Annotated in this window: 56 protein-coding genes, 2 tRNA genes and 1 pseudogene (1 of these 59 only partly in view); 25 read left to right on the forward strand and 34 right to left on the reverse strand. The window is 67.3% G+C overall.

Annotation, left to right across the window (positions count from 1 at the left end):
* The 3 genes and pseudogenes from BMX29_RS18820 to BMX29_RS11115 all read right to left on the reverse strand — a co-directional run.
* Positions 1-102: pseudogene (locus tag BMX29_RS18820) on the reverse strand (IS5/IS1182 family transposase); the annotation flags it as partial.
* Between the two features lie 316 nt (positions 103-418).
* Positions 419-493, reverse strand: a tRNA-Asn gene (locus BMX29_RS11110).
* Between the two features lie 81 nt (positions 494-574).
* Positions 575-1,486: an MBL fold metallo-hydrolase gene (locus BMX29_RS11115; protein ID WP_092812799.1), complete on the reverse strand. Its 912-nt coding sequence runs from the start codon at positions 1,484-1,486 to the stop codon at positions 575-577.
* A gap of 185 nt (positions 1,487-1,671) precedes the next feature.
* Between BMX29_RS11115 and BMX29_RS11120 the strand changes: the two genes are divergently transcribed.
* Positions 1,672-2,958, forward strand: coding sequence for an ATP-binding protein (locus tag BMX29_RS11120; RefSeq protein ID WP_043841863.1), 1,287 nt, complete (start codon positions 1,672-1,674; stop codon positions 2,956-2,958).
* A 335-nt stretch (positions 2,959-3,293) separates the two neighbouring features.
* Positions 3,294-3,581 carry a hypothetical protein gene (locus BMX29_RS18825; protein ID WP_139196991.1) on the forward strand — a complete coding sequence of 96 codons (288 nt, stop codon included), beginning with the start codon at positions 3,294-3,296 and terminating at the stop codon, positions 3,579-3,581.
* Positions 3,582-3,604: 23 nt separating this feature from the next.
* Here the strand turns inward: BMX29_RS18825 and BMX29_RS11125 are convergent, their stop codons facing one another.
* The 4 genes from BMX29_RS11125 to BMX29_RS11140 all read right to left on the reverse strand — a co-directional run bounded on the left by BMX29_RS11125 (position 3,605) and on the right by BMX29_RS11140 (position 8,966).
* Entirely contained in the window at positions 3,605-5,821 is a 2,217-nt protein-coding gene (locus tag BMX29_RS11125) for a hybrid sensor histidine kinase/response regulator (RefSeq protein ID WP_092812802.1), read from the reverse strand.
* Positions 5,818-6,996 carry an FIST N-terminal domain-containing protein gene (locus BMX29_RS11130; protein WP_092812805.1) on the reverse strand — a complete coding sequence of 393 codons (1,179 nt, stop codon included), beginning with the start codon at positions 6,994-6,996 and terminating at the stop codon, positions 5,818-5,820. Before BMX29_RS11130 ends, BMX29_RS11125 begins: the two co-directional genes overlap by 4 nt.
* A 53-nt stretch (positions 6,997-7,049) precedes the next feature.
* A complete protein-coding gene (locus BMX29_RS11135; RefSeq protein ID WP_043841417.1) occupies positions 7,050-7,721 on the reverse strand; it encodes a response regulator in 672 nt (223 codons plus the stop codon).
* A 240-nt stretch (positions 7,722-7,961) separates the two neighbouring features.
* A complete protein-coding gene (locus BMX29_RS11140; RefSeq protein ID WP_043841859.1) occupies positions 7,962-8,966 on the reverse strand; it encodes a GlxA family transcriptional regulator in 1,005 nt (334 codons plus the stop codon).
* Positions 8,967-9,224: 258 nt separating this feature from the next.
* On the opposite strand from BMX29_RS11140, the gene BMX29_RS11145 reads away from it, so the two are divergent.
* Positions 9,225-10,595: a class II 3-deoxy-7-phosphoheptulonate synthase gene (locus BMX29_RS11145; protein ID WP_092812811.1), complete on the forward strand. Its 1,371-nt coding sequence runs from the start codon at positions 9,225-9,227 to the stop codon at positions 10,593-10,595.
* Positions 10,596-10,874: 279 nt separating this feature from the next.
* Here BMX29_RS11145 and BMX29_RS11150 read toward each other — a convergent pair whose 3' ends face one another.
* The 3 genes from BMX29_RS11150 to BMX29_RS11160 form a co-directional block, all read right to left on the reverse strand.
* Positions 10,875-11,564 carry a hypothetical protein gene (locus BMX29_RS11150; protein ID WP_092812814.1) on the reverse strand — a complete coding sequence of 230 codons (690 nt, stop codon included), beginning with the start codon at positions 11,562-11,564 and terminating at the stop codon, positions 10,875-10,877.
* Positions 11,565-11,587: 23 nt separating this feature from the next.
* Positions 11,588-12,880, reverse strand: a complete 1,293-nt coding sequence (gene serS / locus BMX29_RS11155) for a serine--tRNA ligase (protein WP_092812817.1) — start codon at positions 12,878-12,880, stop codon at positions 11,588-11,590.
* Between the two features lie 66 nt (positions 12,881-12,946).
* Positions 12,947-13,582 (reverse strand): trypsin-like serine peptidase, encoded by a 636-nt coding sequence (locus BMX29_RS11160; RefSeq protein WP_175471178.1) that lies wholly within the window; start codon positions 13,580-13,582, stop codon positions 12,947-12,949.
* 438 nt (positions 13,583-14,020) lie between these two features.
* Between BMX29_RS11160 and yajC the strand changes: the two genes are divergently transcribed.
* The 9 genes from yajC (at position 14,021) to BMX29_RS11205 (ending at position 20,501) form a co-directional block, all read left to right on the forward strand.
* Positions 14,021-14,314, forward strand: coding sequence for a preprotein translocase subunit YajC (gene yajC / locus BMX29_RS11165; RefSeq protein WP_043841409.1), 294 nt, complete (start codon positions 14,021-14,023; stop codon positions 14,312-14,314).
* A gap of 124 nt (positions 14,315-14,438) precedes the next feature.
* Positions 14,439-16,109, forward strand: a complete 1,671-nt coding sequence (gene secD, locus BMX29_RS11170; protein ID WP_092812823.1) for a protein translocase subunit SecD — start codon at positions 14,439-14,441, stop codon at positions 16,107-16,109.
* 13 nt (positions 16,110-16,122) lie between these two features.
* Positions 16,123-17,091 carry a protein translocase subunit SecF gene (gene secF, locus BMX29_RS11175; RefSeq protein WP_092812825.1) on the forward strand — a complete coding sequence of 323 codons (969 nt, stop codon included), beginning with the start codon at positions 16,123-16,125 and terminating at the stop codon, positions 17,089-17,091.
* A 209-nt stretch (positions 17,092-17,300) separates the two neighbouring features.
* The gene (locus tag BMX29_RS11180) at positions 17,301-17,654 is read left to right on the forward strand and encodes an Mth938-like domain-containing protein (RefSeq protein ID WP_092812828.1); all 354 of its coding nucleotides are present in this window, start codon (positions 17,301-17,303) and stop codon (positions 17,652-17,654) included.
* A gap of 78 nt (positions 17,655-17,732) precedes the next feature.
* Positions 17,733-18,341 carry a heme ABC exporter ATP-binding protein CcmA gene (ccmA, locus tag BMX29_RS11185; RefSeq protein ID WP_092812830.1) on the forward strand — a complete coding sequence of 203 codons (609 nt, stop codon included), beginning with the start codon at positions 17,733-17,735 and terminating at the stop codon, positions 18,339-18,341.
* Positions 18,338-18,994, forward strand: coding sequence for a heme exporter protein CcmB (gene ccmB / locus BMX29_RS11190; protein WP_043841401.1), 657 nt, complete (start codon positions 18,338-18,340; stop codon positions 18,992-18,994). Before ccmA ends, ccmB begins: the two co-directional genes overlap by 4 nt.
* 81 nt (positions 18,995-19,075) lie before the next feature.
* Complete coding sequence (locus BMX29_RS11195; protein WP_043841400.1) at positions 19,076-19,804, forward strand: heme ABC transporter permease; 729 nt, start codon at positions 19,076-19,078, stop codon at positions 19,802-19,804.
* Entirely contained in the window at positions 19,801-19,956 is a 156-nt protein-coding gene (ccmD, locus tag BMX29_RS11200; RefSeq protein WP_081749580.1) for a heme exporter protein CcmD, read from the forward strand. Before BMX29_RS11195 ends, ccmD begins: the two co-directional genes overlap by 4 nt.
* A gap of 14 nt (positions 19,957-19,970) precedes the next feature.
* Positions 19,971-20,501: a DsbE family thiol:disulfide interchange protein gene (locus BMX29_RS11205; protein ID WP_092813155.1), complete on the forward strand. Its 531-nt coding sequence runs from the start codon at positions 19,971-19,973 to the stop codon at positions 20,499-20,501.
* Between the two features lie 19 nt (positions 20,502-20,520).
* On the opposite strand, the gene BMX29_RS19215 is transcribed toward BMX29_RS11205, so the two are convergent.
* The 3 genes from BMX29_RS19215 to acnA all read right to left on the reverse strand — a co-directional run bounded on the left by BMX29_RS19215 (position 20,521) and on the right by acnA (position 25,167).
* Positions 20,521-20,676 carry a hypothetical protein gene (locus tag BMX29_RS19215; protein WP_157835859.1) on the reverse strand — a complete coding sequence of 52 codons (156 nt, stop codon included), beginning with the start codon at positions 20,674-20,676 and terminating at the stop codon, positions 20,521-20,523.
* Between the two features lie 218 nt (positions 20,677-20,894).
* Positions 20,895-22,202, reverse strand: a complete 1,308-nt coding sequence (locus BMX29_RS11210) for a short-chain fatty acid transporter (protein WP_092812832.1) — start codon at positions 22,200-22,202, stop codon at positions 20,895-20,897.
* A gap of 175 nt (positions 22,203-22,377) precedes the next feature.
* Positions 22,378-25,167 (reverse strand): aconitate hydratase AcnA, encoded by a 2,790-nt coding sequence (gene acnA, locus BMX29_RS11215; RefSeq protein WP_092812834.1) that lies wholly within the window; start codon positions 25,165-25,167, stop codon positions 22,378-22,380.
* Between the two features lie 229 nt (positions 25,168-25,396).
* Between acnA and BMX29_RS11220 the strand changes: the two genes are divergently transcribed.
* Entirely contained in the window at positions 25,397-26,095 is a 699-nt protein-coding gene (locus BMX29_RS11220; RefSeq protein ID WP_092812836.1) for a DUF1223 domain-containing protein, read from the forward strand.
* Here BMX29_RS11220 and BMX29_RS11225 read toward each other — a convergent pair.
* The 4 genes from BMX29_RS11225 to purB all read right to left on the reverse strand — a co-directional run bounded on the left by BMX29_RS11225 (position 26,059) and on the right by purB (position 30,016).
* On the reverse strand, positions 26,059-27,003 hold the full coding sequence (locus BMX29_RS11225) for a lysophospholipid acyltransferase family protein (RefSeq protein WP_092812839.1): 945 nt from the start codon (positions 27,001-27,003) through the stop codon (positions 26,059-26,061). The genes BMX29_RS11220 and BMX29_RS11225 overlap by 37 nt on opposite strands.
* A 271-nt stretch (positions 27,004-27,274) precedes the next feature.
* On the reverse strand, positions 27,275-28,327 hold the full coding sequence (locus tag BMX29_RS11230; protein ID WP_092812842.1) for a flagellar motor switch protein FliG: 1,053 nt from the start codon (positions 28,325-28,327) through the stop codon (positions 27,275-27,277).
* A gap of 124 nt (positions 28,328-28,451) precedes the next feature.
* Positions 28,452-28,607 (reverse strand): adenylosuccinate lyase, encoded by a 156-nt coding sequence (locus tag BMX29_RS18830; RefSeq protein WP_112324721.1) that lies wholly within the window; start codon positions 28,605-28,607, stop codon positions 28,452-28,454.
* A gap of 101 nt (positions 28,608-28,708) precedes the next feature.
* Positions 28,709-30,016 (reverse strand): adenylosuccinate lyase, encoded by a 1,308-nt coding sequence (purB, locus tag BMX29_RS11235; protein WP_092812845.1) that lies wholly within the window; start codon positions 30,014-30,016, stop codon positions 28,709-28,711.
* A gap of 85 nt (positions 30,017-30,101) precedes the next feature.
* On the opposite strand from purB, the gene BMX29_RS11240 reads away from it, so the two are divergent.
* The 3 genes from BMX29_RS11240 (at position 30,102) to BMX29_RS11250 (ending at position 32,080) form a co-directional block, all read left to right on the forward strand.
* Positions 30,102-30,572 (forward strand): DUF6314 family protein, encoded by a 471-nt coding sequence (locus tag BMX29_RS11240; protein WP_244889215.1) that lies wholly within the window; start codon positions 30,102-30,104, stop codon positions 30,570-30,572.
* A gap of 68 nt (positions 30,573-30,640) precedes the next feature.
* Complete coding sequence (locus BMX29_RS11245; protein ID WP_092812848.1) at positions 30,641-31,240, forward strand: biotin transporter BioY; 600 nt, start codon at positions 30,641-30,643, stop codon at positions 31,238-31,240.
* Between the two features lie 78 nt (positions 31,241-31,318).
* A complete protein-coding gene (locus tag BMX29_RS11250; protein ID WP_092812851.1) occupies positions 31,319-32,080 on the forward strand; it encodes a heme-dependent oxidative N-demethylase family protein in 762 nt (253 codons plus the stop codon).
* 24 nt (positions 32,081-32,104) lie between these two features.
* Here the strand turns inward: BMX29_RS11250 and BMX29_RS11255 are convergent, their stop codons facing one another.
* The 5 genes from BMX29_RS11255 to BMX29_RS11275 form a co-directional block, all read right to left on the reverse strand.
* Entirely contained in the window at positions 32,105-32,878 is a 774-nt protein-coding gene (locus tag BMX29_RS11255; RefSeq protein WP_139196993.1) for a hypothetical protein, read from the reverse strand.
* Between the two features lie 131 nt (positions 32,879-33,009).
* The gene (locus BMX29_RS11260) at positions 33,010-33,801 is read right to left on the reverse strand and encodes a lytic murein transglycosylase (protein ID WP_092812857.1); all 792 of its coding nucleotides are present in this window, start codon (positions 33,799-33,801) and stop codon (positions 33,010-33,012) included.
* A gap of 121 nt (positions 33,802-33,922) precedes the next feature.
* A complete protein-coding gene (locus BMX29_RS11265) occupies positions 33,923-34,810 on the reverse strand; it encodes a hypothetical protein (protein ID WP_092812859.1) in 888 nt (295 codons plus the stop codon).
* Positions 34,811-35,148: 338 nt separating this feature from the next.
* Positions 35,149-36,555, reverse strand: a complete 1,407-nt coding sequence (gene glnA, locus BMX29_RS11270; RefSeq protein WP_092812862.1) for a type I glutamate--ammonia ligase — start codon at positions 36,553-36,555, stop codon at positions 35,149-35,151.
* Positions 36,556-36,638: 83 nt separating this feature from the next.
* Entirely contained in the window at positions 36,639-36,977 is a 339-nt protein-coding gene (locus tag BMX29_RS11275) for a P-II family nitrogen regulator (RefSeq protein ID WP_043841382.1), read from the reverse strand.
* Between the two features lie 164 nt (positions 36,978-37,141).
* Between BMX29_RS11275 and BMX29_RS11280 the strand changes: the two genes are divergently transcribed.
* The gene (locus tag BMX29_RS11280; protein WP_092812865.1) at positions 37,142-38,683 is read left to right on the forward strand and encodes an NAD(P)H-hydrate dehydratase; all 1,542 of its coding nucleotides are present in this window, start codon (positions 37,142-37,144) and stop codon (positions 38,681-38,683) included.
* A 52-nt stretch (positions 38,684-38,735) separates the two neighbouring features.
* Here the strand turns inward: BMX29_RS11280 and BMX29_RS11285 are convergent, their stop codons facing one another.
* Positions 38,736-39,233, reverse strand: coding sequence for a Hint domain-containing protein (locus tag BMX29_RS11285; RefSeq protein ID WP_092812868.1), 498 nt, complete (start codon positions 39,231-39,233; stop codon positions 38,736-38,738).
* A gap of 168 nt (positions 39,234-39,401) precedes the next feature.
* Between BMX29_RS11285 and BMX29_RS11290 the strand changes: the two genes are divergently transcribed.
* Positions 39,402-39,486: transfer RNA gene (locus BMX29_RS11290), tRNA-Leu, on the forward strand.
* A gap of 27 nt (positions 39,487-39,513) precedes the next feature.
* Positions 39,514-40,845, forward strand: a complete 1,332-nt coding sequence (gene tig, locus BMX29_RS11295) for a trigger factor (protein ID WP_092812871.1) — start codon at positions 39,514-39,516, stop codon at positions 40,843-40,845.
* 99 nt (positions 40,846-40,944) lie between these two features.
* On the opposite strand, the gene BMX29_RS11300 is transcribed toward tig, so the two are convergent.
* From BMX29_RS11300 to rpsF, 6 genes are all read right to left on the reverse strand, one after another.
* Positions 40,945-41,829 carry an acyl-homoserine-lactone synthase gene (locus BMX29_RS11300; RefSeq protein ID WP_092812874.1) on the reverse strand — a complete coding sequence of 295 codons (885 nt, stop codon included), beginning with the start codon at positions 41,827-41,829 and terminating at the stop codon, positions 40,945-40,947.
* A 101-nt stretch (positions 41,830-41,930) separates the two neighbouring features.
* Entirely contained in the window at positions 41,931-42,632 is a 702-nt protein-coding gene (locus BMX29_RS11305) for an autoinducer binding domain-containing protein (protein WP_092812877.1), read from the reverse strand.
* A 42-nt stretch (positions 42,633-42,674) separates the two neighbouring features.
* Positions 42,675-43,064, reverse strand: coding sequence for a helix-turn-helix domain-containing protein (locus BMX29_RS11310; protein WP_092812880.1), 390 nt, complete (start codon positions 43,062-43,064; stop codon positions 42,675-42,677).
* 174 nt (positions 43,065-43,238) lie between these two features.
* Positions 43,239-43,904 carry a 50S ribosomal protein L9 gene (rplI, locus tag BMX29_RS11315; protein ID WP_092812883.1) on the reverse strand — a complete coding sequence of 222 codons (666 nt, stop codon included), beginning with the start codon at positions 43,902-43,904 and terminating at the stop codon, positions 43,239-43,241.
* A gap of 10 nt (positions 43,905-43,914) precedes the next feature.
* Positions 43,915-44,142: a 30S ribosomal protein S18 gene (rpsR, locus tag BMX29_RS11320; RefSeq protein WP_010139260.1), complete on the reverse strand. Its 228-nt coding sequence runs from the start codon at positions 44,140-44,142 to the stop codon at positions 43,915-43,917.
* A 26-nt stretch (positions 44,143-44,168) separates the two neighbouring features.
* Entirely contained in the window at positions 44,169-44,522 is a 354-nt protein-coding gene (gene rpsF, locus BMX29_RS11325; RefSeq protein ID WP_043841374.1) for a 30S ribosomal protein S6, read from the reverse strand.
* Positions 44,523-44,821: 299 nt separating this feature from the next.
* Between rpsF and BMX29_RS11330 the strand changes: the two genes are divergently transcribed.
* From BMX29_RS11330 to BMX29_RS11340, 3 genes are all read left to right on the forward strand, one after another.
* Entirely contained in the window at positions 44,822-45,088 is a 267-nt protein-coding gene (locus BMX29_RS11330) for a hypothetical protein (RefSeq protein ID WP_043841371.1), read from the forward strand.
* Positions 45,089-45,234: 146 nt separating this feature from the next.
* The gene (locus tag BMX29_RS11335; RefSeq protein ID WP_092812886.1) at positions 45,235-45,825 is read left to right on the forward strand and encodes a YceI family protein; all 591 of its coding nucleotides are present in this window, start codon (positions 45,235-45,237) and stop codon (positions 45,823-45,825) included.
* A gap of 541 nt (positions 45,826-46,366) precedes the next feature.
* A complete protein-coding gene (locus BMX29_RS11340) occupies positions 46,367-47,044 on the forward strand; it encodes a TVP38/TMEM64 family protein (protein WP_244889216.1) in 678 nt (225 codons plus the stop codon).
* A 364-nt stretch (positions 47,045-47,408) separates the two neighbouring features.
* On the opposite strand, the gene BMX29_RS11345 is transcribed toward BMX29_RS11340, so the two are convergent.
* A complete protein-coding gene (locus BMX29_RS11345; protein WP_092812889.1) occupies positions 47,409-48,608 on the reverse strand; it encodes a cytochrome b/b6 domain-containing protein in 1,200 nt (399 codons plus the stop codon).
* A gap of 231 nt (positions 48,609-48,839) precedes the next feature.
* Here BMX29_RS11345 and fabD point away from each other — a divergent pair, with 231 nt between their 5' ends.
* The 3 genes from fabD (at position 48,840) to BMX29_RS11360 (ending at position 51,035) form a co-directional block, all read left to right on the forward strand.
* Positions 48,840-49,772: an ACP S-malonyltransferase gene (gene fabD, locus BMX29_RS11350; RefSeq protein WP_092812892.1), complete on the forward strand. Its 933-nt coding sequence runs from the start codon at positions 48,840-48,842 to the stop codon at positions 49,770-49,772.
* A gap of 67 nt (positions 49,773-49,839) precedes the next feature.
* Entirely contained in the window at positions 49,840-50,577 is a 738-nt protein-coding gene (gene fabG, locus BMX29_RS11355; protein ID WP_092812895.1) for a 3-oxoacyl-ACP reductase FabG, read from the forward strand.
* Between the two features lie 224 nt (positions 50,578-50,801).
* On the forward strand, positions 50,802-51,035 hold the full coding sequence (locus BMX29_RS11360; protein WP_043841848.1) for an acyl carrier protein: 234 nt from the start codon (positions 50,802-50,804) through the stop codon (positions 51,033-51,035).
* Positions 51,036-51,144: 109 nt separating this feature from the next.
* Here BMX29_RS11360 and BMX29_RS19220 read toward each other — a convergent pair whose 3' ends face one another.
* From BMX29_RS19220 to mazG, 4 genes are all read right to left on the reverse strand, one after another.
* Positions 51,145-51,291, reverse strand: a complete 147-nt coding sequence (locus BMX29_RS19220) for a hypothetical protein (protein ID WP_157835858.1) — start codon at positions 51,289-51,291, stop codon at positions 51,145-51,147.
* Positions 51,292-51,441: 150 nt separating this feature from the next.
* On the reverse strand, positions 51,442-52,413 hold the full coding sequence (locus tag BMX29_RS11365; protein ID WP_175471179.1) for a YihY/virulence factor BrkB family protein: 972 nt from the start codon (positions 52,411-52,413) through the stop codon (positions 51,442-51,444).
* A gap of 201 nt (positions 52,414-52,614) precedes the next feature.
* On the reverse strand, positions 52,615-53,616 hold the full coding sequence (locus BMX29_RS11370; protein ID WP_092812901.1) for a Fe(3+) ABC transporter substrate-binding protein: 1,002 nt from the start codon (positions 53,614-53,616) through the stop codon (positions 52,615-52,617).
* 132 nt (positions 53,617-53,748) lie between these two features.
* A protein-coding gene (mazG, locus tag BMX29_RS11375) for a nucleoside triphosphate pyrophosphohydrolase (RefSeq protein ID WP_092812904.1) crosses the window boundary here: on the reverse strand, positions 53,749-54,387 show its 3' portion. The gene runs 183 nt beyond the window's last position; only the last 639 of its 822 coding nucleotides appear in the window; the start codon falls outside the window, past its right edge — the gene reads right to left on this strand; it ends in the stop codon at positions 53,749-53,751.

Consider the following 54,387-nt stretch of genomic DNA (forward strand, 5'->3'; position numbering starts at 1 on the left):
CAGGACACGCCGGTCATCAACTCTGGGCTTGCCGTGCGACTTGGGGAAGTAAGGTTTCAAACGCGCCATCTGCGCATCGCTCAACCAGAGAAGATCAGACATGTTCACCGCTCGTTTTCGAACGGTGAATCACGCTCCCCCCAAGCAGATCAATGGGTCCTGACCCCAGCGCAATCTGAACCGGACGAATTGATGTGGATAACCCCGGAATCCGGCGGCGGAAGTGGAAGTATCCATCCTGGCGATGGAGGTATCGATGGCGCGGCATGGTGCCCTCCTGACAAGGACACACCGGCCTGACCTGAGGGTGGCTTGTGCAAGCTGTGTGCAAGCCATGTGCAAGATTGACACGCAAGCCGCCGGAGATCGCCGGAGCTAATCTCCAAAACCCTGCTATTTCATACACTTAGGGAAATTTTGGCTCCGGCGGTAGGGATCGAACCTACGACCAATTGATTAACAGTCAACTGCTCTACCGCTGAGCTACGCCGGAACACGGGGTGGCGTATAGCAAGGTGGTTCGGGGGGCTCAAGAGGGGGCGGAGGAATTTCTCAGGAAATTATGGCGGCCTTCTCAGCGCCGGGCAAAGCGGGCCTGCGGTGAGAGTTCGGACAGGGGGGTGACGCGGTCTTTTCCAACCAGATCAACGAGGTGTGCGAGGACGTTACGCGCGGCGGCGGGCAGGAGGGGGGCGGGCGTGTCGGTGTAGATCCGTGCCGCGAGGGTGGCGGGATCGGCCGGGCCATCTTCCAGCGCGTCGAGGATGGCGGCCTCGCGTGCCCTCCGGTGCGCGACGAGATCGGCGAGGCGCGTGGCCGGGTCGGAGACCGGCGCGCCGTGGCCGGGCAAGAGGCTCTGCCAGGTCTCCTCCTGAAGACGCGCGAGCGAGGCCATGAAGTCGGTCAGGTCGCCGTCGGGCGGCGAGACGAGCGAGCTGGCCCAGCCCATCACCAGGTCGCCCGAGAACAGCCGGTCGCCCAGCGCGAAGCACAGGTGATTGCCCATGTGCCCCGGCGTGTGGATCGCCCGCAGGCTCCAGTCCCCGCCCGAGAGCGTCTCTCCGTCGGCGAGCGTTTGGTCGGGGCGGAAGGCATGGTCCACGCCTTCGCCGCCGCCCACGAGGCCGCTCTCGGCCAGTTGCGTCATCGCCGCGCTGCGGCCGGCCCTGGCGGTGCCGAACCCCGCCACTGGCGCGCCGGTCAGGGCCGAGAGCGCCTCGGCCAGCGGGGCGTGGTCGACATGGGCGTGGGTGACCGCGATGGCCGACACCCGGCGGCCGCCGATGGCATCGAGCAGGGCGCGCAGGTGGATCGGGTCGTCGGGGCCGGGGTCGATCACGCACAGGTCGGCCTCGCCCACGAGGTAGGTGTTGGTGCCGCGGAACGTCATCGGAGAGGGGTTCGGCGCCAGCACGCGGACAATGCCGGGGGCCACCGTTTCGGGGGTGCCGGGCACCGGGCGGAACTCGGGCTGCGGATCGGACATGCGGGGCCTTCCTGTCGAAACCTCGACGCGAGGGTCTAGCGATCGCACGACCGCGGGCAAGTCGCCGGGCGCGCGGGGCAGGGCGACCGGCGGTTTCGTGCGTGTGACGCCGGACAGGACCGGGCAGCCTTGTGTCGCCACGCCCGCGATTGCGCGGCGCCGGGCGGGGGCCTATGGCTTGGCGCATGTGGTTTCGATGGCTCAAGCCCTACGTCCCGCGCGGCATCTACGCGCGCGCCTTCCTGATCCTCATGTTGCCGGTGGTGACCGTGCAGCTCGTGGTGATGGTGGTGTTCATCCAGCGCCACTTCGAGGGCGTGACCGAGCAGCTCACCGACCAGCTGGCGCGGCAGGTGAACACGGTGATGCAGACCGACGACCTCGCGCTCGCCGCGCGGCTCGGCCTCGGCGCGGAGCCGGTGGCCGACGACGCGGTGCCCGAGGCCGATGTCCGCCGGTGGTGGGACATTTCGGGCCGGGTGGTGATCCGCGAGGTCCGCGAACGTGTGCCGGGCCTTGCCGGCGTGGTGCTGCCCGACGATCGCGACACCATCCTTTACGTCCGCGATGACGACGGGGTCACGCGCTTCGCTTTCTCGCGGGACCGGGTGTCGGCGTCGAACCCCCACCAGCTCCTGGTCACGATGATCGTCTTCGGCGTGCTGATGACCACGATCGCCTACGTCTACCTGCGCAACCAGCTGCGACCGATCACGCGGCTGGCGCAGGCGGCCGAGGCTTTCGGACGCGGACGGCACGTGGCCTACGCGCCCTCCGGCGCGCTCGAGGTGCGGGCGGCGGGTCACGCCTTTCTCGACATGCGCGCGCGGATCGAGCGTCAGATCGAGCAGCGCACGCTGATGCTGTCGGGGGTGAGCCATGACCTGCGCACCCCGCTGACCCGGATGCGGCTGGAGCTGTCGATGCTGCCCGACGAGGAGCGCGAGGCGCTCGAGCGCGACGTCGACGACATGCAGCAGATGGTCGACAGCTTTCTCGACTTCGCGCGGGACAACGCGGCGGCGGGGCCCGCCGAGCCCATCGACCCGGTGTCGCTGGTGCACGCCATCGTCGAGGACGCCCGCCGCCAGGGCCGGTCGGTGGAGCTGGCCGAGACCGAGGGCGCGGGCGAGGTAGCCTTGCGCCCCACGGCGATCCGCCGTGCGGTGGAGAACCTGATCGGCAACGCCGTGCGCTACGGCACGCAGGCGCGGGTGTCGGTGCGGATCACCGAGCGCTCCCTCCGGATCCGGGTGGAGGACGACGGGCCGGGCATCGCCGCCGAACAGCGCGAGGCGGCGCTGCGGCCCTTCGTGCGGCTCGACGCTTCGCGCAACCAGGATCGCGGCACAGGGGTGGGCCTCGGGCTCGCCATCGCCGCCGATATCGCGCGCGCCCACGGAGGTGTCTTGCGCCTCGGCGACAGCGCCGACCTCGGCGGGCTTGCCGCGGACATCGTGATCGCCCGGTAACGGGCTGATACTGCAGACAGGGCTTCGCCGCGCCTGACCGGGAAACGGTGAGAGTGCCGATCCGGGACGGGGCGAACGTGTCGTCGCTCGCCTGGGATTGCGTTCCGATGCCCACCGCGGGTGAATGATGCACCCCTCCGCGAAACGCGACGTGAAGGCGACTTCAACGCAACAATAACAATGGCCTATGAGACGTCTCTCACGTTTCGCGCGCAGGCCCCAACCGATAGAATTGGGCGCAAACGCCTTCGATGCGCCGCGCCGCCACCGAACCGCGGTCACGCGCTTGGCGCACGCCAGTCGGGTATCGAAAGCTCCAGACCGAAAGGTGCGCCATGCCCGTCCGATCCCGCCTGACCCTCATGGCCCTCGCCCTGTGCGCCATCGCCGTAGGGGCGCTCGCGCAGCCCGTCATCGCACCGGCTACACAACCCGCCGCCCCCCGCACCGATCCTCATGTGCCGCCGCCGCAATCCTATTCGGGCCAATGGTTCACCACGCCTGACCGCTGCACCTATTCCCGCACGCAGGCGCCGGGCTACCGGGTGCGCTGGATCCTCGTGCTCAATCCGCACCATGTCGGCACGCCGCCGGCGCATCGCGGTTGTCCGGGAATGCTCTGAGGCCAGCGATCGGAGCGAGCCGGTCAGGCGACCGGCGCCGCCGCCTCGCGCAGGAAGCGTCCGAGGGCGGCGCGGTCCACCGGTTTCAGGAGCCGCGTGATCCCCAGCCGGGCGCAGTCGCGCCGAACCTCGTCAGAGCGGTCGGCGGTCACGATGGCCGCCGGCACCGGACCGACCCGGGCGGCGAGCGCGGCGTAAAGCTCTGTCCCGCTTGGTCCGTCGCCCAGCCGCTGATCCAGCAGCGCGGCGTCCGGCGCGATGCCGAGGTCGTCCAGCAGTGCCAGCGCGCCCGCGGCGTCCTCGGCTTCGATCACGCTCACGCCCCAGCCTTCGATCAGGTGCGACAGGGCGCGGCGCATCTCGGCGTCGTTCTCGACCAGCAGAACGATCAGGCCTGCCCCGTCGAGCGCGGTGCCCGCCGGCGCACGTGGGCGGGCCGCGCGCGGATCGCTTGGCAGGCCCGCCGGACCGGTGACCGGCACCGTGACGGCAAAGCACGAGCCGCGCCCGGTCTCGGACCAGAGCTCGATCGGGTGGCCCAGCCGCGCGCAGGCCCGCTCGACGATGGCCAGGCCCAGGCCCAGCCCGTCGTTGCGGCTGGCGGTGGCGTCGAGGCGGTGGAACTCCTCGAAGATGGCGGCGCGGTCGGCCTCCGGGATGCCGGGCCCGGTGTCGCGCACCTCGATCCGCGCCGCACCGCCCGCACGCCGCACACCCACCGACACCCGCCCGTGCGCGGTGTAGCGCACCGCGTTCGACACCAGGTTCTGCACGATCCGCCGCAGGTAGGCCGGATCGCTCTCGACCACCAGCGACGACGGACGGCAGCTCAGGCGCAGGCCCTTCGTGGCGGCCAGCGCCCCCATCTCGTCGCAGAGCGGCACCAGCACCTCGGACAGCGGCACCGGCCGGATGTCGAACCGCAGCCGGTCCGAGTCGAGCTTCGAGATGTCGAGCAGCGCCTCGATCAGCGCCTCGGCGCTGGTCAGCGCGCTTTCGGCCTTGGCCAGCACCGCGCGGTGGTCGGCATCGGGCAGGCGCTCTCCCAGCGAGGCGACAAAGAGCTTGGCGGCCGAGACCGGCTGCATCAGGTCGTGCGAGGCCGCCGCGACGAAGCGCGACTTGGTGGCGTTGGCCCGCTCGGCGGCCGCCAGCGCGTCCTCCAGTTCCAGCGTCCGCGCCAGCACCCGCGCCTCCAGCTCCTCGTTCAGCGCCGAAAGCCGCGCGGCCGCGGCGCGCTCGGCGGTTACGTCCGTTACCGAGATCACGAAGCCGCCGTCGGGCATCCCCTGGCCGAACACGTCGAGCACGGCGCCCGCCGCGTGGCGTGCCTCGAACCGCAGCGCGCCGCGGTCGCTGCCGCCCGCCGCCCAGGCCCGCAGGTCCGCGCGTGACACGCCTTCGGTGAAGCTGAATTCCGGCGAGAGCCGTTCGAGCAGCGCGTCGAACCGCGTGCCCAGCCGCAACAGCAGCGCCGACACCGACAGAAGCTGTCCGATCCGCGCGTTCCAGCCCACCAGCCGCGCCTCGGCGTCGAAGATCGCCACGCCCTGGTCGAGATGGTCGAGCGTGGCGCGGATCATCCGCGCCTGGCTGTCCTTCAGCCGCGCGCGCTCCTGCCGTTCGATCTGCACGAGGTCGGTCACGTCGGTCTGCACCACCACAGTGCCGCCGTTGCCGGTCCGGTGCTCGGAGACCTGAAGCCAGCGCGCGCCGGTGAGGGCCACGTTGAACATCACCCGCCGGTCGCGGTGCCGCCGCATCCGCTCCACCGCCCAGGCGGCGGGGCTCGTGCCGTCGGGCAGCGCCAGCGCGGGCGAACGGCTGATCCGGTCGACGTAGTCGCGGAAGGTCAGGCCGGGCCGGATCGCGTCGCCAAGGTCGCGGAAGTCGCGGCAGAAGCGCGAGTTGCACATCACCAGCACGTCGTCGGGATCGAACAGTGCGAAGCCCTCGGTCAGCGTCTCGATGGCGTCCGCGAGGTTGCGCCGCGCCGCCTCGGCCTCGTCGGTGGCGCGCGCCAGCTGCGCGTTCGACTCGTGCAGCAGGTCGAGCGTCCGCTCCAGTTCCAGCGTCCGCTCGCGCACCCGCTTTTCCAGAAGCGCCGCGCGCTCGAACTGCGCGTAGGCCGCGCCGGACTGCGCGGTCTGATGCTCGACGCGCGCCATCAGCGCGGCGGCGATCTTCTGGAGCTTCTCTGCCTGCCGCTCGGGCGGGTCGGCGGGACTGACGAGGCTCATTTGCGGGCGGTCTCGGCCCCGGTCCCGGGCGGGAACAGCGCCACGCCGGTCAGGGTCTGGTTCACGTGCAGCGCGCCGTATTGCTCGCCGTAGCTCGAGAAGCCGCGCACGTTGTGTCGCCGCAGGATCGCCGACAGCGCACGGGTCTGCTGCTGCTGTCCCGCCTCGATGCGCCGCAGGATGCAGTCCATCCCGAGGATCCGCACGTCCGCCGCGCCGCCGGTGATCTCGGCCAGCGCGGTGTCGAGATGGGTCGCCATGTCCTGCGGATGCGCCAGCGTCAGCACCATGCCGGTGCTGATCGCCGAGAAGAAGATCAGCGCGCCGTCCTCGGTCACCTGCCGGATCGCCCGGACGTGGTGGGTGTCGCCCAGCCGCACGACCACCGGGAACGCGGCGAAGGTGAACGGATCTAGCTGGTTGGGATCCTTGCCCAAAAGCCGCGCGTATTCCTGCGCCGCCGGCTCGGCGTTGATCTCGCGCACGAGGCGGCGCTCGGGGTCTGCGTCGGTGACCACCATGCGCGTCTCGGTTGGCACGAGATGGTCGAGGCTGAACACCCGCACCGCGCAGGCCGAGCGCACCAGCGTCACCAGCGCGGCGTCCCGCATCACCATGCCGTTGCGCGCCAGCCGCGCGTCGGCAAAGCGCGTCCCGTCCCCCGCCGATCCGCCGAAAAGCGGCATCGCCCCGAGGCCCGTGGCCAGCGTCGCGGTCAGGTGCTCCTCGCGGCACGACAGACCGTCGGCCAGCAGCATGGCGAACTCGGTGGCGTGCGCCTCGGGCGCGGTCGCGGCAAGCGTCGCGCGGGCCTGCGCCACGGTCTCGGTCAGCGTCTCGGTGTCGAGCGCGTCGGCTCCCTCGACGGTATGGGTGGCGACGGAGAACAGCGCCGCGGGAAACGCGACGGCGACGATGGTGCCCTCGGCATAGCCGTCCGGGCCGATCTCTCCGGCGGTGGTGCAGGCCAGCACCTCGGCGCCGGGCCAGAGATCCGTCGTGGACGCGGCCAGCGCGTCGAAATCCGCGTCAGGACTGGCGAACAGGCAGACGAGCGCGAACGGGCCGTCCCCCAGCGCAGCGGCGAGCGCGCCGGCGGGGTCGCGGTCATCGGCCGCGACCTGGGCCTCGCGCAGCGCCTCGCGCGGGACCGGACAAGGGCAGGAGCCGTCCACGGGTGCGATCTTTCCTCCCAGAGATCACCGCGACGATAGCGGCGCGCGGCGCCTCAAGGCAAGACGCGCGCGAAACTGGCCTCCTTGGCAAGCAGCACCGCCTGCGTGCGGCTCTGGACGCCCAGCTTTCGCATGATCGCCGTGACGTGGGCCTTCACCGTGGTCTCGGCGATGGCCAGCTCGAAGGCGATCTGCTTGTTGAGCCGCCCCGCGCAGATCAGCGACAGGATCCGCGCCTGCTGATTGGTCAGCGTGGCCAGCCGGTCGATCGCGTCGGTGCCCGCGTCGCCCTCGGGGTCGATGTAGCTTTCGGGCACGAACCGCTCGCCCGCGACGAGGGCCGCGTAGGCCCGGCGGAACACCGCGCTTTGCGAATGCTTCGGCACGAAGCCGTCGGCGCCGGCCTTGAGCGCCCGGCAGATCATCCGGTTCTCGGCCATGGACGACACCACGAGGATATGCGCCTTGGGCGCCGCGTTGCGCAGCCGCACCAGCCCGTCGAGCCCGTCCACGTCCGGCAGGTGCAGGTCCAGCACGATGAGGTCCACGGCGCTCTTTGCCAGACGGTCGAGCCCCGCACCGAGCGTGCCCGCGCTGTCGATCCGCGCGAAATCGGCGATCGAGGTCAGCGTCAGCGTCAGAGCGTCGCAGAACAGCGGGTGGTCGTCGATCACCAGCGCGGTCGGCGCGCCGGTCTGCGGGGAAGGGGGCGTGGGTTCGGTCATCGGCTCGGGTCCTGTCTCTGTCGCCGATCCTAGCGGGCCACGGCGCCGGGGTCGCTAGCCGAAAGGTCGAATGCCCACGGCGGCAAGGGGGCCGTGTCGGCGGGACCGCGGTCGCCCTGTGCGGGACGGCTTTCGCGCGGAAGGACGCGCCCGCGCGGCAAATCCCGGACCGGTGGCACGACACGCGCGGATCTCACGCGCTCCTGCCCTGCGACGGGACAGGCAGGGACCGCGCGTGCCTCAGGCTTCCGCCCGCGCCCCGTGACTGCCGCGTTCGCGGTAGGGCGTGGTCGCGTAATGCGCCCGGTAGCACTTGGAGAAATGCGACGGGCTCGCGAAGCCGCAGGCCAGCGCCACGTTGATCACGCTCATGTCGGTCTGCATCAGCAGGTTGCGCGCCTTCTGAAGCCGCAGCTCCATGTAATACCGCTTGGGGCTGCGGTTGAGGTAGCGCCGGAACAGCCGCTCGAGCTGGCGGGTGGACATGCCCACCTCGGTCGCGAGCTTGGCCGGACTGATCGGTTCCTCGATATGCGCTTCCATCTTGTGGATCACTTCGGCGAGCTTGGGATGCCGCACGCCGATGCGCGTGGGGACCGACAGCCGCTGCGTGTCCTGATCGGTGCGGATCGCGGAATAGATCAGCTGGTCCGCGATGGCGTTCGACAGGTCCGGCCCGTGATGCGCCGCCACCTGCGACAGCATCAGGTCGATGGAGGCCGTGCCGCCCGCCGCGCTGATCCGGTTGCCGTCGATGGCAAAGACCGACTTGGTCAGCAGCACCTCGTCGAATTCCTCCGCGAAGCTGTCATGGTTCTCCCAGTGGATCGCCGCGCGCTTGCCGTCCAGCAGCCCCGCCTCGGCCAGAACCTGCGTGCCGGTGCAGAGCGCGCCCATGGTCGGCCCGTGCCGCGATTCGCGCCGCAGCCAGCCGACGAGGCGCTTGGTGATCCCGCTGCGCAGGTTGAGGCCCGCGCACACGATCACCGTGTCCTCGCGGGTCAGCGGCGGCAGATCGCTGTCGAGCTCGAACCCGGTGCCGGCCGAGCATCGGATGGTGCCGCCACCGTCGCCCACAACGGTCCACGTGTAGAGCGTCCGTGCCGACATGCGGTTCGCCAGCCGCAGCACCTCCAGCGCCGAGGCAAAGCTCAGCAGCGTGAAGTCCTGCAGCAGGACGAAGACGAAGCGCCGCGGACGGCTGCCGCCGTTCAGCACTTCAATCGGGGCTTCTTCCCGGGACATCGCGATCTCCGTGGTCGGATACCGGCAGCTCTGCCGCCGCATCCCGTCCGGCGTGCGGACGAATTCATGCCCGCCAAGGCCCCAATATACAGGTCCGACGGTTAAGGGGCCACAATCCAGAACCGGGGCGGCGCGTCAAGCGGGGGTGGACATTTCGACACTGGCCAGCGGCGGACCGCTTCGATATAGCCTGCGGACGCCTGCGCGACGTGCGTGCAGGCCACCCCCTTGGGAGGCCTTCGGACAGGGAGACGGACGATGACGGACTGGCAGAAATCGGCATGGCGCGACAAGCCGCGGGTGCAGATGCCCGACTATACCGATGCGGAAGCGCTCGGCACGGTCGAGGCGCAGCTGTCCAAGTATCCGCCGCTGGTCTTTGCCGGCGAAGCCCGCACGCTTCGCAACGAGCTGGCCGCCGCCTCGCGCGGTGACGCGTTCGTCCTGCAGGGCGGCGACTGCGCCGAGGCCTTCGACCAGTTCACCGCCGACGGCATCCGCGACACGTTCAAGGTCATGCTGCAGATGGCGATGATCCTGACCTACGGCGCGAAGGTGCCGGTGGTGAAGATCGGCCGCATGGCAGGCCAGTTCGCCAAGCCGCGCTCGGCCCCGACCGAGGTGCGCGACGGCGTGGAGCTGCCGAGCTTCCGCGGCGACATCATCAACGAGCTCGACTTCACCCCCGAGGCGCGGACGCCCGATCCGAAGAAGATGCTCCAGGCCTACACGCAGGCCGCCGCGACGCTGAACCTGCTGCGCGCGTTCTCGACCGGCGGCTATGCCGACGTGCACAAGGTGCATTCCTGGACGCTGGGCTTCACCGACAGCCAGGAAGCCTCGAAATACCGCGAGATGGCGTCGCGGATCTCGGACACGCTGGACTTCATGAAGGCCGCGGGGCTCGAGAGCGAGACCAATCACAATCTCAAGACCGTGGACTTCTACACCAGCCACGAGGCACTGCTGCTGGAATACGAAGAGGCGCTCTGCCGCCTCGATTCGACCTCCGGCAAGTGGCTCGCGGGGTCGGGCCACATGATCTGGATCGGCGACCGCACCCGCCAGCCCGACGGCGCGCATGTCGAGTTCGCCCGCGGTGTTCAGAACCCGATCGGCCTCAAGTGCGGTCCGTCGCTGACGCCGGACGACCTGAAGGTCCTGATGGAGCGGCTGAACCCCGCCAACGAGGCCGGGCGCCTGACCCTGATCGCGCGTTTCGGCGCCGGCAAGGTCGAGGATCACCTGCCGCGCCTGATCGAGACCGTCCGCGAGGCCGGCGCCAACGTCACCTGGGTCTGCGACCCGATGCACGGCAACACGATCAAGTCGGCCACCGGCTACAAGACACGCCCCTTCGAGTCGGTGCTGCGCGAGGTCCGCGAGTTCTTCGCCGTCCACCGCGCGGCGGGCTCGGTGCCGGGCGGCGTGCATTTCGAGATGACCGGCCAGGACGTGACCGAGTGCACCGGCGGTGTCTACGCCCTGTCGGACGAAAACCTCTCGGACCGCTACCACACCGCCTGCGACCCGCGCCTCAACGCCTCGCAGTCGCTGGAACTGGCGTTCCTCGTCGCGGAAGAGCTGACCGCTCACCGCGAAGCCAACGCGGCCGTGGCGACGGCCTGACGCATGGTTCGGGCCGCGTTGCCCGCCCGAGCCGCTCTCACCTCAAAACCCCCGCAGTCCACTGCGGGGGTTTTTCATTTCCCGATACCGGCAAATCATCCCCGTCCAGAGCAGCGTCTGACAGCCGCCGCCCCTCGCCGGGCGGCCGCCCGGCGAGGCGATGCGGCAGGGCTTGGTGATCATTCGGACAGGGCCGATATCAGGCACGGGCTCGCCGATCCGCGGCCCGACGCCGCGCCGCAGGTGTCACTACCGGCGCGTAGACCGACCCCGCGAGTCCTACTCGGTATCCGTCCCGCGCACCGCGAGGATCGCCACGATCCCCAGGAACGCCAGGCCCGCGACGGCCGCGTTGAACGGCGCGGTGTTCGCGACGATCACGCCGATCAGCGCCCAGATGACCGCGATGCCGTATTCCGGCGCGCGGTGCAGGCGGTATTGCACGGTCACCGCCACGCCCACGGCCAGCACGAGGGACACCAGCGCGGCGGGCGTCTCGGGCATCACGCCGTATCCCGCCAGCACGAGGCCCACCGACACGCAGGACGCCGCCGTCAGCCAGCCCGCGTAGATCGCCACCGGCGAGGTCTGCCACCAGCGGTCGGTGTCGCCGGCCCGCGCCAGCGCGCGGACGGCGTAGGCCAGCATCACCCAGATCATCGCCGTGGCGCCGGGCACCGAGACCTGCGCCACCGGAAGCCAGAACGCCCCCACCGCGAGGCTCACCACCAGCGGCGGGCGCATCGGCGCCCAGTCGGCATCGTCGGCACGACGGAAAAGGCCGAAGCCCGTTCCGGCAATGAGCCAAAGGTAGATCAGACCCCAGATCGCGAAGGCGTAACCCGCGGGCTGCACGGGCGGGTTGTCCTGCGGCACGGGGAATTGCGAGGGGTCGAACCCGTTGAACCCCGGCGCCAGCAGCGGCGAGGCGGCGAAGGCCAGCGCGGCGGCGAAGGCCGCGCCGGCCATGAGTTTTGCGCGCGTCTCCGGGGTCAGGCCAGTTCTCCCTCGGCGGTGATCCGGGTCTTTCCCCCGAGCCAGGGATGCAGCGCCTCGGGCAGATCGACCGAGCCGTCCTCCTGCTGGCCGTTCTCGAGCACTGCGATGAGGCAACGTCCGACCGCGAGGCCCGAGCCGTTCAGCGTATGCACGAAGGCCGGCTTGCCGCCGTCGGAGGGCTTGTAGCGCGCGTTCATGCGCCGCGCCTGGAAGTCGCCGCAGACCGAGACCGACGAGATCTCGCGATAGGTGTTCTGCCCGGGCAGCCAGACCTCGATGTCGTGGGTGCGTTGCGCGCCGAAGCCCATGTCGCCGGTGCACAGGACCACCGTGCGGTAGGGCAGGCCCAGCCGCTCGAGGATGTCCTCGGCGCAGCGCGTCATCCGCGCGTGTTCCTCGTCCGAGGCGTCGGGGTGGGTCACCGACACCATCTCGACCTTCTCGAACTGGTGCTGGCGCAGCATCCCCGCGGTGTCGCGTCCGGCCGACCCCGCCTCGGAGCGGAAGCACTGGGTGTGCGCGACGTAGCGGCGCGGCAGGTAGCCTTCCTCCACGGTCATGCCGTTGACGATGTTGGTCAGCGTGACCTCGGCGGTTGGGACCAGCCACCACCCCTCGCGGGTGCGGTAGCTGTCCTCGCCGAATTTCGGCAGCTGCCCGGTGCCGAGCATCATCTCGTCGCGCACCAGCACGGGGGTCCAGGTCTCGGACAGCCCGTTCTCGGTGGTGTGCGTGTCCAGCATGAACTGCGCCAGCGCCCGATGCAGGCGCGCGACCGCGCCCGAAAGCACCACGAAGCGCGAGCCCGACAGCTTGGCCGCGGTCTCGAAGTCCATGCCGTCCTGCACGGCGGGCAGGTCGTAATGTTCCTTCGGCGTGAAGTCGAAGCTGCGCGGCTCGCCCCAGCGGCGGATCTCGACGTTGTCGTCCTCGTCCGCACCCTCGGGCACGTCTCCGAGCGGCAGGTTCGGCAGGCCCATCAGCGCCTCGGTCAGCTGGGCGTCCAGCTCCTTGGCGCGCTCCTGCATCTCGGCGACCTCGGTCTTCTTGGCCGACACCTCGGCGCGCAGGCGCTCGAACCCGGCCTCGTCGCCGGCGGCCTTGGCCTTGCCGATCTCCTTGGCGGCGCGGTTCTGGTCCGCCTGCGCGGTCTCGGCCGCGTGGATCGCCGTGCGCCGCGCCTCGTCGAGCGAGACGAGCGAAGCCGCCACCGGGTCCGATCCACGCTTGGCCAGCGCGGCGTCGAAGGCGTCGGGATTTTCGCGGATGGCGCGGATGTCGTGCACGGCCTCGCTCCTTCGTTTCTGATTCCGCGCCGCTTATGCCGCAATCCCGGGCCGAGGTGTAGGGGATCAGCGCAGCGCCGAGAGACGCCGCCGCACCCAGCCGTCCACCGGCACCGCCAGCGCGTCGCCGTCCGAGCGCGCCGAAAGCACCGCCGCGACCCGCCGCGCGCCCTCCTCGCCGAACAGCACCGGCCCGCCGGACTGGCCGTACTCGATGCCGCAGGAGATGCGCCAGATCGTGCCGCGCAACGCGCCGGGGCAGGCATCCTCGGTGGTCAGTCGGTGCGGAACGGTGCGGGTGTAGCCCGCCAGCCGAAACGGCCCCGCCGCGGGCGACGAGCCCACGTCGAGGGGCACGAGGTCCACGTCCGCATCAAGAAGCATGAGTGCCAGGTCGTGGCGCACGTCGATGCCGCCGTCGTTGACCGCCTGCGGGTGGACCTCCACGTCGGCCACGCGCGCGGCGCCGGCATGGCCCGCCCCGTCCCAGCCGGCGACGAAGACCATGTCCGAGATCCGTTTGCGGGTGCCGTCGCGCTCGAGCACGCAATGCGCCGCCGTCAATACCACGCGCGGCGCGACGAGCGTGCCGGTGCACATCCCGCGCGTGTTGTAGCCGGCGATGTTCACCCGCCCGATGGCGTCCTGCGCGGAGGAGAGGGCGGGCAGGAGTAGAATGATGAGGGCGAGGGCGAGGCGCATGGCGGAAGAGTAGGTGCGCGCGGCGAGGGGGAAAGGGCGCCGCGGAGGCGGCGTCGGGCAGGGCACCCGTGCCGCTCTTCCGGCGGCCACCGCCGGGTCCGACAGGATCCTCCGCGCACCCGGATACCAATCCAGGCCCGACGCCATCGCGGCACGGGCCGCGACATGGGGTCGCGCGACGCGCGGCGCCTGTCGCGCCAGCGTCGTCACCGAGGCCCGATGAAAGAAACACCCGCGCGTGTGCGGATCAACCGGTGCGACGCCCGGCCGCCGAATGCATCCCGTGCCGCTCGCTGCCGTAAGGTCGATGAGCCAGACGCATGCCATACGCGATCCGGACGGGTGCCATCCGCTTGCATCGCGCTGGCGCCCGCCATAGGTTCCGCGCAATTCGGCGGGGGTGCTCCCCGCGCACCCAGACACGACAGGAGCCCCTCGATGGAAGGCAGCGCGATCGCCCAGTTCGTCCCGCTCATCCTGATCTTCGCGATCATGTACTTCCTGCTGATCCGCCCTCAGCAGAAGAAGGTCAAAGAGCATCAGAAGATGGTCGAAAGCCTGCGCCGCGGCGACCAGGTCGTCACGCAGGGCGGCCTCATCGGCAAGGTGATGAAGGTCAAGGACAACAACGAGCTCGAGGTCGAGCTGTCCGAGGGTGTGAAGGTCCGCGTGGTCCAGAGCACCATCGCCCAGGTCCTGTCCAAGACCGAGCCGGCCAAGACCGACTCCTGATCCCCCGACGCCGTCGCGTGCCGCCCCGCGCGGGCGGTCCGGGACGGCCCATCCGACCGGGGCCCCAGCGCCCCACATCTGCCGGGGCGCGCGGAACGCCCCCAACCAAGGGCGGCCCGACGCGATGCTGCAAATCGACCTGTGGAAACGGATCCTGATCTGGGGCGTGCTGGTGATCGGCCTGATCCTCGCCCTCCCGAACCTGTTCTATTCCCGGGTCGAGGGACACAACGACGCCGTCACGGCGATCGAGCGGCAGGGCTCCACCGCGGAGCTCGAGGAACAGGCCGCGCAATGGCCGTCCTTCCTGCCATCGGGCCTCGTGAACCTCGGCCTCGATCTGCGCGGCGGCGCGCACCTGCTGGCCGAAGTTCAGGTGGAGGACGTCTACGGCGCCCGGCTCGAAGCTCTCTGGCCCGAAATTCGCGACGCGCTGCGTCCGCTGCGTGACCAGATCGGCACCTTCCGCCTCGTCGAAGAGGGCGGCGCCGCGCTCCGAATCCAGATCTCGCAGACCGAGGGGCAGGGCGCCGCGCTCGAGGCCATCCGCGACCTCGCGCAGCCCGTCAGCTCCACCGCTGCCATCGCGCAGGGCGGCGCGAACGACATCGAGGTCTCGGCCTCCGACGGCACCATCACCGTTCAGCTTTCCGAGGCCGAACGCGCCGCCACCGACGAGCGGACGCTTCGCCAGGCGCTAGAGATCATCCGCCGCCGGATCGACGAGGTCGGCACCCGCGAGCCGACGATCCAGCGTCAGGGCCAGGACCGAATCCTCATCCAGGTGCCCGGCATCGGCTCGGCGCAGGAGCTCAAGGACATCATCGGCACCACCGCGCAGCTGACCTTCCAGCCGGTCGTGTCGCGTGGCTCCAGCGGGGACGTAGAGCCCGGCGTCGGCGAGGAGATCCTGCCGTCGCTCGATCAGGAGGGGGTCTTCTACACCCTCGACCGCTCGCCCGTCGTGACCGGCGAGGAACTGGTGGACGCCCAGCCCTCCTTCGACCAGAACGGCCAGCCCGCGGTCAGCTTCCGCTTCAACACACAGGGCGCGCGCGCCTTCGGTGACTACACCGCGCAGAACATCGGCTCGCCCTTCGCCATCGTGCTCGACGAGGAAGTGATTTCGGCCCCGGTGATCCAGAGCCACATCCCCGGCGGCTCGGGCATCATCACCGGGAACTTCTCCATCGAGGAGTCGACCAACCTCGCAGTGCTTCTGCGCGCCGGTGCGCTGCCGGCGGGCCTCGAGTTCCTCGAGGAACGCACCATCGGCCCCGAGCTGGGTCAGGATTCGATCGACGCCGGCAAGCTCGCCACCGCGGTGGCCTTCGCGATGGTGCTGGTGTTCATGGTCGCGGTCTACGGCCTGTTCGGGATCTTCGCTAACATCGCGTTGATCCTCAACATTGCCATGCTCTTCGGCCTGCTGAGCCTGATTGGCGCGACGCTGACCCTGCCGGGCATCGCCGGCATCGTCCTGACCGTCGGCATGGCCGTGGACGCCAACGTGCTGGTGTTCGAGCGCATCCGTGAAGAGCTCAAGACTGCACGCGGTCCGGCCCGTGCGATCTCGCTCGGCTACGAGAAGGCGCTGTCGGCCATCGTCGACGCCAACATCACCACGATCATCACGGCGATCATCCTGTTCGCGATGGGCTCCGGCCCCGTGCGCGGCTTCGCCATCACGCTGGGCTTCGGCATCCTGACCTCGGTCTTCACCGCGATCTTCGTGACGCGGTTGCTGATCGTGACCTGGTTCGAGCGCGCCCGCCCCAAGACCATCACCGTGTGAGAAGGAGCGGACCATGCGCCTGAGACTGGTTCCCGAAGAAACTAGCATCGATTTCTTCAGCCGCTCCAAGCTGTGGCTGGGCATCTCCGCCGTGCTGATCGTGGTCGCTCTGGCCTCGTTCTTCTTGCAGGGCCTGAACTACGGGATCGACTTCCGCGGCGGCACCACGATCCGCACCCAGAGCGCCGAGCCGGTGGACGTGGGCGCGTATCGCGATGCGCTTCAGCAGCTGGAGCTGGGCGACACCGTGATCTCGGAGGTCTTCGACCCGTCCTTCGGTCCCGAGCAGAACGTCGCGATGGTGCGTATCGCCCCGCAGGGCGAGGCGGAATCGGTGTCGCAAGCCACGATTGAGAACATCCGCACGGCGCTCGCCGAGGTCGCCCCCGATATCGAGTTCACCTCGGTCTCGTCGGTCGGGTCCAAGGTCTCGGGCGAGCTGATCCAGACCGCTGTTATCGCCGTGCTTCTCGCGATCGCAGCCGTCCTAGTCTATATCTGGCTGCGCTTTGAATGGCAGTTCGCCGTGGGCGCGGTGGTCGCGCTGGTTCACGACGTCGCACTGACGATCGGTATCTTCTCCGAGCTTCAGATCCGCTTCGACCTCGCCATCATCGCGGCGTTGCTGACGATCGTGGGCTACTCGCTCAACGACACTGTGGTGGTGTTCGACCGGGTCCGCGAGAATCTCATCAAGTACAAGAAGCGCCCGCTGAAAGAGGTTCTGAACGTCTCGATCAACGAGACGCTGAGCCGGACGTTGATGACCTCGCTGACCACGCTGCTGGCTCTGATCGCGTTGCTCGTTCTGGGGGGCGACGTGATCCGCGGCTTCGTCTTCGCGATGACCTGGGGCGTGCTGGTCGGCACCTACTCGTCGATCTTCGTCGCTTCGGCGGTCCTGCATCGCCTTGGCGTCAAGCGCGACTGGTCGAAGCCCGACGCGCCCTCGGGCAACCAGTTCGCCAACGTGGACGCCTGACGACGAACCGCCGATTTCCGGTCCTGCGGGCACGCCCGTGGGGCCGGAATGGTGCGATCGGGGCGGAAATCGAGGTTGGATTCTCCAAGTCGGGGGCGCTCTGCGGTGCAGAATCAACCCACACGGGAGAGACTTTACCGCAACGCCGCTTACGTATTTATAGCAAGGCAAGATCGGTCGATGTCCCGTCAGGGCACGAGGAGAACGTCATGCGCCTGAATGAAATCAGCTACAGCGATGCCGAACCCGTCGAGGGCTACGGACCCGGTTTCTTCCGGATCGGCGGCAAGGCTCTCGACGGCCCGCTGCTCCTGTCGCCGCACGGCACCCACGTCTGGGGCGGCTACGAGGACGGAGACGCCCTGCGCGCCCTGGCCGGCGAGATCGACGTGCTGTTCGTGGGCACGGGCCCCGAAACGGCGCACTTGCCCAAGCACCTGCGCACCGAGCTCGAGGAGGCCGGTATCGGCGTCGAGGTCATGAACTCCCCCTCCGCCTGCCGGACCTACAACGTGCTGCTGGCAGAGGGGCGGCGCGTCGCCCTGGCCGTCCTGCCGGTGTGATCGAAATCCGAATGCGCCGCCTGGCCACGCGCAGAGCGGGGCTGGTCGGGGCCGCCGCGGCGCGATAGCACCGGACACATGCTCACTCTCGACTCCGTATCCGTGACCCGCGGCGGCGTGCCCGTCCTCGACGACGTGAGCCTCGCGCTCGGGCGGGGGCAGGCGGTCGTGTTGCGGGGCCCGAACGGGTCCGGGAAGACGACGCTTCTGCGGACCGTCGCCGGCCTGCAGCCTCCGGCAGCCGGTCGCATCGAGGGCGCGGAGCGCGTGGCGTATGCCGGTCACGCGGATGGCCTCAAGGCCAGCCTCAGTGCCGCTGAAAACCTGCGGTTCTGGGTCTCGGCGTTTGGCACCCACGATATCTTGCCGGCGCTTGCCGCTTTCGATCTTGAGGCGCTGGCCGACCGGCGCGCCGGCGAGATGAGCGCGGGCCAGAAGCGTCGGCTGGGCCTTGCGCGTATGCTGGTGACCGGGCGGCCGGTCTGGGTGCTGGACGAGCCAACCGTATCGCTCGACACGACCTCGGTCGGGCTCTTCGCGAAGGCCGTGTCGGACCACCTCGAGAAAGGCGGTGCAGCGCTGATCGCCACCCATATCGACCTCGGGCTGCCGGACACCAGAACGCTCGACGTCACGCCATATCGCGCCCGCCCGCGCGCCGCCGCGGCGGACGAGGCCTTCTTGTGAGGGCGCTTCTGCTGCGCGACCTCGCGCTTGCTGTGCGGGCAGGCGGCGGCTTCGGCCTCGGGCTGTCGTTCTTCCTCATTGTCACCGTGCTCGTGCCCTTCGCGGTTGGGCCCGACACCGGCACGCTCGCACCCATCGCGCCGGGCGTGCTCTGGATTGGCGCGCTGCTGGCGTGCCTTTTGTCCCTCGACCGCATCCTCGCGCTCGACTGGGAGGACGGCTCGCTCGACCTGCTGGCCACCGCGCCGCTGCCTCTCGAGGGTATAGTGACGGTCAAGGCGCTCGCGCACTGGATCACCACCGGACTACCGCTGGTGGCCGCCGCGCCCGCGCTCGGCGTACTGCTGAGCCTGCCGGGGCCGGGCTACCTCTGGCTCTTCGTGTCGCTGCTGCTGGGCACGCCGGCTCTGTCTGTGATCGGCACCTTCGGCGCGGCGCTCGTCGTCGGCCTCAAACGCGGCGGCCTCCTCATGTCGCTCCTCGTGCTGCCGCTCTACGTGCCGACGCTGATCTTCGGAGCCGAGGTGGCCCGCCGCGGGGCCGAGGGGCTGGACGTGCAGACGCCGCTTCTGATGCTCGCCGGGATCAGCACGGGGTCGCTCGCACTCTTGCCGTTCGCCGCCGCGGCAGTGTTGCGGGTCAATCTGCGCTAGATGTCGCGGCTGGCCCAACTGGACACGCGCGCCGGGACATGTGACTTGTTGTGCTCGGGAGTGGAGAAGTAGGGACAGCGCATGTCGCTTTGGGAATACGCCAATCCGGTCAAGTTCATCCGTCTCGCGGACCGTATGCTGCCGCCGGTCGCCGTGCTGGCGCTGCTGTGCCTCGTGGTGGGGCTCGTCTGGGGCTTCTTCTTCACGCCGGACGATTACCGGCAGGGATCGACCGTCAAGATCATCTACCTGCACGTGCCCTCGGCTCTGATGGCGATCAACGCGTGGCTGATGATGCTCGTGGCCTCGCTGATCTGGATCATTCGTCGGCACCACGTCTCGGCGCTCGCCGCACGCGCGGCCGCGCCGGTGGGCGCCACCATGACGGTGATTGCGCTCGCGACCGGGGCGATCTGGGGTCAGCCCATGTGGGGAACGTGGTGGGCCTGGGATCCGCGCCTGACTTCGTTCCTGATCCTGTTCCTGTTCTACCTTGGCTACATGGCGCTGTGGGAAGCGATCGAGAGCGACGATACCGCCGCCGACCTGACCGCGATCCTGTGTCTCGTCGGGTCGGTCTTTGCGATCCTGTCGCGCTACGCGGTGAACTTCTGGAACCAGGGCCTGCATCAGGGCGCCTCGTTGTCGATGGACGCCGAGGAGAACGTGGCCGACGTGTTCTGGTTGCCGCTGCTGGTCTGCATGGCGGGTTTCGTGCTGCTGTTCCTGGCGCTCGTGCTGCTGCGGACCCAGACGGAAATCCGCGCGCGGCGCACCCGCGCGCTCATCGCACGGGAGCGGGCGGCATGATGCCTGAGCTCGGAAAATACGCCGGAACCGTGCTGTCGGCCTACGCCGTGTCGCTTGTGCTGATCGTGGTGCTCGTGGCGGTCAGCCTGTGGCGCGCCCGCCGCGTGCGGGCCGCGCTCGACCGCGTCGAAAAGAGGGGGCCCCGTTCGTGAAGCTCAAACCGCTGATGCTGTTGCCGCCGGTGATATTCGCGGCGTTTGCCGCGCTTGCGTATATCGGTATGTACCGCGAGGATCCGCAGGGATTGCCGTCAACGCGCGTGGGCAACCCGGCGCCTGCGATCACGCCCGAGGGGCTCGAAGGGTATCCGACAGTAGGTCAGGAGATGCTTGCCGACGGCGACGTGACGCTGGTGAACTTCTGGGCGAGCTGGTGCCCGCCGTGCCGCGCGGAGCATCCGCAGCTGCTGGAATATGCCGAGCAAGGAGTCGATATCGTCGGCGTGAACTTCAAGGACCAGTCCAACGCGGCGCTGACCTACCTCCGTGAAGAGGAGAGCCCGTTCTCGGCGGTGGCCTTCGACCCCCGAGGGCGCACGGCAATTGAGTGGGGCGTGACGGCGCCGCCCGAGACCTTCATCGTCGATGGCGAAGGCACGGTTCTGTTCCGGTTCCAGGGGCCACTGGTGGGGTCTGACTTCGAGCAGCGCTTCGTGCCCGCGCTCGAAGAGGCGCAGGCGGCCGCCGGAGCGTCGTGACCCCGGCGACCACCGTCTCTCAGTAGCGCAGCGAGGCGTAGAGGCCGCACGCGTCAAGCGACAGCGCGCAGTCAGGATCGGCACCGTCCACGCGGCTGTCCTGTCCTGCGGCCCACGCGCCGAAGACCATCAGCACCGCCAGCGCGGCGGCCTGCAACATGGTCACGAGTTTCATGTTCCGTCTGCTCGTTCTCAGTTTCATGGAGTTCTGCCTGTGCTCTCGTCCGGTCTCTTCTGGACCGATACGAGAGGTGTAGGACCACTCCGCCGAACTGCAGGCTCACGAGACGGTGATCGAGGCAGGACATAGGCGGAACTTCGCCTGTCGCTCCTCCGAGCAGCCGGTTCGTGCCGGGGCGCCGCTTTTCAGGACGCCCCGCGCTTTGGCCAGGGTCAGAGGATCGTCAGTCCGACCGCGATGATGGCACCCGACAGGATCAGGTGAACCGTGCAGAAGCCCATGATGTCCTTGGCGCGCAGCCCGGCGATGCCGAGAATCGGGAGCGCCCAGAACGGCTGAACCATGTTCGTCCACGCGTCGCCCCAGGCGACTGCCATGGCGGCGCGGGCCTGATCGAGGCCCAGGGCCTCGGCCGCAGGCATGATCACGGGCGCCTGCACCGCCCATTGGCCGCCGCCCGACGGGACGAAGAAGTTCACGACACCGGCAGACAGGAAGGTCCAGAACGGCAACGTCGTTGCTGTGGCAAAGCCTGTGAGGCCCTTGGAGATCGAGGCGGCGAGCCCCGAGTCGACCATGATCGCCATGATGCCGGCGTAGAACGGGAACTGGATCACGATGCCGGCGCCGCCTTTCACCGCTTCGCTAAGCGACATCAGCAGGTTGCGGGGCGTGCCGTGCAGCAGGATCGCCAAAGTCAGGAAGAGGAAGTTGATCGTGTTCAGCGACAGCCCGCCGCCGGTGGCGAAGTGCTGGATCAGCCATGCCGCGCCCATGGCGCCCACGAACATCGACAGCACCGGCGTCGTTTCGATCCAGTCTGCGGGCGTTCCGGTGCGCGGACGGTCGTCCTCGGACTGCTTGAGCAGTTCGGGATCGATGAAGACGCTGTCCTCCTCCTTGGGAAGCATCGCGCGGTTGATGAGCGGTACCGCGATGAACAGCGCGATCACGATCGCCAGGTTGTAGAACGAGAAGATCGTCTCGGAGGTCGGAATAACCCCGATCGCATCGGCGAAGGGGTGGCCCTCGGTCGCGATCGAAAGTGGGATCGAGCCGGCGAGGCCACCATGCCAGACGATGAAACCGGAATAGGCCGAGGCCACGAGCAGTCGGTAATCCACCCGCACGACGCGCGCGAGCTCCTTGGCGAAGAGCGCGCCCACAACGAGACCGAAGCCCCAGTTGATCCAGGATGCGAAGACGGACACCACCGACACCAGCAGGATCGCCCCGCCGGCGCTTGAGGCGAGGCCAGCGAGCGCCGCAAGGCCGCGGCGCACGATTGGCGTGGAGGCCATCATGTAGCCGGTCACGAGCACCAGCAGCATCTGCATCGAGAACGACAGGAGCGACCAGAAGCCGTCACCCCAGATGGCCACGACCTCGAGCGGGGGAGTGCCTTCGAACAGCAGCGCGGCGAGCGCCGCGACCAGCGTCAGGACCACGACGAAAACGAACGGGTCCGGCAGGTAGCGGTCCATGATCCGCACGAGCGGCCTGGAGATGACGGTGAGCATGACGGTCCTCCCTTGGAAATTCTGCAATTGCAGGTGGATTTGGGGGGAGGGATATCAATTTTCCGATGTATCCGGTCCCGCGCCCCCGGAAGTGGAAAAAACCCGGCCGGACGCGGGGTCCGGCCGGGCGTGGATCGTATGGCGCCGGGCCCGGGCAGGGCCGCGGCGCACTAGATCAGGCCGCCTTCGCGAGGTTGCGGAGCACGTAGTGCAGCACGCCGCCGTGTTTGACGTACTCCACCTCGATCGCCGTATCGATGCGGCACTTCAGGGTGATCTCGGTCTCGCTGCCGTCTTCGTAGGTGATCTTGCAAGGCAGTTCGGCGCCCGGGGTCACGCTGTCGAGGCCGGTGATCGACACCGTTTCCTTGCCGGTCAGCTTGAGCGACTTGCGGGTGTCGCCGTTCATGAACTCGAACGGCACCACACCGAAGCCCACGAGGTTCGACCGGTGAATGCGCTCGAAGCTCTCCGCGACCACGGCTTTGACGCCCAGAAGCGCCGTGCCCTTGGCTGCCCAGTCGCGCGAGGAACCCGCGCCATACTGCTCACCGCCGAAGATCACCAGCGGGGTATCCTGGTCCTGATACTCCATGGCAGCGTCGAAGATCGACGTCTGGTTGCCCTCCGGATCGAGGGTGTAGCCGCCTTCGACACCGTCCAGCATCTCGTTCTTGACGCGGATGTTGGCGAAGGTGCCGCGCATCATCACCTCGTGGTTGCCACGGCGCGAGCCGTAGGAGTTGAACTCCCGCGGGCTGACCTGGCGCTCGACGAGGTACTGACCGGCCGGCGTCGATTCCTTGAACGAACCGGCGGGCGAGATGTGGTCGGTGGTGATCATGTCGCCGAAGATGCCCAGCACACGGGCGTTCTGGACGTTCTCGATCTCACCCGGCTCCTGCGACATACCCTGGAAGTAGGGCGGGTTCTGCACGTAGGTGGACGAGGCCGGCCAATCGTAGGTCTCGGCGTCCGTGGTTTCGACGGATTGCCACTTTTCGTCGCCCTTGAAGACGTCGGCGTACTTCTCCTGGAAGCTCTCGCGGGTGACGGTCTTCTCGACCAGCTCGGCGATCTCGGATTGCGACGGCCAGATGTCCTTGAGGTAGACATCGTTGCCGTCCTTGTCCTGACCCAGCGGCTCGTTCGCGACATCGATGTTCATGTCACCGGCGATCGCGTAGGCGACCACGAGCGGGGGCGACGCCAGATAGTTGGCGCGCACGTCCGGGCTGATCCGGCCCTCGAAGTTGCGGTTGCCCGACAGGACCGAGGTGGCGATCAGGTCGTTGTCCGCGATGCACTTCGAGATTTCCGGCGCCAGCGGCCCGGAGTTGCCGATGCAGGTGGTGCAGCCGTAGCCCACGAGGTTGAAGCCGATGGCGTCGAGATCGTCCTGAAGACCGGACGCGTCGAGATAGGCCGACACGACCTGCGAGCCTGGAGCCAGCGAAGTCTTGACCCACGGCTTGCGGTCGAGGCCCTTCTCGCGCGCCTTCTTGGCCACGAGGCCTGCGCCGATCATCACGTAGGGGTTCGACGTGTTGGTGCACGAGGTGATCGATGCGATCACCACGGAGCCGTCATGAAGCTGGAACTCGACCTCTTCGCCGTCGATGTCCTTCATCTTGACGAAGCCGCGCTTGTGGCTGCCGGTGTCGCCGGGGATCTCGACGGGCTCGGGCATGCCGCCTTCGCCTTCCCAACGTACTTCCTCGGTGGCCGTGACGTCCTTGCCGTTCCGCTCGCCCTCGATGTAGCTGTGGAAGGTCTTGGCCGCCTCGTCGAGGTTGACGTGGTCCTGCGGACGCTTCGGACCCGAGATGGCGGGCTTCACCGTGCCCATGTCCAGTTCGAGCGTGTCCGTGAAGACCGGCTCGGCACCCGGCTGGCGCCACAGGCCCTGCTCCTTCGCGTAGGCCTCGACCAGGGCGATGCGGTCTTCGTCACGGCCCGTGGTGCGCAGGTAGCGCAGTGTCTCGTCGTCGATCGGGAAGAAGGCACAGGTGGCGCCGAATTCGGGGCTCATGTTGCCGATCGTCGCACGGTCCGCCAGCGTCACGCTGTCGAGGCCGTCGCCGTAGAATTCCACGAACTTGCCGACCACGCCCTTCTCGCGCAGCATCTGGCAGACCCGCAGCACGAGGTCGGTGGCGGTGGTGCCTTCGACCATTGCGCCGGTCAGCTTGAAGCCGATGACCTCGGGGATGAGCATCGAGATCGGCTGGCCGAGCATCGCGGCCTCGGCCTCGATCCCGCCGACACCCCAGCCAAGCACGGACGCGCCGTTCACCATCGTGGTGTGGCTGTCGGTGCCGACCAGCGTGTCGGGGTAGGCCACGGTTTCGCCGTTCTGGTCCTTGTCGGTCCAGATGGTCTGGGCGAGGTATTCGAGGTTCACCTGGTGGCAGATGCCGGTGCCCGGCGGGACCACGCGGAAGTTGTCGAACGCCTTCTGACCCCACTTGAGGAAGGTGTAGCGCTCGATGTTACGCTCGTATTCGCGATCCACGTTCATCTGGAACGCGCGCGGGTTGCCGAATTCGTCGATCATGACCGAGTGGTCGATGACGAGGTCGACGGGGTTCAGCGGGTTGATCTTCTGGGGATCGCCGCCGAGCGCCTTGATACCGTCACGCATGGCGGCGAGGTCGACCACGGCCGGAACGCCGGTGAAGTCCTGCATCAGGACGCGGGCCGGGCGGTAGGCAAGCTCGCGCTGCGCCTTGCCGTTGTTGGCGGCCCATTCTCCGAACGCCTTGATGTCATCCGTGACGACGGTGTTGCCGTCCTCGAAGCGCAGCATGTTCTCGAGCACGACCTTGAGCGACACCGGCAGCTTCGAGAACGAGCCGAGCCCGGCCTCCTCCGCTGCGGGAATCGAGTAGTAGGCGACGCTCTGGTCGCCGACGCTGAGCGTCTTGCGGGTCTTTGAGCTGTCCTGGCCGACGGTGATGGGCATGATGCCTCCCTCTGCTAGCTTGGCGATCGGTCGCGGTCTGCCCGCTCTGTGCCCCACGGGGACATGCCGATCAAGGAAAGGTTTCGCGAAATGTATACTATTGTGCACAATCGGGCGCAAGGCCGTTCCCGTCGAGGCAGCACGCCCGTATCTCTCTCAAAACCTTGATTGGCTATTACAGTTCCCTTGGTCTATCCGGATCGGAACCGACACCCACGGAGTCTGCCACATGCCCCTTCGCGCCGCCTGGATCGTCGCCCTCAGCGCCGGACTTTGCGGCACAACGGCGATGTCGGGTGAGCGTCCGGTCGTGGTCGAGCTCTTTACCTCGCAGGGCTGTTCCTCCTGTCCGCCGGCGGACGAGCTGCTGGAAACGCTGGGCTCGGACGCCGACGTGATCCCTTTGGCGCTGCATGTGGACTACTGGGACTACATCGGCTGGAAGGACAGCTTCGCCCAGGCGCGATTCACCAAACGGCAAAAGGCCTACGCCAAGGCGGCCGGCCGCCACACCATCTATACGCCGCAGATGGTCGTGAACGGCACCGAGGACGTGGTCGGCACACGCCCCAAGGACGTGGCGGCCCTGATCGCCGAACACCGCGCCGCAGAGACCCCGGTTGCGCTTGATGTCTCGAGATCGTCTGACATGCTGACCGTGCGGGTCTCGACCGAGACACCGGTCGGGCCGTCAGTCGTCTACCTCGTGCGCTATGAACCCGACGCCACGGTGCGCGTTCGCCGGGGCGAGAACGCGGGCCGCACGCTCGATTACACGCACATCGTCACAGATTGGGACATGATCGGGCGTTGGGACGGGCAGAGTGCCTTCAGAGAGAGCCAGCCGATGGAAGGGGACGCCCCCGCGGTCGTGCTGGTGCAGGAAGACGGCTACGGGCCCATCCTCTCGGCCGCACGCTTGCGCTGACGCCGCGCCTGCCGCTCGGGCTTCCAGCGGCGATGGATCCAGAACCACTGCGCGGGGTCGGCCTCGACCCGCTTTTCCAGCGCACGTGTCGCCGCTTTCATCATCTCAACTGGTTCGCCGTGCGGGATCGGCGCGTCGAACTCGGCTCGGAAGCTCTGGCCGTCGGGCAGGCGCACCCCGAAGAAGGGCACCATGAGCGCATCGGCCTTGAGCGCGATCTCAGCCGCGGAAGTCAGGGTCGGGGCAGGGCGGCCCATGAAGTCAATCGGCTCTCCCTTGCCCGCGTAGAGATCGAACAGCAGCACGCCCATGCCGCCGCCACGGATATGGCGCAGCAGGCCCATGGTCCCGCGGCGTCCCTGTTCGAACACCGGGCCCGACAGGCGATGCATGTTCTCCGCGTAGTGGGCGTTGAAATAGGCGTTCGACATCGGCCGGTAGAGCCCGCCGATCTGCCAGCCGCGCGCGACAAGTGCCGCGCGGGGGGCCTCGAAGTTCCCGTAATGACCGGTAACGAAAAGGATCGGGCGTCCCTCGGCACGGGCGGCCTCCATCGCGGGCAGACCCTCGCCGGTCACCTCGGCCTCGGCCATGCGGTCGCGCAGGCCGAGTACATCGTAATTCTCGATCATCGTGCGGCCTGCATTGCCGGCGACACGGTCGGCCAGCCTGCGGCGTTCGGGCTCGGACATGTCGGGCCAGACGTGGGCGAGGTTCTCCATCGCGCGCCTGCGATACCCGGCGAGCGGCGCCACGACCTTCGACACGAGAGCATCCATGAGCCGCAACCGCGCGCCGAGCGGCAGGGCGAGACACGCCGAGATCGCCGCGCGCAGGGCGCGGTCGGTGGCCCAGTCGCCCCAGCTTCCGGTGGGGAGCGCGCCGTCCTCGTCTGTCGGTTCTGCCACGTGCGGCCCCGTCGATGGTTCGGTCAGGCCCTAGGTGATAGGTTGACGAGCATCGGGTCTCAAGCGCGCAGGTGGGATCGGCTGGGCAAACGGGGGCTTATCCCGCGCCTCCAACATTCTGGTGTCGCCGACTGACGCCTTAAGGATTATGCGCTTCGGAGCGAGGAATTGCGCGTGCTTTGCTCCGTATGGTCGCCGGAAGAAGAACTGGCGCGCGGGCGGCGCAGAGCCGACCGGCATCGGTCACGACCGTCCCATTCACACCACGCGCTCAGTCCTCGTCCGGTTCGACCATCTTGATCTCCCCGTTGTTGACCAGCGCCCGGATCGCGTCGATGACGGCACGCTGCGCAGCCTCGGCTTCCTTCGGTTTCGGCGTCGGACGCTCGGCGATCTCCTCGCTCAGGGTGGCCGCGACCCGCTTGGACAGATTGGCGAGCATGAACTCGGACACCGGCTGCAACTCCTCGGTGGTAGCGCCGGCGAGCGCCGTGACGAGGACGTCGTTCTCGACATCGCGGGACACCTTGGGCACGTCGGCCGCCGCCAGCCGTTCGGGGATATTGGCGAAGGTGAAGATCGCCCGGCGCACCGCTTCGGCGAAGGGCTTGTCGGTCTCGTCGAGCCCGGCGAGCACGTCGTCGCGGATGCCGTCGGCCGAGTAGTTGAGGATCGCACCCACCCGGTCCACCGGTGCGGAGGCGAAGGCGCGGGGCGGGTCGGCGTCGATCTGAGAGGCAAGCGCCAGCCCGATCCGGTCCACCGTCTCGGGCGTGACGCCCGAGGTCCGGGACACCGCATAGGTGATGCGCCGGGCCAGCGGACCGGGCAGCTTTCCAAGGACTTGTGCGGCCTTGTTCACCTCGATCTTCGACATGAGCACGGCGGCGATCTCGATGCTTTCGGAGGTGACGATCTGGACCAGCCGCTCCACGCTCTGGCCGCCGACGCGGTCCCACGGGTCGCCGGTCTGGCGCACGCCGGCCTCCTTCCGGAGGCGACGGGCCGTCTGCGCGCTGATCTTGCCGTCGAGCATGTCGAGCGCACCGGCCACGCCGCCGGGAAACGACAGTCCAACAGCTTCCAGCTCGTCTGCGAATTCGCCGATCACCTGGTCGAGCGTCGCGCGGTCGATGTAGCGCATTGCGCCCAACTCGTGCGTCAACTGTTCCTGGAGATCATCGGGCAGCGACGAGAGCGGTACATTCGCGCCCTCGTTCAGGATGAACTGCACGACGATCGCCGCCTTGGCGCGGCGCGTCAGGCGACGAGGGCCTGGCGGCGGCTCGGGCGATCGACCGGCAAACGACGCAGGGAGGGACATGGGCGAGGGCGCTTTCTGGCGGGTGCCCCCGGTATACCGCGCTCGCGGTTAAGAAAGCTTTATGCGCCGCCGCGCGTCAGGCGCGAAAACGGCCTCCGCGGAGGCCGTTCACAAAGGCGCGGGATCAGCTGCTGACCGGCACGCAGGCGTGGCTGTCGCTGTCGTAGGTCATGCCATCGGCGCAGGACATGGCCTGCTTACCCCAGCTGCACTGGGCCGAAGCCGACATCGCGGAGACGGCGGTCAGGGCAGCCGCGGCGAGAAGCGTCTTGATCGTCATCTGTCATCCTCCATTGGAATGGAACGACGGTAGCACAGCTTGACGTTACGGCAAAAAGCGCGGCGCACGGGCGCGTTCACGCCCGCGCGAGCGCCCGATCTTCAGGCGTCGCCGAAGACGCGGGCGAAGATCGTGTCGACGTGTTTCGTGTGATAGCCGAGGTCGAACTTCTCGGCGATCTCGTCTTTCGACAGCACGGCGGTCACGTCGGCGTCGTTCTCGAGCTCGGTCTGGAAGTCGCGGCCCTCTTCCCAGACCTTCATCGCGTTGCGCTGGACCATCGTGTAGGCGCCCTCGCGGCTCACGCCCTTCTGGGTCAGGGCGAGCAGCACCCGCTGCGACATCACCAGGCCTTTGAACTTGTGCATGTTCTGCAGCATGTGCTCGGGGTAGACCACGAGCTTGTCGACCACAGTGGCCAGACGCGCCAGCGCGAAGTCCAGCGTCACGGTCGCGTCAGGGCCGATGTTGCGTTCGACGGACGAGTGGGAAATATCCCGCTCGTGCCAGAGGGCCACGTTTTCCATCGCAGGGATCACAGCCATCCGCACCAGCCGCGCTAGGCCGGTGAGGTTTTCGGTCAGCACCGGGTTGCGCTTGTGCGGCATCGCCGACGAGCCCTTCTGCCCGGCCGAGAAGAACTCCTCGGCTTCCAATACCTCGGTGCGCTGCATGTGGCGGACTTCGGTGGCGAGGTTCTCGATCGACGAGGCGATCACGCCCAGAGTGGCGAAGAACGCCGCATGCCGGTCGCGCGGGATCACCTGGGTCGAGATCGGCTCGGGCTCAAGGCCCAGCTTCTCGCAGACATGTTCCTCGACGCGGGGGTCGATGTTGGCGAACGTCCCCACGGCGCCGGAGATGGCACCCGTGGCGACCTCGGCACGTGCAGTCCGCATCCGCTGGAGGTTGCGATGCATCTCGGCGTAGAAGCGCGCGAAGGTCAGGCCCATGGTGGTGGGCTCGGCGTGAATGCCGTGGCTGCGACCGATGCGGACGGTGTCCTTGTGCTCGTAGGCACGGCGCTTGAGCGCAGCCAGAAGTCCCTCGAGGTCGGCGATCAGGATATCGGCCGCGCGCACCAGCTGGATGTTGAACGTGGTGTCGAGAACGTCCGATGAGGTCATCCCCTGGTGCACGAAGCGCGCCTCGTCGGCGCCGACAATCTCGGAAAGGTGGGTGAGGAAGGCGATCACGTCGTGACGGGTCACCGCCTCGATCTCGTCGATGCGGGCCACGTCGAAGTCTACACCGTCGGCCTTCCAGACGGCTTCGGCGTTCTCCTTGGGGATCACGCCCAGCTCGGCCTGGGCATCGCAGGCATGGGCCTCAATCTCGAACCAGATGCGGAATTTGGTCTCCGGTGCCCAGATCGCGACCATGTCGGGGCGGGAATAACGGGGGATCATGGGAACCGCATCCTTCACGTCTTGTTGATATGTCGAGCCGGGTCTTAGACTCGGGCCATCGCAGAGACAAGGGACGCACCGTTTCGTGACAAACCGGCCCCTCAGCCCCGCCGACATCCTGACCCTGCCCGAAGGGCTGTCCGACTTCGAGGGCGGCTGGCGTCTCAGTCGCAAGATTCACGACCGCCATGTCGGCCAGTTCGGTCATGCCGAGGGACGGCTCCAGTTCTCGCCCGACGGCGACGGCCTGCGCTACGACGAGAGCGTCACCATGCATCTGCCCGGCCAGCCGCCGCTATCTGGCACGCGCGCCTATCTCTGGCGCGCGATGGACGGCGTCATCGACGTGCGCTTCGACACCGGGGCCCCGTTCCACCAGATCATGCTGGGCGAGCCAGAACCCGAGGCCACCCATCACTGCGCGCCCGACCTCTACCGCGTGTCCTACGACTTTGCCGACTGGCCGGTCTGGACCGTGACGTGGGAGGTCTCGGGGCCGCGCAAGGACTACCGGATGGAAACCCTCTTCGTCCGGGAGAAGCCGCGCGGCGGGTGAAGGCTTGCGGGCTCCGCGGCACTCGGGCAGAAGAGACATCGGCAACAATATTGCGACAGGAGGGGCTCATGAACCTCGCGACGAACCGTAACGTGCTGGTGGACCTGTTCGGGGCGACCGAAGGGGCCGGCCTGCGGCTTAAACAGGCGGCGCTCGTTGTCCTCGGCATCGGCGTTCTGGCCGTGGCGGCCAAGATCCGGATCCCGATGTGGCCGGTGCCGGTGACCATGGGCACCTTCGCGGTGCTGACGCTGGGCGCGGCCTATGGCCCCCGCCTCGGCCTCGCGACGATCCTTGGCTACATGCTGGTCGGCGCGCTCGGCTTCGACGTTTTCGCCGGCTCCTCGGCCGAGGCGAACGGCCTGACCTACATGATGGGCGGGACCGGCGGCTACCTCGCGGGTTACGTCGCGGCGACCGTGCTTCTGGGTATGCTGGCGCGCGCCGGATGGGACCGCACCGCGCCCAAAATGGCCGGCGCGATGCTCATGGGCAACGTGCTGATCTACCTGCCGGGCGTCGCCTGGCTCGGTGTGCTCTACGGTTGGGACAAGCCGCTGCTCGAGTGGGGCCTGACGCCCTTCCTCATCGGCGACGCTCTCAAGCTGGCACTGGCCGCCGTGATCCTGCCGCTGGCATGGCGCGCCGTGGGTCGCGCCCGCGGCTGAGACCGGTCCACACGGATGGAAAATTGGCGGCGCGGGGGCACACTCCCGCGCCGCGTTTCGTTTTCGAGGACGCCCGCCATGATCCTGCAGACGCACATGCCCTACGACCCCGCGGACCGTCCTCGGCTGCCGGGCATCCGCCCGCTCGAACCGGCGGAGTGGCTGCTGGTGGACGACGCCTTCGCCGCGCAGATGGCAGAGCGCGAGCGCCTGATCACCACGGGACGCGAGGCCGTAATCGCAGAATGCCCCGGCGCCAGGCCTGCCGTCTTGGAAGCGCTGGAGGTCATTCTGGAGAGGCTGCCCGAGGGATATGCCCGCGAAGGAGATGACGTGGTTCGGCCGGACGGCGCGACGGCGCAAATCGACCGAACAGATCCGCTGGCCACGCTCGGGCACCTCGTGCAGGACGATATCTGCATCATGCAGCGGCCCGATGGCGGGGATGAACACGTTCTCACCGCGGCGGTGCTGTGCTTTCCCGCGCGGTGGCGGCTGGCCGAGAAGATCGGCCGCCCGCTGATCGCGATCCATGAGCCGGTCCCGGAATACGATTCCGACCTCGCGCCGCGCGTGCAGCGGTTGTTCGACGGCGTGCGGGTCGGCCGTCCGCTGTGGCGGGTGAACGAGCTCTGGACCGATGATCCGACGCTCTTTCAGCCCGAGCCCCCGGCGAACCGGCCGAAATGGCGGGGCGCCGAAAGCCGCTACCTGCGCTCGGAACGGCAGTGCCTCGTGCGTCTGCCAGAGACGGGCGCGGTCGTCTTCAGCATCCACACCTACATGGTTGCGGCCGAGAACATGCCGTCACGCAGACCGGCCGACGCACCGGCCGAGTGATACGCGCTCCTAAGTTCGGCAAGATCAGCGCGCGAGGTCGAGGATCGGGCTCAGCACTCCGGCCTGCCACAGAACGTATCCGGTGCCGGTGAGGGCGAGCACGTGCGCCGACAGTCGCACGTCCGAGCCGCGCAGCGCGTGCACGGCGGAGAGCCCGATCGCCACCGGCATCGACACCACGGCCAGGGCGGCGGTCAGTGACCAGCTGGCCGCGCGCGCGCGGGTCTCGCTGACCTGCTGCGGACCGGGAGCGGTTTCGGAGAGCGCAGGTGTCGGCTCGGCGGCTGGCGCGGTGAACAGCGCGGGCTCCCCCTCCAGCAGCGAGGTCATGTTGCGTTCGATCTGGTCGATGCTCTCGTCCGCGTCGGGCAGAGCGGTGATCTCCCGGCGGGCCCGCTTGGGCGAGATGTAGCTTTGCGCGGCGAGAAACTCGTCGGGTGACAGCAGCACGTCAGGCTGGAGCCACTCGACACGGCGTGCCTCGATCAACGGCAGCGACCGCAGCACGATGTCCGACAGGATGGCGGTGCACCTGGCCCGTCCCGGCAAGCTTTGGCCCGGCCGCGCCGCAAGGGCGAAGGCAACCCGGGCGCCTCGTGCCGGATCGCGCTCGACCGTCACGCGGACCATGATGCGCGGTCCCGCAACCGCCTGGTGGGTTTTCGAGATGCGTACGCCTGCTGAACCGCCATCATGCTGAGCAAGAACGTCCGCGACGCCGCGCAGGAACGTGCGCGGTACGGGTCCGACCGGTCTGGGTGAGAGGATGGCGGCGTAGGGGCGCGGGGCATTGGACATGTGCGCAACCTTGGCGGGAGTATTCGTTCTCCCAGTACGCTAGTCCGGCAATTTGCAGAGATTGTGGCCCGACGGGTCCGCTTCGGTGGCGGCCCCGCGTGAAACGGGGCCGTTCCGTGGTGCTTGGCAGATCAGCCGTCAATCCGCGAGGCCATGATCGCGATCGCCTGCTGATAGACAGTCGCCGCGTTCCATTCCTGGATCGCGCGGAAGTTCGGCTGGCCTTGCTGGTAGCCGGCGCCGGGCTGCCAGCCCTTCTGGCGCAGATAGTTGGCGGTCGACGCAAGCGCGTCCGTGGCATTGTAGAAATCTACTCGGCCGTCGCCATTGCCGTCCACGCCGTAGCGAAGCGCGTTGCCCGGAAGGAACTGGGTGTGGCCAAGTTCACCGTGCTTGGCGCCCTGCGTGTTGCCGTTGATGGAGCCGCGGTCCACCAGTTGCAGCGCGCCGATTGCATGAGGCTTGAAGAAGTCCGACCGCCGGCAATCGTAGGCCAGCGTGGTGATCGCGGAAACGACGCTCGAATTTCCCATGAAGCCGCCAAAGCCCGTCTCCATCCCGTGGATCGCGAGGAGGACACCGGCCGGAACGCCGTAGGCGTTTTCGAGCGACTGGTAATATGACGGGTTCTGCGCGAGGCGCTGGCGGCCCTGCGACACGATGGTGTCGGCGCCACGCACCTGCATGAAGCGGTCGAGCGAGTAGTTGAAGCTTTTCTGGTTGCGATCCGCGGCGATGGTGTCGCTGGCATAGCGCGCGTTGGCAAGTGCCTGAAGTCCGCGCTGTCCGACACCTTGTGCCTGAGCCTGGGCGGCGAATTGCGATTTCCAGCTTTCGAAGCCCGACGCATTGTTCCCGCAGGATTGTGCGATGGCAGGGCTGGCGGCCAGGATCAGGCCGATGGCGGTAAGAAGGCGGCGCATGGGAGGCTCCCGTCAGGATTGTCTTTCCGAAAGGGTAGCGCCACTTCGTCGCACCGCAAGCGCTGTGGCCGCCACGTCGTTCGGCGACCGCCCTTGCAGAAGACGGGCGGCGCCGGAGGGCTCAGAAAGGCAGGGCCGCCATGGCGCCCGACACGTCGAGCATCGTGAAGAATCCGGCAAGACCCATCGCGAGAGAGGCGAGGCGAAAGTCCTCGCCGCGGACGACATTGAGGATCAGCACCGGCGCCGCGATAGGCAACGACACGGTCGCGACGCTGAGCGATACTGCCCAGGTGGCCAGTCTCGCCTCCATCGGGATTGGTGCATTCTGGGCGATCCTCTCGGCCTCGAGCTCTTCGTTAGTCAGCTGCAGCGTCATCACCCGGCGTAGTTCGGCGTCGTAGGCGTGGACGTGCGCGTCAAAGCGGTGCCGGTGCGCCGGAACATCTGAATTCGCCGCCGGACGACGGCGCGTCGCGGCTGCGGGGGGCAGGATGCCGGCGCGACGGCGCGAGCCGGGCCGGGGGCGGACGGTGCGCGGCCCCTCCTCGGCGGAGCGGACCGTCCGGCGTGGAGTGATGGTGGCCCGGGTTGCCGTCATCTCGTCCGAGAGAGCGGCGATGAATGCTGCGCGCGGGATCGCGACGCCGGACTCGTCCCACAGGACCTCGGTGGCGGGCACGCGCGGCAGAAGATGCCAGATCAGGCCGGCGAGGCGCGCACGCAGCGCATCGGCCTCCACATCCTCCGATTCCACGACCGCGGTCAGCTCGCTCCGGCCGCGCAGAACGCCGATCTCGAGCCGGGCAGTGAGTCCGTCGTTTGTGGTGGCGCGCGCTCCGTTCAGCGTGGGCGTCACGTCGGCCTTGATGCCGCAATCGGCGAGCGCGGCATGCAGAAGCCGGCACAGGTGGTCGGATTTGAGGAGTCGGTTGCCATCGAGGGAGAGGATCGCGCTTGCGTGAGCGGCAGGATCGACGTGGGCAAGGGCAGCAGCATGTCCGGTCATGAACAGATCTCCATTCGTCTGTCTTACGGGAACAATGCTGGGCGCGATTCGCGGTGCCAATGTGGTCCGCAAGGACCTTCACGACGGCAAATTCCGCGAAGTAGGGCGACGGTTGGGAAATGTCGCCACAATCGGCCGGTTTCGCGAATTTACTAAGGGATTTCCGCAGCGTCGTTTTCGGTCGCGGCAAATCCAGCTTTGCAATCGTGTTGCCTGTGGAAACAGCCGTACGCGTGCGAGGTAGGGGTCAAAAGCGCCTTTATCGGGCCACCACGAACGAAAACGGGCGCCCCGAAGGACGCCCGTGTCTGCCGGTCGGACTGCCGAAGCAGTCGCGTTCAGCAGCTGTAGTAGAGGCCGAATTCGACCGGGTGCGGCGTGTGCTCGTAGAGTTCGAGCTCTTCCGTCTTGAGGTCGATGTAGCCGTCGATCTGGTCCTTGGTGAACACGTCACCGGCCAGCAGGAAGGAGTGGTCGGCCTTGAGGGCCTCCAGTGCCTCGCGCAGCGAGCCGCAGACGGTCGGGATGCCCTCGAGCTCCTCGGCCGGCAGGTCGTAGAGGTTCTTGTCCATCGCCTCGCCGGGATCGATCTTGTTCGAGATGCCGTCGAGACCGGCCATCAGCAGCGCCGCGAAGCACAGGTAGGGGTTCGCCGACGGATCGGGGAAGCGGGCTTCGACGCGCTTGGCCTTCGGGCTCTCGGTCCACGGGATCCGGACGCAGCCCGAACGGTTGCGGGCCGAGTACGCGCGCAGAACCGGAGCTTCGAAGCCCGGGATAAGGCGCTTGTACGAGTTGGTCGACGGGTTGGTGAACGCGTTGAGCGTCTTGGCGTGCTTCAGGATGCCACCGATGAAGTAGAGCGCTTCCTGGGACAGGTCCGCATACTTGTCGCCCGCGAAGAGCGGCTTGCCGTCCTTCCAGATCGACATGTTGCAGTGCATGCCCGTGCCGTTGTCGCCGTAAAGAGGCTTCGGCATGAACGTCGCCGACTTGCCGTAGGCTTCGGCCACGTTGTGGATGACGTACTTGTACTTCTGCAGCTGGTCGGCCTGCTCGGTGAGCGAGCCGAAGATCAGCCCAAGCTCGTGCTGGCACGACGCCACCTCGTGGTGGTGCTTGTCGACCTTCATGCCCATGCGCTTCATGGTCGACAGCATCTCGGAGCGCAGATCCTGGCCGTGGTCGATCGGGTTGACCGGGAAGTAGCCGCCCTTCACGCCCGGACGGTGGCCGGTGTTGCCCATCTCGTACTCGGTGTCGGTGTTCCACGACGCGTCGATGGCGTCGACCTCGTAGGACACCTTGTTGATCGAGTTCGAGAACCGAACGTTGTCGAAGATGAAGAACTCGGCCTCTGGACCCCAGTAGGACACGTCGCCGATGCCCGACGACTTGAGGTAGGCCTCGGCCTTCAGAGCGGTGCCGCGCGGGTCACGCTCGTAGGGTTCGCCGGTGTCGGGCTCGACCACGGTGCAGTGAAGGCAGAGCGTCTTCTCGGCGTAGAACGGGTCGATATAGGCCGACTCCGGATCGGGGATCAGCTTCATGTCGGAGGCTTCGATCGACTTCCAGCCGGCGATCGACGAGCCGTCGAACATGAAGCCTTCCTCGAGGAAGTCCTCGTCGACCTGATCCTGCATCAGCGTCACGTGCTGCAGCTTGCCACGCGGGTCGGTGAAGCGGATGTCGACGTATGCGACGTCTTCGTCCTTCATCAGCTTGAGAACGTCACTCTTGCTCATGCTTTGAGTCCTTTTCTGTCGTGTGTCTCTGGGTCTGTCTGCGGATGGGGTGTGGCCCGGGCGGTGCGCCCGCGGCCCGGGGATCAGAGCGCGTCGGATCCGGTTTCGCCGGTGCGGATTCGGATCGCCTGCTCGACCGGCGAGACAAAGATCTTGCCGTCGCCGATCTTGTCGGTCTTGGCCGCACCCACGATTGCCTCGATGGCGGCGTCGACCAGGTTGTCATCCAGAACAACCTCGACCTTCACCTTGGGGAGAAAGTCGACGACATATTCCGCCCCGCGATACAGTTCGGTGTGACCCTTCTGACGTCCGAAGCCCTTCACCTCGACGACCGAAAGCCCCTGGATGCCCGCGTCCTGAAGCGCTTCCTTCACCTCGTCGAGCTTGAAAGGCTTGATGATCGCCTCGATCTTCTTCATGGCTTCGCCTCCTCGTCGCAGTCCTTGGGCGTCAGACCATGTCTCGGTGCCGCCCACAATCGCACACAAGCGGGAGGCGCGGGCGGGCGCCAGCGCAATCGGACGAAGCGATCAAATTTCGTGCGATACGCACAAGAATTGAGCAATTCGCGAACGAGGACTTGATGACACACCTGCTGACCGCTGCCGAGATGCGCGAGATCGAGGCACATGCCATGGAAAGCGGCATCGTCACGGGCCGGGAGCTGATGGATCGGGCGGGCCGCCGGGTTGTCGAAGCGCTCCAGACGGTCTGGCCCGATGCCGAGCGCGCGTCCCGGCGTGCGGCCATTCTGTGCGGCCCCGGCAACAACGGCGGCGACGGCTTCGTGATCGCGCGGCTTTTGCACGGTCTCGGCTGGACGGTCGAGGTATCGATGCTGGGATCGGTCGACGCGATGCCCGCCGACGCCCGCGTCAACGCCGAAAGCTGGCAGGAACTCGGGCCGATCCACGCCCTCGACGCGCATTCCAATCCCTGCGCCGCCGCGCCCGACCTCGTGATCGACGCGCTGTTTGGCACCGGGCTGTCGCGTCCGCTCGAAGGGCTGGACAGCCTGCTGTCATGCCTGCGCGCGGCGCACGGGCAGGGACGCTCGCGAATCGTGGCGGTGGATATTCCCTCGGGGCTTTGCGCCGACAGTGGGCGCGTTCTGGGCGGTGCCGGCGCAGCGATCCCCGCGCATCTCACGGTGTCATCCCACCGCGCAAAGCGCGGTCACTACCTGTCGGACGGGCCGGCGCTTTGCGGATCGCTCGTGGTCGGCGATATCGGCCTGCGGCCCGAGGCGACCGAAGGCCGTGGAGTGCCGCTGGTGGCGGCGCGGGCACGTGAGCTTTCGAAGGGGCAGAGCGGCCACAAATACGACAGCGGCCATGCGCTGGTAATGACCGGGGGGGCGGGCACCACCGGGGCGGCGCGCCTGGCCGCGCGGGCCGCGCTGAGGGTTGGCGCGGGCCTCGTGACCACCGGCGTGCCGGGATCGGCGCAGTTCGAGGTCGCCGCCCAGCAAACCGCTGTCATGCTGCGTCGGATTGACGACGGTGGGGCACTGGCGGACATGCTCGAAGGCGACGGACGCCTCAACGCGGTGTGCCTCGGGCCCGGACTAGGGGCCACCCGTGCGCTTGACCTCGTGCCGGCGGCGCTGGCCGCGCGACGTGCGACGGTGCTGGACGCCGATGCCCTGACGGCCTTTTCCGACGCGCCGGACACGTTCTTTGATGCGCTGCACGCGGACTGCGTCCTCACTCCGCACATGGGAGAGTTCGCGCGCCTTTTCCCGGACCTCGCCAGCCCCCTGACCGACGTGGCGGAGCGCGGCCCCGCGCCCTCGCGCATCGACGCCGCCCTGGCAGCGGCAAAGCGGTCCGGCGCCGTGATCCTGTTGAAAGGGCCGGACACGATCGTCGCCGCACCTGACGGCCGGGTGTCGGTGGCGGCCGCAGTATATGACCGGGCTGCGCCGTGGCTCGCCACGGCCGGGGCCGGCGATGTGCTGGCGGGCATGATTACGGGCCTCATGGCACGCGGTATGCCGGCGATGCGCGCGGCCGAAACGGCGGCGTGGCTTCACGCGGAATGTGCGCGGTGCTTCGGCCCGGGCCTCATCGCCGAGGACCTGCCCGAGGCGCTTCCGGGCGTGTTCCGAACGCTGGGGGTCTGATGGAAGAAGGGCCGCGGTCATCGCGGCCCCCGTTTGTGCGGCGAGGCGTTACTCAGGCGATCTGGCTGATCGGTTGACCTGCGGCGACCTCCAGGCCGTCGGCGTATAGAATGTGAGGCGCGTCGAAGATCAGCTCTACCAGCACCACGTCCGCGCGCCCTGCGTGATGGACGAATTCACCGTCCACCAGGCGCGAGACCGGGATCAAGGCCTGCTGTCGGCCGAAGAGGGCCATTGCCCGCCAGTCGCGGATCAGAACTTCCTGCGTCGCGGGCATGAGCACGTCGCGGTCCGGCCGCGCATTGCCCAGAGAGCCCGCGCGAATGCGCACGACGTCACGCTCCAGCCGGCGGTGGCGCACCTCGATCAGCGTCGCCATTCCGCTGTCGCGCGTGATGACCCGGTCGCCCGGTCCGAGCACGTCCACGGGAAGGGCACCGTCGAGGGTGAGCACTTCCGTCCCAGCGACGAGAGCGTTTGTGATGCATGACACGGTATCCGGGCGCAGCGGTGGCTGCCCCGTGCCGCGCCGGACCGTTTTCGGTTCCATGAGCGCATTCCTGCTGTTCCTGCCTCTTTTCTCCGATGATTATGGCAACACGAGGTTAAAGTCCTGCCTTTTCTTGGCGGGATTTTCCTCTCGCGTCCGGTGTGTGGCTTTGCTAGAGAGCGCCGGAACCGGGCACCCGCCCCCTGCGGGCGTCCCGTGACTGTGTTCGCGGGTGTGGCGGAATTGGTAGACGCACCAGATTTAGGTTCTGGCGCCGCGAGGCGTGGGGGTTCGAGTCCCTTCACCCGCACCAGAGGATGACGAGAGGACGACAGACAAGATGCAGGTCACCGAAACCCTGAACGAGGGCCTGAAGCGCGGCTACGCGATCACGCTGACGGCCGATGAACTCGATGCGAAGGTGCACGAGAAGCTGGCCGAGGCTCAGCCCGAAGTCGAGATGAAGGGCTTCCGCAAGGGCAAGGTCCCTATGGCGCTTCTGCGCAAGCAGTTCGGCCAGCGCCTGCTCGGAGAGTCGATGCAGGAAGCCATCGACGGCGCCATGTCCAAGCACTTCGAGGACACCGGCGACCGCCCCGCGATGCAGCCCGAGGTCAAGATGACCAACGAGGACTGGTCCGAGGGCGACGACGTCCACGTCGAAATGAACTACGAGAAGCTTCCCGACGTGCCCGAGATCGACCTGACCGACCTGTCGGTCAACAAGCCGGTCGCCAAGGCGTCCGACGAGGATGTCGAGGAAGCGCTCAGGAACCTCGCCGAGACGGCGCAGGACTTCAAGGAGCGCCAGGACGGCGTGAAGTCGAAGGACGGTGACCAGGTCGTCATCGACTTTGTCGGCAAGGTCGACGGCGAGGCGTTCGAGGGCGGCGCGGCGGAAGACTATCCGCTGACGCTCGGATCGAACTCGTTCATTCCCGGCTTCGAAGAGCAACTCGTCGGCGTGACCAAAGGTGAGGAAAAGGCCGTCGAGGTCACCTTCCCCGAGGAGTACGGCGCCGAGAACCTGGCCGGCAAGGCCGCGGTCTTCGACGTGACCGTCAAGGAAGTGAAAAAGCCCGTTGCCGCCGAAATCGACGACGAGCTGGCCAAGAAGTTCGGCGCCGAGGATCTCGAAGGCCTCAAGGGTCAGATCCGCGAGCGGCTCGAGGCCGAGTACCAGGGCGCCGCGCGCCAGGTGGTCAAGCGCCGCCTGCTCGATGTGCTGGACGAGAAGGTGCAGTTCGACCTGCCGCCGAGCCTCGTCGATGCCGAAGCCAAGCAGATCGCGCATCAGCTCTACCACGAGGACAACCCGGACGATCACGGCCACGACCACGGCGAGATCGAGCCCACGGACGAGCACAAGACCCTCGCCGAGCGCCGCGTGCGCCTCGGTCTGCTGCTGGCCGAGATCGGCAATCAGCACGAGGTCCAGGTGACCGACGCCGAGATGACCCAGGCGATCATGAACCAGGCGCGTCAGTATCCGGGCCAGGAGCGCGCGTTCTTCGACTTCGTGCGTCAGAACCAGCAGATGCAGCAGCAACTGCGCGCGCCGATCTTCGAGGACAAGGTCGTGGACGTGATCCTCGAAAAGGCGAAGGTCGAGGAGAACGAGGTCGCCAAGGAAGACCTGCAGAAGATGCTCGACGAGCTGGACGAAGTCTGACCGCTCCGGCGGTCAACGTTCCCAAGACTCAAAAACGGCGGCCTTCGGGCCGCCGTTTTTTGTTCGATCCCAAACTCGAACAGGACTTTTCGTGCGCGGTCAGGCGGTCATGTGCTCGGGCAGAGCGTTGCGAATTTCGCTCCAGACCGACTTCGGCACGCTGCGCGCGATTTCGGACACGAGGGCCTGCGCCGCTTCGCGTTCTTCGTCGGTGCGTGCGGCCTGCAGCTGATCGCGGCAGTAGATCGCCAGCGCGACGAGCGGGTTCTGCGCGGCATCGGACGCGGAGGCCGCCGGGGCTACGGGAGCTGCGGTCTTGCGGACTTCGGGGTGGGTCACGGTGAACATGGTGCGGATCTCTTCCTCTGTGCCGAAAACATCGCCTTCAATTCCGGCGAACTCACGAATCGATGCGACGCGCTCGGCGGAGGCGTCCATCAGTGCGGCCATCGCGACGACCTTGCCCATCGGCTTGGCCGAGCCGAGATAGTCGTAAGGGGCGTTGCCCGAGCGACGCATCAGCCGGTTCATCACCGGGTCGATCACTGCGACCGCGTCGGTCACGCCGGCCTGCATCGCGTATTCGAATGCGCCGACCATGATCTCGGACGTCACGTAGGACACGGTGTTACGACCGGCGCCGCGGCCGAGACGCTCGGTATCGATGCAGAAGCGAGTGGCTTCCCAGACCTGGGGGTCGCGCAGGGCCGGCTCGCCATCGAGCAGCTCGGCGAAGACGTCGGTCATCATGTGCGGACCGGTCGTCTGCAGGAGGCGCATGGTGCCGACGACGCGTCCCTCGTCGTCGAGGCTCACCACGTAAGCCGGGTCGAGGCCATCGAACACGTCGATTTCCAGCCCTTCTTCGTTGACCTGGACATCCCAGCCCAGCCGATCGCGGAAGACGCGCGCGCGCAGCGCGAAAACGTCACGCATGATATCCGCGAAGATGTCGCGATTCAGTGCGTCGAGTACGATGATCACAGTATTTTCCCCTTGCTGTCAGGCTCTTTAAAGCAAGGGTTAACGTGAAATGCGGCAAAAGCTATTGGGGCTTTCCCGTATCACGACGTCATAATTGTGTGTCAGCCTGCCTCGATCAGTCCCAAGGCGATGCCGCGACCCACTGCCTGCGGCGTGGTCAGGGCACTGAGCTTGGTGCGGGCGGAGCGCAGGTGCACCTCGACCGTCCGGTGCGAGATTCCGACGATGTCCGCGATGTCCTGCTGCGTCTTGCCGAGAGCGGCCCACTGCAGGACCTCACGCTCGCGCTGCGACAGCTCGAAGCGATTGAGCGCCGCGGTCATGGGATCTGTCCGCATTACAGCATCATGCAGGTGCACGGCTGCGTGCTGGAGACGCGGCATGACCTCGGTCTTGAGCGCGATCCATTCGCGGTCCGAGCAGTCGCGCGTGACGCTGAGCAGGCCGCATTCGCCCATGGGCCCGCGGATCGGAACCGTCAGACCGCGGTCCGAAATGCCGAAATCCGTTGCTTCCGAAAATAAGGTGACGAAGTCATCATCCCGCGCGAGTCTGCCCCAATCCACCGGGGCGACGCTGCGTGACGCCTTGTGCAGGGTCGGGTCGAACTCGTGGAAGCCGCGGGAGCCGTAATGCGTCTTCCATTCGTCGGGATAGGTTGCGTAGCCTTGAACATCCCGCGTGATCGGGTTCGCCACGGCGTAGGACGCGTAGTCGAACTCGAGCTGGTCGCAAAGCTCCAGCAGGAAGGTATCGAAGTGATCGGTGCGGCCGGGGAAACCGGCAAGGTCAATCAGCTGCATGGCCACGCCTGTTCGCCGTGGCAGGCCCTGCCACAGGGGATTTTACGGTCGCGCACCCTCTCCGGCCTGCGCAAGTGAGCGCAGAAAGGCCATGACGGCCTCGCGCTGCGATCCGTCCAGTGTCGTGAAAATCTGGGCGAGTTCGCGGGTCTGGGATGGCGAAAGAGGGGCATTTTCTCCTCCGGCCGAGGCACGGGGGTCGTCTTCGCCCAGGTCGAGATCCTCGAAAAAGAGGCTGACCGGAACTTCGAGAACGCTGGCAATGCGCCACATCTGGGCGGCCGAGATACGGTTCTGGCCACTCTCGTATTTCTGAACTTGCTGGAAGCGAACGCCGAGGCGTTCGCCGAGATCGCGTTGGGTGAGCCCGCGCGCCTGGCGCTGTGCCCTAACCCGGGCACCGATATGTTTATCTACCAAATTCAAAACCAAAACTCTCTTCGTTTCGCTCTAGCCTCACCAACTTTCATCAGTGATGCAAGAGCAAGTTGTCAAAACACGGGCGGTCACGAACTTATTTTGCGAATGAATTCCTCATTTCGGAAACAAAAAATGCCGGCCCCGTGATAGGGGCCGGCACTGTAAACAATGACCTGAGGGGGCGTCTCAGCCGCGGTCGTCTTCGCCTTCGGCAAGACGGGCGTCGAGCTCGTCCTTGTCCTGCACGGCCGGCTCGTCAGACGCCTGCTCGTCCGCGGTCTCGAGCTCGTCGAGCTGTGCCGCGCCGATGTCGTCGAACAGTTCCGAGATCTCGAACTCGGCCTGTGCCTCTTCCTCGGCGGCCAGCTGCTGGATCGACTTGCCCTGCGCCTGGATCTCGGCCTCTTCGGGCGAGCGGGCGACGTTCAGGGTGATCTCGCAGACGACCTCGGGGTGAAGGTGGATTTCCACCTCGTGCAGACCCAGCTCCTTGATTGGCTCGCGGATGATGACCTGCTTGCGGTCGACGTCGAAGCCGGCTTCCTTGCAGACCTCGGCGGCGTCACGGGTGGTGACCGAGCCGTATAGGTTGCCGCCGTCGGACGCCTGACGAATCACCACGAACTTCTCGCCGTCGAGCTTCTCGGAGACCTGCTCGGCCTCCTTGCGGGTCTCGAGGTTTTTCGCCTCGAGATGGGCCTTCTCGGCCTCGAAGCGGGCGATGTTCTCCTTCGACGCGGTGAGCGCCTTGCCCTGAAGCAGGAGGTAGTTGCGGGCGAAGCCGGGTTTGACGTCGACGACGTCGCCCATCTGGCCCAGCTTGGCCACGCGCTCGAGCAGAATGACTTGCATCTCTCTCTCCTTACTTCACGGCGTAGGGCAGGAGGGCGAGGAAGCGGGCACGCTTGATGGCGCGCGCGAGTTCACGCTGCTTCTTCGCGCTGACTGCGGTGATGCGCGAGGGGACGATCTTGCCGCGCTCGGACACGTAGCGCTGCAGGAGTCGGGTGTCCTTGTAGTCGATCTTGGGCGCGTTCTCGCCGGAGAACGGGCAGACCTTGCGGCGGCGGAAAAACGGTTTTGCTGCCATGGTTTAGCTCCTTGTTTCTCGGGCGATCAGTTGCGGCGGCGACGGTCGTCGCGCTCGTCGCGCTTCTGCATCTGGATGGACGGGCCTTCCTCGTGCTCCTCGACCTTGATGGTCAGGACGCGCATGACGTCGTCGTGCAGGCGCATCAGGCGCTCCATCTCCTGCACGGCCGTCGCGGGGGCGTCGGTGCGCAGGAAAGCGTAGTGCCCCTTGCGGTTCTTGTTGATCTTGTAGGCCATCGTCTTCACGCCCCAGTACTCGCTGGTGACGAGCGTGCCACCGTTGTCGGAGAGGACGGAGGTGAAGTGTTCGATCAGGCCCTCGGCCTGCGCGTTGGACAGGTCCTGACGCGAGATGAAGACATGCTCGTAGAGCGGCATGCGATCTTCCTCATGTTCTGGCGCGTTTCAAAGGGCAGGCGATGCATCCTCTCCGCACCTGCCCACGAGAGACCGCGCGGTGCGAAAACGTTCGCGGAGAGAGCGGCCCGTATACACGGATTGCCCAGTCACGCAAGGGGCGGGGAGGGCGCGCGCAGGACATCGCCGGCGCGCGCGGCGCGGCGTCCTGCGCGGGCGACGCGTGACCTTCCGCAAGGTCGCCTTAAATTGGCCCATGTTGTTAACAATGTATAAACCAGAGCCGCATTAGTAACGCCGCGCCGACACCGGAGATCTCTATGAGCGATACCGCCCGTCACGGACACAACTCCCACGAGGTATTCTCGAATCCGCAACCTTCGGCGTTCGACCCGGTGATGCGCGCGGCGCTGGTGATGATCGGCGGTGCGCTGATCGCCGCCGCGCTGGCGATCTGGATGGGGGCCGGCCGCGGCGTCGCAGACCTGCCCGCGCTCGGACTGATCCGCCTCGGGGTGTCATGCTTCCTCGGGCTCTCCGGTCTGACCTGTTTCGGCGCGGCCCGCGTGATCGGACGCACCCGCTGATCATCCTCGGTCCAGAGGCACTCAGCGCACAGTCGAAACCCCGTCTGTTCACATTTCAACAGATCCTGTGATGCGGCGTGGCGTTGATCGTAAGGTGCGGGGGTGCATCTCTGAGGCGGGATAACCGCAACAGAGAGGACTTCCTCATGAACCGCTTCGCAGCCGCCACCGCGCTCGCCCTTGTGCCCGCTACGGCCGTTCTGGCCGAGCCCGTCGAGTACTCGCTCGACAGCTCGCACAGCCAGATCGTCTTCCACTACGACCACCTCGGCTTCTCCACGGGCTACGGCATGTTCTCGGGCTTCGACGGCACGATCATGTTCGACCAGGAAGACCCGGCGAACTCTTCCGTCGAGGTTTCCTTCCCCGTGCGGTCGATGATGACCGGCTGGGAAGGCCGCTTCGAGCACTTCATGTCCGAGGATTTCTTCGGCGCCGAAGAGGGCGACATGGTCACCTTCACCTCCACCGGCATCGAGGTGATCGGCGAGGAAACCGCCGAGATCACCGGCGAGCTGAGCATGAACGGGGTGACCAACGAGGTCGTCCTCGACGCGCAGCTCAACAAGGCCGGCTCGCACCCGATGGAAAACAAGCCCTGGGCCGGTTTCTCGGCGACGACCACGGTGCTTCGCTCGGACTATAATCTCGGCATGTTCGCGCCGGCCGTCAGCGACGAGGTCGAAATCGAGATTTCGGTCGAGGCGATGGAAGGCCAGCCCGAGACCGACAGCTGATCGATCCGATCATCTTATGATGCGACGCCCGCCAGGTCTCCCGGCGGGCGTTTTCGCGTGTGCGGGATGAGGTGCGCTGCCTCTTCCCTTTGGCAGTGGCGGATCCCGACCGAGGGCGACCGCGTTCCACGCGCATAGCGCTTTCCTCGGTAACGGAGCTGTCCTTGCTAACAACGTCCCGAATGTTGGACGGTCTCGCTCGGGGACCGGGTGTTCGGAACCGACCGGAATCTATGGCCTGCGTCCGGCAACGGTAATGTGGTCCGGTGGGCTGGAGACGGTCCCGGCCCCGGCCGTTTGCGGATCCCGGGGAAGACGAAACTCGGCGCTCGGGGTGGAGGAGTTTCATGCAGTCAGTAAGATTCTGCCGATCGCGTCCCGGTCACCGTGCTGCCTCGATCGGCCGATCGACCCCGTTCCGTTGTTCGCCCCCGGCAGGCCGGTGGTGTGGCCGCGGTCTCAGAGCTCCGGGTCTCATCAGACGTGGACGAGCTCCTTGTCACGTTTCGCCAGGCGGTATGCGAGTCCGTTGTTGGCTAAAATGAAGAAGAGCCGTGTCGTTGTCCTCGTGCTGGTGGTGCTTGCCGGAGCGGCAGGGCTCTGGCTTTACCTCGGCCGGCCCGATCTGGGCGCGGGACTTGACTCCGGGGCGCTCGAGGAATGGGTGACGTCCGCCGGTGCGCTTGGACCTGTGGTGGTGGTCGGGCTGATGGCCCTCGCCGTGGTCGCGAGTCCGCTTCCCAGCGCACCTGTCGCCATGGCCGCCGGCGCAGCCTACGGCCATGCTTGGGGCACCCTGTGGGTGATCCTGGGAGCAGAGGCCGGCGCGCTTGTCGCCTTCGCGCTCGCTCGCATGCTGGGGCGCGATGCGATGCGGCGGTGGTTCGGCGACAAGGTCGAACAGGGGTTCCTCGGCTCTCAGAATGCGCTGACCCTGATGGTCTTCGCCAGCCGGCTCATGCCCTTCGTGTCATTCGACCTTGTAAGCTACGCCGCGGGTTTGAGCGTGATCCGCTTCTGGCGTTTCGCTCTGGCGACGCTGGCGGGCATCGCGCCGGCCAGTTTCCTTCTGGCCCACCTGGGCGCGCAGGCGGTCACCGACGGCCTTGGCCCGGTGGACTGGGCGCTCGCCGTCGGGTTGGGCGCCGTCACCGGGGCGCCGCTTGTCTGGGCCGCGCTTCGCGGCCGTGGGCCGGGCAGGGGACGCGGAGACGGGTGAGGCGCGGACCACCCCGAACGGGCTTGGCCGATGCCGACGACTGCCCTTCGAGATCGGCTGGATGCCGAGCGAGACAGGTCTCGCGCGCGTGGCGAAAGCGGGCGCATCCGTCTCTCGAACAACTAATCCCTTAGCGGCAAGGTGCAGTCCGCCATCGCCCTGAAGTTCCGAGGGGAAGCGCGGAAGCATGGGCATACGCGTCGAGACACGATCGCGCCAATTGGTTACCAGTGCGGCTGCGCGAAATTCCCCCACGTGCCAAGAGGGCCGAGCTCATCTGCTATGGCGCCGCACGTGTGACCGGCTGGGGGCCCCCTCCGCTCGGTCGCCGACTCGGAGGAGGCCTTCAGCCGTCAAACCCGGGTCATTCGCTCGCGCGGACCGCCGTCAGTTCAACCTGCACGCCGATTTCGAAACCAACGGTGTCCTCGCTGTCCATGCTCTGGCCGACCTCGTAGTTGCGCCTGTCGAGCGTCGCGGTGCCGCGCATCTCGGCGGTGTCGCCGTCGAGGGTCAGTTCGAACGGCATGGTGACCGGTGCCTCCTGGCCCTTCAGCGTGACCGTGCCGTCCGCGACCCATCCATCGGCCTCCCTGAGGATCTCGGCCGCGAAGGTTGCGGTCGGATGCTCTTCTGCGGCGAGATAGGCAGGGGCCTTGGCTTCGGATGTCACCGAGCCGAGTGTCAGGGAAGGTACGGCGATCTGCACCGTGACCTCGCCCGCCGGGCCCGGCTCGTCGCTCGGGGTGAAGGCGATGTCCGCGGTCCAGTCCGCGAACTCGCCACGCACTTCGCTGCCCATCTGCTGAACGACGATGGCGAGCGTGCCGTCCTGAACCTCCCATTCCGAGTCGACGTCCTCGAGCGCCGCGCTTTCGCCGCCCTCGGGGCCCGAGAAGAGCCCTGCCGCTGCGCCGCCTGCCAGCGCGACGCCCCAGAAGGCCAGCGCCAGAACGAACGGCAGGACGATGCCGTGGCGCCCGTCGGGAGACGCCGCGCGGGTGGTCCCGGGCAGCATCCGGCGCAGGGTCGCGTCCTTGTCGACAACGTGGTGCTTCACCGCTCCGGCCACGTGCAGGACGATCGACGCCACCAGCACCAGCATGAAGACGTAATGCAGGGTCCACGCGGTCTCGGCCAGCTCGGACGATTTCGGAACGAGCGGCAGCGACTGGCCGAAGGGCCACCAGATGCGTGCGAAGCCTTCGCTCGCGGCGTGGCCGATCCAGCCCGACAGCGGCACGAGGACCAGACTGCCGTAGAGCAGCCAATGCACGGTGTCCGCGGTCAGCGTCTCGGTCCTGCGCTCGGGGTGAAGCGGTGCAGGCTTCGGCTGCGCGAGGGCCCAGAGGATCCGCAGGAGCGCGACAAAGAACACGGCGACCCCCACGGTCTTGTGCGCAGAGAACAGCGCGGTCTTGAGGGCGATCTCGCCCTCGGTTCCGCGCGGCGCCCATTCGGCGGCGAACCCCAGCGCGAGGTTCGCGAAGATCCCGAGTGCCGTGATCCAGTGAAAGGTCTTGGCGACCGCGCCGTAGCGATCGGTGGCATTGCCGAGGGACATGGAAGGGCTCCGGTCGTGAAGGTATCTGGACGGCTTGTTCGGTGACGATAAGTAAAGCGCGCGTTTCGCGCCGCAATCCGGCACCTTCGCACAGGACGGCTGCGCGGGGTCACGGGGGTGGCGCGGGAGACCGTCACGTTGCGCGCATCTGTCGCGGCAGCTAGGAAGGCCGGGACGGGCGCGCCACGCGCCAAAATACAAAAGACACAACCGACGTTCGAGGAGACCCCGATGAGCCGAGCCTTCGTTTTCCCCGGTCAGGGCGCGCAGACCATCGGCATGGGCCGCGATCTGGCCGACGCCTATCCCGCCGCGCGCGCGGTCTTCGACGAGGTGGACGACGCGCTGGGACAGAAGCTCTCGAGCCTGATCTGGGAAGGCGAGGCCGACGAACTGACCCTGACCGCGAATGCCCAGCCGGCGCTGATGGCGACCTCGCTCGCGGCGATGCGGGCGCTCGAGGCCGAGGGGATCAAGGTCACTGACGCGGCCTTCGTGGCCGGCCATTCGCTCGGTGAGTATTCCGCGCTGGCCGCCGCTGGCGCGCTTTCGGTGGCAGATTGCGCGCGGCTGCTGCGGATCCGCGGTCAGGCCATGCAGGACGCCGTTCCGGTTGGCGAGGGCGCCATGGCCGCGGTTTTGGGGCTCGACCTGGCCGCTGTGCGCGAGGTCGCCTCCGAAGCCGCGCAGGGCGAGGTGTGCGAGGCCGCGAACGACAACGATCCCGCGCAGGTGGTGGTCTCGGGCCACCGGACGGCGGTCGAGCGTGCGGTCGACATCGCCAAGGGAAAGGGCGCCAAGCGCGCGCTGCTGCTGCCGGTCTCGGCGCCGTTCCATTGCGCGCTCATGCAGCCGGCGGCCGACCGGATGCAGACCGCGCTTGCCGAGGTCGAGATCGCCGCTCCGTCGGTGCCGCTTGTCGCCAACGTTCGCGCGGAGGCGGTGCAGGACGCCGCCACCATCCGCGAGCTTCTGGTGGCACAGGTCACCGGCGCCGTGCGCTGGCGCGAGAGCGTGGCATGGATGGCCGGGCAAGGCGTCACCGAGGCGTGGGAGATCGGCGCCGGCAAGGCGCTCTCGGGCATGATCAAGCGTATCGATCGCTCGGTCGCGACCCGCGCCGTGGGTACCCCCGACGACGTGCGCGCCGCGGCCGGCGCCTGAACCCCGGCACACTTCGCATGACCCGGCCCCCGGGCGGCCGGACCCGATACCGAAAAAGGAAAGCGACATGTTCGATCTGACGGGAAAATCCGCGCTGGTCACCGGCGCCTCGGGCGGCATCGGCGGCGCCATCGCCTCCGCCTTGCACGAGGCAGGCGCGACGGTCGGCCTTTCGGGCACCCGCGAGGCCCCGCTTCAGGAGTTGGCGGACCAGCTGGGCGAACGCGCGCACGTTCTGCCCTGCAATCTCTCGGATGCCGAAGCCGTCACCGCGCTGCCCAAGCAGGCCGCCGAGGCCATGGGCAGCGTCGATATCCTGGTGAACAACGCCGGCATCACCCGCGACAACATCTTCATGCGGATGTCCGACGACGAGTGGACGCAGGTTCTCGAGGTCAACCTCACGGCCGCCTTCCGCCTGTCGAAGGGTGTGCTGCGCGGCATGATGAAGTCGCGCTGGGGCCGCATCGTCAATGTCTCGTCCGTGGTGGGCGCGACCGGCAACCCCGGCCAGGGCAACTACGCCGCGGCCAAGGCGGGCCTCGTGGGCATGACCAAGTCGCTGGCCTACGAGGTCGCGAGCCGCAACATCACGGTCAACGCGGTGGCCCCGGGCTTCATCGAGACGGCGATGACCGAAAAGCTCAACGACGAGCAGAAGCAGCAGATCCTGGGTCAGATCCCGTCCGGCCGCATGGGCACGCCCGAGGAAATCGCGGCCGCCGCGCTGTTTCTCGCCAGCCCCGGCGCAAGCTACGTGACGGGCACGACGTTGCACGTGAATGGCGGAATGGCCATGCTCTGACGGCGCCTTAAATGCCTTGGGGGAAAGCGTTTGCCATCCCCGATCCATGTGCTATAGGCGCTCGCAATTCAGGACGGGGCATGCAACGGTGCCCCGACCGGCATCCGGATCCCGCGCGGGAGGGTGCACCGTCGCCGCCCGGAAACGGGCACGAAGACCAGCCCGAGACTTTGGGCGAGGGAGAGCAGGGCCGCTCGGGTCCGAAGCATTGTGAGGAAGACAACATGAGCGACATCGAAGATCGCGTGCGCAAGATCGTGGTCGAGCATCTCGGCGTCGAAGAAGAGAAGGTGACCGAGAACGCTTCGTTCATCGACGACCTCGGCGCCGACAGCCTCGACACGGTCGAGCTGGTCATGGCCTTCGAAGAGGAATTCGGCATCGAGATTCCCGACGATGCGGCCGAGACCATCCAGACCTTCGGCGACGCCGTGAAGTTCATTAAGGACGCCGTGTAAGCGCGTCCTTCGATCCTCTGAACGACGAAAAGGGCGACGATCCGGTGGGATCGTCGCCCTTTTTCTTGGCCGTGGACGTCACACGCCAGCGCGTCGAAGCTGGTCCTGCTCAGCTTCCGGTCCCGCCACCGAGCCAGAGACCCAGCAGGAACATGGAGATCATGAAGAGCCAGAGCTTCAGCAGGAAGCTGGGGCTTGGCTCCGACGGATTGAGGTTGCGCCACAGGCGTGCGGCTTGATCGCCGATGCGGGACATGTGACCCTCCTTTCGGAATGGTTAGTAAATACTAAGTAAACCGTAGATAGCGACGCGGCAAGCAAAACTCCGAGCGACGAGCGCGCGGCCGCCGCGATCCCGATCTTGCAACCTAAGGGTCTGCCGCACCGCGCGTCGACGCGAATGCCATCACTCCGCGGAAGGCGGCGATGCGACCGTCGGCACGGTGTCGGCCTTGACCGCGCCACGCTTGCCGATGGGGCGCTCGCGCCCGATCGTGGTGTCACGCGAGGTCTGGTGTTCCATCTCGGCGTTGAACTCGGCGCCGAGCAGCACGATGAACGCCGACAGCCAGAGCCAGGTCAGCAAGATGATGACCCCGCCCAGCGTGCCGTAGGTCTCGTTGTAGCTGCCGAAATTCTGGACGTAGATCGAAAAGCCGATCGTCCCGATGATCCACAGCAGGGCGGCGACGAAAGCGCCGGGCGACACCCAGCGCCATTTGGGACGGCGCCGCGACGGAGCGAAGCGATAAAGCAGCGACAGGCCGAACACTGTCATTCCGAACAGGATCGCCCATTTCAGGATGCGCAGGAGAATGTCGAGGCTTGTCGGCAGGCCCACGAAGCTCATGATCGCGGGGATGATGACCACGGCGTTCAGCGCGAAGGCGACGCCGAGGATCAATATCACCATCAGCGCAACCGCCGTGAGGTTGAGCACGATGATGTTGCGCTTTTCCCTCTCGCCATAGGCTATGTTCATGCCTGCCATCAGCGTTTTCACCCCGCGGATCGCACCGTAGAGCGCAAGCGCCAGCGCGAGGATCGCGGCGAAGCCGGTGGCGGTCTGATCGCCGCCGGTCACCTCGAGAACCTGACCCTGAATGATGTCCGCGGCCTCGGCCGGCAGGATGTCCACGAGCTGTTCGAGCTGCATGGTCAGGTCGGACGGATCAAAGGCATATCCCGCGAGCGACACGAATGCGGTGAACGCGGGGAAGATCGACAGCAGCGTGTAGAAGGCGACGCCCGCCGCGACCACCGAGATATTGTCCTGTGCCACGTCGTTGGCAACGCGCCGCAGGATCTGCCACCACGCGCGCATCGACAGGTGGCGAGGGCGCTCTGCGTCGGCGCCGTGGTGCGGGGGGGCGCTCATGGGCGCGTCTCCGGTTAGATCGGTCATGGCGATCTACTTAGCGCGCAAGGGCGGGTTTGGCGAAACCTGGTGCCAGCCGGACAGGCGATGCGTGTGTCCCGGGCAACAGTGTCGTGCGCGACCTGTCATGCTGCCGGCACAAAAAAGGCCCCCGGTCCGCACAGGAACCGGGGGCCTCTCAGATTGCCTGCGACGGAAGGATCAGCCGTCGAAGTTGACCTCTTCCATGATCTGCAGCGCGTCGGAGCGCAGGTCGGCCAGTTCCATCAGGTTCACATCGTCCGGCGTGAACTCGCCCCAGGACCGGACCAGCTCGGAGGCCTCGATCTCGGAGTCGACCGGGTACTCGTAGTTGGCTTCGGCGTAGATCTGCTGCGCCTCGGGGGATGCCAGGAATTCCATGAAGGCGCGCGCATCCTCGGCGTGCGGAGCCGACGCGGTCATGGCGACGCCCGACACGTTCATGTGCGTGCCGCCCTCTTCGAATTCCGGGAATAGGACGTTGACGCTTTCGGCCCACTGGGTCTGCTCTTCGTCCTCGAGCATCTTGCCCATGTAGTATGTGTTGCCGAGCGAGATGTCGCATTCACCCGCCCAGATCGCACGGACCTGCGCGCGGTCGTTGCCCTGCGGTTTCCGGGCGAGGTTGTCCTTGAGATCGGACGCCCATTGCTTGGCGGCATCGTAGCCGTGGTGATGGATCATCGCCGACAGCAGCGCGAGGTTGTAGGGATGCGTGCCCGAGCGGGTGCAGATGCGACCTTCCCACTTGTCGGACGCGAGGTCCTCGTAGGTCGTGATCTCTTCCGGGTCCACGCGCTCTTTCGAGGCGTAGACGATGCGGGCGCGGGTGGTGACGCCGAACCACTGGTTGTCGGGATCGCGGAAGGCTTCGGGGATATGCTCTTCGAGGACCTCGCTCTCGACCGGCTGGGTGACGCCACCCTCGACGGTCTGGCTCAGGCGCGCGATGTCCACCGTCATGATGATGTCGGCGGGCGAACGGTCGCCCTCGGCCTGGAGGCGCTCGGTCAGGCCACTGTCGAGATAGACCACGTTGGTCTCGATGCCGGTCGCCTCGGTGAAGGCGTCGGTGATCGGCGCGATCAGCTCGGGCTGCCGCTGCGAGTAGATATTGACCTCGGCGAGCGCAGGCGTCGCGACGACCAGCGCGGCGACAGCGATGGCGGTGGTGCGGATCATGGAAGGCTCCTCTGACATCCAGACTGGTTGCCTGCCTTAAATCCGAGAGAAATGGTCGGGTCAATGGCTGATCGAAATTATCGGGTTTGATCGGCCAAGACGGAGGGGCGCATGGCGCGCCACGCCGCGCCGTCAGCCCCGCGCTTTTTCCTCGGCCTTCGCGGCGTCCCAGAGGCCGTCCATCTCGGCAAGGTCGCTGTCCTCGGGGTGACGGCCCTGACGGGCCAGCGCGGACTCGACCGCGCTGAAGCGACGGGTGAACTTCGCGTTCGCGGCGCGCAGCGCCTCCTCGGGGTCGATGTCCATGTGCCGCGCAAGGTTCGCCATGACGAACATCAGGTCGCCGAACTCCTCGGCCGCGTGGTCGGGATCGGTCGCCTCGCGCAGCTCCTGCGCCTCCTCGACGACCTTGTCGAGCACCTCGTCCGTCGAGGGCCAGTCGAAGCCCACCCGCGCCGCGCGCTTCTGCAGCTTGACCGCGCGGGTCAGCGCCGGCAGGCCGCGCGCCACCCCGTCGAGCACGCCGGTCTCGGCCTTCGCGGCGCGCTCCTCGGCCTTGATGGTTTCCCAGTCCTGCACCTGCTGCTCGGCCGATTTCGCGTTCGAGGCATCGCCGAAGACGTGCGGGTGCCGGGCGAGCATCTTGTCGGCGATCGTGTCCGCCACGTCGTCGAAAGTGAAGAGCCCTCGCTCGGCGGCCATCTGGGCGTGGAACACCGACTGGAACAGCAGATCGCCCAATTCGCCCTTCAGCTCGTCCCAGGCTTCGCG

This window comes from Roseivivax marinus (assembly GCF_900109705.1).
Taxonomy (GTDB): Bacteria; Pseudomonadota; Alphaproteobacteria; order Rhodobacterales; family Rhodobacteraceae; genus Roseivivax; species Roseivivax marinus.

Bases quoted from the DNA above. Each gene is read 5' to 3' on its own strand.
- BMX29_RS11265 (WP_092812859.1), bottom strand. From the start codon at position 34,810: ATGACCGGACATGCTGCTGCCCTTGCCCACGTCGATCCTGCCGCTCAC.
- ccmD (WP_081749580.1), top strand. From the start codon at position 19,801: ATGATGCCTGAGCTCGGAAAATACGCCGGAACCGTGCTGTCGGCCTAC.
- secF (WP_092812825.1), top strand. From the start codon at position 16,123: ATGCGCCTGAGACTGGTTCCCGAAGAAACTAGCATCGATTTCTTCAGC.
- rpsF (WP_043841374.1), bottom strand. From the start codon at position 44,522: ATGCCGCTCTACGAGCATGTCTTCATCTCGCGTCAGGACCTGTCCAAC.
- BMX29_RS11335 (WP_092812886.1), top strand. From the start codon at position 45,235: ATGAACCGCTTCGCAGCCGCCACCGCGCTCGCCCTTGTGCCCGCTACG.
- BMX29_RS11120 (WP_043841863.1), top strand. From the start codon at position 1,672: ATGTGGTTTCGATGGCTCAAGCCCTACGTCCCGCGCGGCATCTACGCG.
- acnA (WP_092812834.1), bottom strand. From the start codon at position 25,167: ATGCCCATCACCGTCGGCCAGGACAGCTCAAAGACCCGCAAGACGCTC.
- BMX29_RS11370 (WP_092812901.1), bottom strand. From the start codon at position 53,616: ATGATCCGCACCACCGCCATCGCTGTCGCCGCGCTGGTCGTCGCGACG.
- BMX29_RS11210 (WP_092812832.1), bottom strand. From the start codon at position 22,202: ATGCTCACCGTCATCTCCAGGCCGCTCGTGCGGATCATGGACCGCTAC.
- BMX29_RS11150 (WP_092812814.1), bottom strand. From the start codon at position 11,564: ATGGCCGGCGCGGCCTTCGCCGCCGCGCTGGCCTTCGCCGCCTCGCCG.
- BMX29_RS11330 (WP_043841371.1), top strand. From the start codon at position 44,822: ATGAGCGATACCGCCCGTCACGGACACAACTCCCACGAGGTATTCTCG.
- secD (WP_092812823.1), top strand. From the start codon at position 14,439: ATGCTGCAAATCGACCTGTGGAAACGGATCCTGATCTGGGGCGTGCTG.
- glnA (WP_092812862.1), bottom strand. From the start codon at position 36,555: ATGAGCAAGAGTGACGTTCTCAAGCTGATGAAGGACGAAGACGTCGCA.
- BMX29_RS11230 (WP_092812842.1), bottom strand. From the start codon at position 28,327: ATGTCCCTCCCTGCGTCGTTTGCCGGTCGATCGCCCGAGCCGCCGCCA.
- purB (WP_092812845.1), bottom strand. From the start codon at position 30,016: ATGATCCCCCGTTATTCCCGCCCCGACATGGTCGCGATCTGGGCACCG.
- tig (WP_092812871.1), top strand. From the start codon at position 39,514: ATGCAGGTCACCGAAACCCTGAACGAGGGCCTGAAGCGCGGCTACGCG.
- BMX29_RS11250 (WP_092812851.1), top strand. From the start codon at position 31,319: ATGATCCTGCAGACGCACATGCCCTACGACCCCGCGGACCGTCCTCGG.
- BMX29_RS11160 (WP_175471178.1), bottom strand. From the start codon at position 13,582: ATGCGCCTCGCCCTCGCCCTCATCATTCTACTCCTGCCCGCCCTCTCC.
- BMX29_RS18830 (WP_112324721.1), bottom strand. From the start codon at position 28,607: ATGACGATCAAGACGCTTCTCGCCGCGGCTGCCCTGACCGCCGTCTCC.
- BMX29_RS11205 (WP_092813155.1), top strand. From the start codon at position 19,971: ATGCTGTTGCCGCCGGTGATATTCGCGGCGTTTGCCGCGCTTGCGTAT.
- BMX29_RS11285 (WP_092812868.1), bottom strand. From the start codon at position 39,233: ATGGAACCGAAAACGGTCCGGCGCGGCACGGGGCAGCCACCGCTGCGC.
- BMX29_RS11145 (WP_092812811.1), top strand. From the start codon at position 9,225: ATGACGGACTGGCAGAAATCGGCATGGCGCGACAAGCCGCGGGTGCAG.
- BMX29_RS19215 (WP_157835859.1), bottom strand. From the start codon at position 20,676: ATGAAACTCGTGACCATGTTGCAGGCCGCCGCGCTGGCGGTGCTGATG.
- BMX29_RS11245 (WP_092812848.1), top strand. From the start codon at position 30,641: ATGAACCTCGCGACGAACCGTAACGTGCTGGTGGACCTGTTCGGGGCG.
- rplI (WP_092812883.1), bottom strand. From the start codon at position 43,904: ATGCAAGTCATTCTGCTCGAGCGCGTGGCCAAGCTGGGCCAGATGGGC.
- rpsR (WP_010139260.1), bottom strand. From the start codon at position 44,142: ATGGCAGCAAAACCGTTTTTCCGCCGCCGCAAGGTCTGCCCGTTCTCC.
- BMX29_RS11280 (WP_092812865.1), top strand. From the start codon at position 37,142: ATGACACACCTGCTGACCGCTGCCGAGATGCGCGAGATCGAGGCACAT.
- BMX29_RS11220 (WP_092812836.1), top strand. From the start codon at position 25,397: ATGCCCCTTCGCGCCGCCTGGATCGTCGCCCTCAGCGCCGGACTTTGC.
- BMX29_RS11260 (WP_092812857.1), bottom strand. From the start codon at position 33,801: ATGCGCCGCCTTCTTACCGCCATCGGCCTGATCCTGGCCGCCAGCCCT.
- BMX29_RS11365 (WP_175471179.1), bottom strand. From the start codon at position 52,413: ATGAGCGCCCCCCCGCACCACGGCGCCGACGCAGAGCGCCCTCGCCAC.
- BMX29_RS11255 (WP_139196993.1), bottom strand. From the start codon at position 32,878: ATGTCCAATGCCCCGCGCCCCTACGCCGCCATCCTCTCACCCAGACCG.
- BMX29_RS18825 (WP_139196991.1), top strand. From the start codon at position 3,294: ATGCCCGTCCGATCCCGCCTGACCCTCATGGCCCTCGCCCTGTGCGCC.
- BMX29_RS11305 (WP_092812877.1), bottom strand. From the start codon at position 42,632: ATGCAGCTGATTGACCTTGCCGGTTTCCCCGGCCGCACCGATCACTTC.
- BMX29_RS11275 (WP_043841382.1), bottom strand. From the start codon at position 36,977: ATGAAGAAGATCGAGGCGATCATCAAGCCTTTCAAGCTCGACGAGGTG.
- BMX29_RS11340 (WP_244889216.1), top strand. From the start codon at position 46,367: ATGAAGAAGAGCCGTGTCGTTGTCCTCGTGCTGGTGGTGCTTGCCGGA.
- BMX29_RS11345 (WP_092812889.1), bottom strand. From the start codon at position 48,608: ATGTCCCTCGGCAATGCCACCGATCGCTACGGCGCGGTCGCCAAGACC.
- BMX29_RS11195 (WP_043841400.1), top strand. From the start codon at position 19,076: ATGTCGCTTTGGGAATACGCCAATCCGGTCAAGTTCATCCGTCTCGCG.
- fabD (WP_092812892.1), top strand. From the start codon at position 48,840: ATGAGCCGAGCCTTCGTTTTCCCCGGTCAGGGCGCGCAGACCATCGGC.
- BMX29_RS19220 (WP_157835858.1), bottom strand. From the start codon at position 51,291: ATGTCCCGCATCGGCGATCAAGCCGCACGCCTGTGGCGCAACCTCAAT.
- ccmA (WP_092812830.1), top strand. From the start codon at position 17,733: ATGCTCACTCTCGACTCCGTATCCGTGACCCGCGGCGGCGTGCCCGTC.
- BMX29_RS11180 (WP_092812828.1), top strand. From the start codon at position 17,301: ATGCGCCTGAATGAAATCAGCTACAGCGATGCCGAACCCGTCGAGGGC.
- yajC (WP_043841409.1), top strand. From the start codon at position 14,021: ATGGAAGGCAGCGCGATCGCCCAGTTCGTCCCGCTCATCCTGATCTTC.
- BMX29_RS11125 (WP_092812802.1), bottom strand. From the start codon at position 5,821: ATGAGCCTCGTCAGTCCCGCCGACCCGCCCGAGCGGCAGGCAGAGAAG.
- fabG (WP_092812895.1), top strand. From the start codon at position 49,840: ATGTTCGATCTGACGGGAAAATCCGCGCTGGTCACCGGCGCCTCGGGC.
- BMX29_RS11140 (WP_043841859.1), bottom strand. From the start codon at position 8,966: ATGTCCCGGGAAGAAGCCCCGATTGAAGTGCTGAACGGCGGCAGCCGT.
- BMX29_RS11135 (WP_043841417.1), bottom strand. From the start codon at position 7,721: ATGACCGAACCCACGCCCCCTTCCCCGCAGACCGGCGCGCCGACCGCG.
- BMX29_RS11360 (WP_043841848.1), top strand. From the start codon at position 50,802: ATGAGCGACATCGAAGATCGCGTGCGCAAGATCGTGGTCGAGCATCTC.
- BMX29_RS11115 (WP_092812799.1), bottom strand. From the start codon at position 1,486: ATGTCCGATCCGCAGCCCGAGTTCCGCCCGGTGCCCGGCACCCCCGAA.